This window comes from Chryseobacterium tructae (genome assembly GCF_030409875.1).
In the GTDB taxonomy this organism is placed as follows: domain Bacteria; phylum Bacteroidota; class Bacteroidia; order Flavobacteriales; family Weeksellaceae; genus Chryseobacterium; species Chryseobacterium tructae.
On the sequence record NZ_JAUFQR010000001.1, the window covers coordinates 4498374 to 4556044 of the forward strand.

Genomic DNA, 57671 nt, shown 5'->3' on the forward strand with positions numbered 1-57671 from the left:
AAGATGATTATCATTTTCCATCATTACTTTTTTCTGCAAAGCAACGGGATCTGGAGAAGAAGGCTGTTAACTGAGTTTTAATTATTCTTTACGCTTTTTTTAAACATATGTTTAACATAAAATTTTATAAAGTTTTAAGGTAAAAGGACATTAAATACTTTGTCATTTCCAGAAAACGTACCTTATTAAAACTAGAATCTATGCTTATGGTAAAATCTGGTAATAACTGTAATCAATTACAGTAAAAAAGAATTATTTATTGATTATTTTCTTGTGGCATAAATCATTTCCAGCCCATTAACAGAACCAGCAGAAAGTACTTTAAATCCAAAAGGCAACAAGTCCTCTTTTAACTGATCTATTGTATAGGGATCATGTAGTTCTATAATGATATTGTCTACTTTTCTAAGCCATTCATTATTATCCTTTAAAAGGAACTGTTCTAACCCTTCAATATCTATTTTCAATAAATCAATATGAGCTATTCCCAACGTATTCATATAAGTGCTCATACTGTATGCCTTTACCGGATTCCCTTTTTCTACCACTGCATCTGAAATTCTAAAGTTATAGGATAAATCAGGGGAAGAAAGAAATACAGTTCCGTCTTTGGTGTCAATAGCAGCATGTTCAGCAATGATATTCTTTGAGAAAGAGATATTTTTCTTCAAAATTTTATAGTTCTCTTCTTCAGCTTCAAGGGCATATATTTTGGCATCAGGATACTGTAGGGCAAAAAATACAGATGTTAATCCTACATTCGCACCCAGATCTACTATAATGCTTTGATCCGATGTAAAAAGTTCTTTCGGAATCTGATACATTTTTCTCCAAAAAATCTCATAAAATATATCAAAATCTCCTGAGTACGTCCTGATATGAATGGGAATATTTCTTTCTGATAAAACAAGATTATATGCGATAACATCTTTATTCTCTTTTCCAAAAAAGTTATTTTTTTTAAACTCTGTACTGTATTTTTTAGAGTTTTTTATAAATGCTACTGCTTGAGAGAAAGAAGGGCTAATCTTAAAACAAAAGATAGCCTTAGAAAGAATTGTACTTAGTTTATTGATAAACATAATTTAGATATTGCCGGTTTAAATTGATAAAATCAATGTCTGAAAAAAACAATGTAAACCATTATTTTCTGAAGTTCCGCAAATATAATCATTCATCCCCATATAAAAACAGAGTGTATAAGTAATGTTTGATCTATCTAACCAAAATTCATCATAAGAAAATGAAGATTATCTCAAACCAGAAATGAAATTTATTATTACTATGTCTAATTTAATAAGCAAAAGGTATAAATAAAAAAAAGCACTCTAATTGAGTGCTTTTCTGTGGTCCCACCTGGGCTCGAACCAGGGACCACCTGATTATGAGTCAGGTGCTCTAACCAACTGAGCTATAGGACCTCAAAACTTGGTTAAATTTTGTGTTTGCAAAAATAGTAAAATTTCTTTCACTACAAAATTTTTTATTGCTTTTCTTGGCAAAGTTCTACCAGCACACCGTTTGTGGACTTCGGATGAAGGAATACAACTAATTTGTTATCAGCACCTTCTTTCGGTTCTTCAGAGATAAATTGAAATCCTTCTTTTTTTAATCTTTTTACTTCTTCCAGAATATTTTCGACTCCAAATGCCAAATGATGGATGCCTTCGCCCTTCTTTTCAATAAATTTTGAGATCGGACTTTCAGGATTACTGGCTTCTAAAAGTTCGATTTTGCTTTCTCCGGTTTCATAGAAAGAAGTTACCACCCCTTCCCTTTCCACTGTTTCTTTTTTATAGGATTCTTTTCCTAACAATTTAGCAAAAAGCTCATCAGATACTCCCAAAGACTTTACTGCAATACCAATATGTTCTAGCTTCATAAATACTAATAAATATAATTAATTCGTAAATTTGATACTGTAGCTGAATTTCAAAGTATCAATTCAAACAAAAGTACTAAATTTGCATAAATTATGGAAAGTAACAGACAAAGAAAAGTAGCACAGATTATTCAGGAGGACTTCGCAGAACTTTTCCGCAAACAGGCTTCTGAGAGCAAGCAAAGTATATTAGTATCCGTTTCAGATGTAAAAGTAACAGCTGATTTGGGTATCGCTAAAATTTATTTGAGTATTTTCCCTCAGGAACACCGTACAGCGGTAATGAAGGAAATTGAAGAAAACAAACCTCAATACAGAAATTTTATCGGCCAGAAAATGGCAAAACAGGTACGTATCATTCCTCAGCTTAATTTTTATTTAGACACAGCTCTAGATGACGTTGAAAAATTGGAAAGAGAATTAAGAGGCGAAGGCGATAATCCTGTTTTATAGATCTTGAAGAATATTGCATTTTACATAGCATCCAGATACCTTTTGGCAAAAAAAGGCAGTACCGCTGTAACCTTTATTACATGGCTCTCAGTAGGTGCCATGACGGTTGCTGTGACTGCAATGTTCGTCATTATTTCAGTTTTCTCAGGACTTGAAGACCTAAACAAAGATTTAATATCCAATCTTCATGCTGATTTGACGCTAAAAAGCGCATCAGGTAAAACCATTAAAAACCTGGATCAGGTGAATAAGGTTTTAAGAAGCAATAAAGAAATCGGTAGCTATTCCCGTATTATTGAAGAAAAGGTCTATATCAGCTTTAATGGAAAAGGTGATATTGCTTATTTACGGGGTGTAGATTCTGCCTATACAAAGGTAAATCCTATCAACAAAGATATTTTCTATGGAACTTACCCAAGTTTCAAATATTCCAATGAGGTATTGATGGAAAATAGTCTTGATAACAGATTATCTATCCCGGTAGACTCTTCCAATCATTATGCAACGGTATTTATGCCGAAGCCAGGAACGGGAATCATCAGTAAAGAAGAAGATATTTATAATAAAAGAGATATTCTGGTAACAGGAGTTTCCCTGGAAAAGACCAGATGGATAATTATATCATCTCTCCTATTGAACTTGCGGAAGAATTATTAACTCTCCCGAAAAATTCAGCTTACCAGATTGTTATTAAATTAAAAAATCCTGAAAATGCTGATGCTGTAAAACAAAGTTTACTTTCTTCTTTGGGTAAAAATGTTGAAATAAAAACCAAAGAGGAAGAAAATGCTGCTTTCTGGAAAATGATTAATACAGAAAAGATGTTCATCTATCTGATCTTTGCATTGGTTATTTTCATCACTACCTTTAATCTTGCAGGAGCTATCATTATCTTGCAGCTTGATAAAAAAGCGCAGGCAAAATCTCTAATTTCATTAGGCTTTCCTTTAAGCCATCTGAGAATGACCTATTTCTATACCGGAATTCTCATTGTTATTTCCGGAGTTATTACCGGTTTAATCTTTGGAACCGCCTTATGCTACTTCCAGCTTTACACCGAATTCTTCAGAGCCAATGAAGTATTGCCGTTTCCAGTAAAAATTGTGGGTAAAAATTATCTTATCGTTGCTCTTACCGCATCCGTTTTTGGCATTGCCATTTCATGGTTCTTTTCAAAGATCAGCAAAGAGTATATTACTAAAAATTAACACGTTTCAGTTTCGTTTTTTTGTACCTTTACGCCCCAATTTAAAAAAATGAAACGAATTTTATCCTTTTTTTTATTAAGCTTTGCATTCCTTAATGCATTTGCACAGGCTCCAGCCGGTTATTATAATGGTACAGCCGGTTTAACAGGTGCCGCACTTAAAACAAAACTAAACCAGATTATTTCTGCGAATTATGTCACAAAGTCTTACAATGATCTTTTAACAGGATATGTACAAACTGATACTGACAATTTTTATGAACATGATGGGACTGTTCTTGATATCTATTCTGAAAAGCCGTCTGCAGTAGATCCTTATGTATTCAATCATATTGCAGCAGACCAATGCGGAACTTATTCAAACGAAGGAGATTGTTACAACAGAGAACATATTGTTCCTCAAAGTCAGTTTTCTAAAGCATCACCAATGGTTTCTGACATTCACTTCATCCGCCCTACAGATGGCAAAGTAAATGGAATGAGAAGTAACCATCCATTTGGAAAAGTAGGCAATGCAACCTTCACATCTCAAAACGGATCCAAGCTAGGTAACTCAACTACACCAGGATATACAGGTACTGCATTTGAACCAATTGATTCTTTTAAAGGTGACGTAGCCAGAATGATTTTTTATTTTGTAACCAGATATGAATCACAATTACCTGGTTTTAAAGCACCTGCAAACACAGGAAATATGCTTGGATCGACTACTTTTCCTGGATTACAAACTTGGGCACGAGACCAATACCTTCTATGGAATGCTATGGATCCAGTATCTGATGAAGAAATCGCTAGAAACAATGCATCTCAGCAATATCAGGGAAACAGAAACCCATTCATTGATAACCCTGACTATGCCAATTTGATCTGGGGAACTCCAGTGATAGACAATCAGGCTCCTACAGCACCTACCAATCTTATTGCTACCAATCCTTCAGCAACTACAATGGATTTAAGCTGGACAGCTGCAACTGATAATGTTGGAGTAACAGGTTATGATATTTATGTTGGTACAACATTAAAAACAAGCGTATCCGGAAATTCAGTAACTGCTACCGTAACAGGATTAGCTCCACTTACACCATATACTTTCTATGTAATCGCTAAAGATGCATTCGGAAATGCTTCACCACAAAGTAATATCGCCAATGGAACTACTCTGGACGGCCCTGTAGGAACCGGAAATTGTGGTATAGAAGACTTTAACAGTATTCCCGGTTCAGACAACAGCTATACTGATAGAACATGGACTAATAATGGTATTACATGGACTTCAACAAGTACCAAGATTGATGAAAAGATCAATGCTACAAGAGCAATTACTTTTAGAAATGGAGAGCTTACAAGTTCTTCCATCTCTGGTGGTATTAAAAGCTTAACACTTACCACTCAACGAAAATTATCAGGTTCAAATGGAAGTTTGAATATTTTCATCAATGGAAATAATGTAGGTACTATCCCGTATACTGCTACAGAAGTAACTACAACGATTGATAACCTTAATATCAGTGGAAATATCATCATCAAAATTACCAGCACAACGTCTAACAGACCTACTCTTGACGATTTAAGCTGGACATGCTACAGTGGATCATTAGCAACTACTGAAACCAAGAAAGACAAATCAGAATTCACAATCTATCCTAATCCGGTAAGAAACAATGAACTGTTGTAAAAGGTGAAAACCTTAGCAAAATTTCAAAAGTTCAGATCTACGACCTTTCAGGAAAAGTGATTGAAACACTTGCTAATCCTTTCCAAAATTCAAATAAAATCAACCTTAAAGGCTTAGTGAAAGGAACTTACATCTTAAAAACAGATAATTTCTCTACAAAATTCATTGTAGAATAATTATTATAAAATATTTCAAACTAAAGGCCGGATTTATCCGGTCTTTTTTTATAATTTTGATCGTATGGATTCCAATAAAAAATTAGGATTGATAGGTCGAAATATTTCCTATTCTTTTTCTAAAAAATTCTTCGAAAATAAGTTCCAAAAGCTTATGCTTAAAGGTTTCTCCTATGATATTTTTGATTTGAATGAAATCAATGAAGTAGAAAACCTTTTCTCATCACCCGAATTATTAGGCTTCAATGTTACCATTCCTTATAAAGAGCAGATCATCAGTTATCTTGATGAATTAAGTGATGAGGCAGAAAAAATAGGGGCAGTCAATTGTGTTTTAATTCAAAACGGTAAAAAGACCGGATATAATACGGATGCTTTCGGTTTTGAAAAGACTCTGCTTCTTCATAAAAGACCATCACATGACAAAGCACTAATCTTAGGGAACGGAGGAGCGGCAAAAGCTGTAAAATATGTTTTAGACAAACATAATATTCCCTCACAAACCATTTCAAGAAGCACGGAGATCAACTTTGAAAATCTCGATAAAGAAACCGTACAGAAACATCAGATTATTATTCAATGTACACCGGTAGGTACATTTCCAAATGTTGAAGACTGCCTGACTTTTCCTTTTGAGGCACTTTCTTCGGAACATTTGGTTATTGATTTAATTTATAATCCCAACTATACGCAATTTATCATCAATGCTTCCGAAAAAGGAGCAAAAACGGTAAACGGTTATTATATGCTTGAACAGCAAGCAGAAAAAGCTTGGGAAATTTGGAATTTTTAAAAAAAATAACATAAATTAGTACTTTAATTGGCCTTAAAGCTATATTTAAAGGATATTAACGCCACTCACATAAAAGATTTGCTATGACTACAGAAAACAATCTTTCTGAAAACGAAGAAAAGAAAAATCCTAACGAAGTATCTCAGGAGACATCAGGAAACACTGTTGCTCATGATGCCCATTCCCACGAAGATGATGCTGAACACCTGGAAGAACATGAAGAAGTTGAAATATCTCTGGCCGATGCCCTGAAGGAAATGGAAAAACTCATCAATGCATCTGATGCGGGTGAGAATTCTAAAAAATTCAATCAGCTAAAAGAAAAAGCAAGTCACCACATCCATGATGAAGTAGAAGATAAAAAGCACGAGTTTGCAGAAGCCGGTAATGCTCCTGAAACGTTCAGTTATGAGCATCCATTACAAGCTAAGTTTTCTGCTTTGGTTAATATTTTCAGAGAAAAACACGATGCATTTCAGAAAGGACAGGAAGAAGAACAGAAGAAAAATCTGGAGCATCGTCAAAACATTATTGAAAGATTAAAGAATCTATATACCAATTCAGAACCTGGAACTAATCTTTTCAAATCCATTCGTGAGATCAAAGAAGAATGGTCAAGAGCCGGACAGGTTGCCAAATCTGAATTCAAGATTCTTAATAATAATTATTTTCACCACCTGAACCAGTTTTATCAAATGCTGGATCTGAATAAGGAATTTTTGGAGCAGGAATACAGTCATAATCTTGAAAAAAGACAGCACATCATTGCCCGTGCTCAAGAGTTGGAAAATGAACCTGTTATTCAAAAGGCTTTAAACGAGCTTCAGTATCTTCATAAACTATGGAAAGAAGAAGCAGAACCTGTAGCAGAAGAGTTTCGTGAAAAAACATGGGAAGAATTCAAAGAAATTTCCAATAAAATTCACGAAAGAAAATCTGAACTTTCGGCATCCATTGAAAAAGAGCAAACAGCCAATCTTGAAAAGAAAAATGAGATTATCGCTGAAATTAAGAAGCTTTCAGAACCTTCTGAAACACCTAATCACAACTATTGGCAGAATTCCATTAAAAGAGTGGAAGATTTACGTTCTGATTTCCTGAAAACAGGAAGTGTTCCTAGAAAACTGTCCAATCAAAACTGGAATGATTTCAAAACAACTCTAAGAGGATTTAATACAACAAAAAACAATTATTATAAATCCTTAAAAGGTTCTCAGCAGGCTAATCTGGAAGAAAAACTTAAATTGATTCAGACGGCTCAGGATAATCAGAGTAATGAAGAATGGGATATTGCTGTTCCATTGTTCAAAAAACTTCAGGAAGACTGGAAAAAAATTGGTCACGTTCCAAAAAGTATGACCAATAAAATCTGGGATGAATTCCGTGATGCTTGTAATGCTTTCTTTAACAATTACAGAGAAAAGAGCAATACTTCTACAGATAACTGGAAAGAAAATTATAAAAATAAAAAAGCTCTTCTTGAGGAATTGAAAACAGTTTCCAACGACGAAGGTAGCATCGAGAAGATCGAAGCCATCAAAACAGCCTGGAATAATATTGGAAAAGTTCCAAGAGATAAAATTTCAATTAACTCTGAATTCAATAAGACTTTAAGAGAGAAACTGAAGATCAACAAGATCAACGAACTTGAACTGAAAGAAGAAGGATTATCAGAAAACCAACTTACCGATAAAGCAAGAAAAATCAAAAATCAAATTTCTGATCTTGAAGGTGAAATCGTTAAGCTTGAAAATAACCTTTCATTCTTTAATAAGCCATCAAGAGAGAATCCTCTATTAAGAGATACTTATAATACGATTGATGAGAAAAAAGCTCATCTGGAAACTTTAAAGCAAAATCTCCACAACATTATTGCAGGAGAATAAATTTTAATACAACACATAAGGGCGGAGCAAAGCAATTTGTCTTCGCTTTTTTCTTTTTATCAATATGAATAACGACGAACTATATATTAAAAGATGCATTGAATTAGCTCAAAAGGCTATTGGCAAAACCTATCCTAATCCTCTCGTTGGAAGTGTAATTGTTCACAATGGAGAAATCATCGGTGAAGGTTATCATCATAAAGCAGGAGAAAATCATGCTGAGATCAATGCGATCAACTCTGTGAAAGACAAAAGCCTGATTCCTGAGTCAACGATCTATGTTTCGCTGGAACCATGTGCCCATTACGGTAAAACGCCCCCATGTGCTTTAAAAATTAAAGAACTTGGTTTTAAAAAAGTAGTTATTGGTGCTATGGATTCTCATGACAAAGTGAATGGAAAAGGAAAAAAAATTATTCAGGATGCAGGAATAGAAGCTGTTTCAGGGATTCTTGAGAAAGAATGCATTGAGCTAAACAAAAGATTCTTCACCTACCATGAAAAGAGAAGACCTTATATCATCCTGAAATGGGCAGAATCAGGTGATGGATTTTTAGATAAAGATTTTAAACCCACAGCTGTTTCAAATGCTCTGGTTAATCAGTTCGTTCACCAATTAAGAGCAAACGAGCATGCTATTTTAGTAGGCACACAAACTGCTTTACATGACGATCCAAGTCTTACTGTCAGAAATGTTGAAGGCACAAACCCAATCAGAGTTTTAATTGATTTTGACTTAAAAGTTCCGAACGGCTTTAAAATCTACAACAGTGAAGCAAGAACATTGGTTTTAAATGCTGGAAAAGAAGGAAAAGAAGGTCATATAGAATTCATTACAATCAATAAAAACAACTTCTTGCCTGATTTGATGGAAGCTTTATACAAAGAACAGATTCAATCCATCATTATTGAAGGCGGCCGTTTCACTTTACAGCAATTCATTGATGCTGGTCTTTGGGATGAAGCCATTGTTATAAAAAATGAAAATCTAAAATTGGAGAATGGGACAAAAGCCCCGGAATTCAATCATATTCCTAGTAAAATAGAAAATTATAGAGATAATACCATTTCTTTTTTCAAATCAAAATAGAGCCACTTTATCACCGTTGAAAGAAATAATTTCTTACCTTAGTAATATCCAAAAAAATATTACCATGAAAAATGTAAAGAAAATTTCAAGACAGAGTTTAAAAAAAGTAAAGGGAGGTATTGCTCCTGAATGTTGTTCATTTTACCCACCATCATTACAACACTGCTGTGCTACTCCTTCAAGCATGAGCTGCCCACCGCCTTGGGCAGATGGATCATTTCCATGCTAATATTATTATATTGAACAAATTAATCAAACAAAAATATTACCATGAAAAATTTAAGAAAATTATCCCGAATCGGGTTAAGAGCAATCCAAGGAGGCGCTGTTTTTGTAACCTGTACATTACCTAACGGACAATCTACACGATGCAGAGATAAGTGTCCAGAAGATTTTTGTGGCCCGACAAGCTATATGTGCTTGATTCCAATGGATCTTTGTGGAGACGGAATGTAAGAGTTAATATTACATTCAAAAAAAAAGATATATGCCATCAAAATTTGATGGCATATATCTTTTGAGCGTAATTTGTCAATACTTTTATTAGTTTTGTAAAAAACTAATAATATGCACAAATATTTCTCTATTCTTTTTTTGAGCTTGAGTTCCATTATCAACGCCCAGGAATGGAAATTTTTAACTCCTGTAAAAGGATATTCTGTAATTAGTAATTTAGAAGTCACTCCTAACCAAACCCTGTACCTTTTAGATAATACCAATCACTTAGGAATTGTTGCGTCCTCCAAAGATAGTGGAACAACCTGGCGAAAGCTTTTCAAGGATGGAGCACTGGATATACAGATGCTTAATGATAATGTAGGTTTTGTTTTAAAAGGTCATCAGATTTTTAAAACTACAAATGCCTTTACTACTTCTACTCCTTATAATGTAGGCGGAGATTTTTTGAACAAAATGTATTTTGTCAATGAATCCGTTGGCTTTGTTTGTGGTAATATAGGTGTAATTTATAAAACCATAAATGGCGGAACCAATTTTACTCCTACATCCCTTTCAACCAATACTACCTTAAATGATGTTTTCTTTATCAATCCCAATATAGGATTTGTATCCGGGAATAACGGAACCTTATACAAAACAACCAATCAGGGTGCGACCTGGACTGCAACTTCGTTGAATACAACAGGACTTGAAAAAATCCTTTTTATTAATGACACTGAAGGGTATGTTACAGGAAATACTGGTGGGATTTTCAAAACAACAGACCAGGGAAATACCTGGACTGCTCTAACGACCAACACCCAATATCGTTTGTTTGATATAAAATACAATGCAGGAAAACTGTATGCTGTAGGTCAAGATAACAGATTATTAAAATCTTCAGATATGGGACAGACCTGGACACAACAACGATTGATTGAGGCCTTTCCCTATAACGAGCTCTATTCCATAGCATTTATAAATAATAATATTATGATAGGAGGCAAGTCTAATATTTACAAATCTACTGACGGAACAAACTGGAGCATCCAGGTACCCGGCGTATATAATTCTAGCTTAAAAAGTATTTCTTTTGGTAATGATGATAAAGGAACTATCGTTGGAAATCAAAGTGGTTTTAGTGTAGTGTATTATACTGAAAATGGTGGCTATAATTGGGTCAACAAAAAAGCAACCTTTACTCTAGATGCTTTCAAAGGTGTACACGTAAAAGAAAATGGCAAAGGAGTTCTCATTGCTAATGGAGGTCATTATTTTACATCCGATTTTGGCAAGACCTGGGACACCGGAACCACAACTAACCATCCTACATTTGTATCTCCTTTCTGGCTCAAAAACAATGGTGATCTTCTGCTAGGAACAGCATCTCCCTATTCCACACCTAACAATGGAATACATTTATTAACAAATTCTTACACCTCACATTTTACCCCAACAGATAAAGTAGAAACCATACAGTTTTATAATGATATGATAGGCTATGCGGGAACATATAAGAATCTTTATAAAACAACAGATGGTGGATTAACCTGGAATATCATCTATACCCTTCCCACATCCATAAACTACATCAATATTATTAATGCAAACAAGATACAGATAGGTACTGACACTGGCGAATATTACATTAGTAATAATGCAGGTTCTACCTGGACGGAAAACACGAGCAATATCCGTTATCATTATATTGATGAGTTAACTGGTTATTATTTTGACTCCGGTTTTAATATATACAGGACAACAGATGGAGGTCTAACCTCACAACTTGTTGTTCCAGAAAATAATGATATGGTATCCTTTAATGCTATAAAATATTTTAAAAATAAAATCATTGCCGTTGGTACAAATTCAGATATTTTCATTGTAGAATTCCCTAACCAATCCCTTGGAACCAACGAAACTGAGAAAACAAAAGATAATCCAAGTATTCAGATATATCCTAATCCTACCACATCCTCAGTGTACTTTAAAACACCAGTAGCTTTAGATAAAGTTCAGGTTTATGATATTCAGGGAAAAATAATGGCATTTACCAAAGAGAGCAATGGAATTAATATCTCACAACTGGAACCCGGAGTTTATTTTGTGAAATTTGAATCCAATGGAAAATGGTTCACCCAAAAAATAATAAAAAATTAAAAATACTGAAGAAGCTCTCGGAATTCCGAGAGCTTCTTTTCCAATAAAGGTGCAAGTTTATAAAGCATTTAATACTTTTGCATAAATAAAGAGGAGTACAGCATGACGTTTGAATACAAAACCATAGAAAAACCCATAGAAAATACTTTATTAAAAGAAAAAGGAAGCAAGTTTATCGGATTTGCTTTCCCGGTTACCAATGAAAAAGAACTAAAGGCTGCATTGGAAAAGATCAGGGAAGAACATCCAAAAGCAACACATCACTGTTATGCTTTCAGAATGGGATTAAATGGTGAAAACTATCGTGCTAATGATGATGGTGAACCTTCCGGAAGCGCGGGACTCCCTATTTATAACCAACTTTTAGCTAATGAAATAACCAATGTTCTTGTTATTTCAGTTCGTTATTATGGGGGAACAAAACTAGGGGTTTCAGGGCTAGTAAAAGCCTATAAAGAATCTGCTAAAATCACCTTAGAAGAAGCCAATATCATCACAAGAGAACTGGAAACAGAAATTGAAATTCAATTCAACTTTAACCAACAAAACATTATTTTCACTTTGCTGTCAAAATTTGATGCTAAGGTTCTCAATTTCGATGCTAACGAAAACTGTATTCTTACCGCTTCATTAAAGCTGGCTCAAAAAGAAAGCATTTCAGAAAAACTATCAGAAATGCAACATGTTTCATTCGAGTTCAACGATTAGTCTACAACTTATCCTCATCAATAAAAAAAACATCTCAGAAAATATCTGAGATGCTCTATATTTCATTTGAAGCTAAAGATCATTAATCTCTTCTTCCACCAAGAAGCAAAGATCCCCAGTAAAGAAGCTGAGCCAAAGATCCTAAAGCTGCCACCACATAAGTTCTTGCAGCCCATTTTAAACTATCCTGAACTCCAACAAACTCTTCAGCTGTTACTGTTCCTGTATCTTTAAGCCATTTCATGGCTCTGTTACTGGCATCATATTCTACCGGCAATGTTACAAAAGCAAACAATGTTGTCACGGCAAACATCGCTACTCCAATAGCCAAAATAGCCGTATTTCCGTTAGGATTATCTACAGTTCTGGTGGCTGCCATGATCGCAATACCTGCAATAAGGACAAACTGCATTAGATTGGAACTTATATTAACAACAGGAACTAATTTTGAACGTAAATTCAACATTGAGTATCCTACCGCATGTTGTACGGCATGTCCACATTCATGAGCTGCCACAGCTGCCGCTGCTGCATTTCTTTGCATATATACGCCTTCAGAAAGATTTACTGTTTATCTGCCGGATTATAATGATCCGTCAACTGCCCGGGAACTGATATTACCTGAACATCATTAATCCCGTTATCTCGCAACATTTTTTCCGCTACTTCTTTTCCCGAAAGGCCATTTCGAAGATGTACGTTGGAATAATATTCAAATTTTGATTTCAACCTGGACGAAACCCACCAGCTCACCAGCATTGAAATACCAATAATGATATAATAACCCGTCATTTTTATTTAGATTTTGTGTTCAATTTTTAAGCATAATGATATAAAAACTGTGCCAAAGTATAAGATATTATTATTTATATTTGTCATTAAATTACCATCAAAAGTTATGTCTAAGATTTCAATTATTGAAGTAAAAACAGCTGATCAACTCAAGCAATTCGTAAAATTTCCGATGGATCTGTATAAGAACAACCCCTACTATGTTCCATCTTTTATTAAAGACGAAATGAACATTTGGAATGCTAAGGAAAATCCAGCCTTACACTATTCAGAATCCAAACAATTTCTAGCACTGAAAGACCATAAAGTAGTTGGAAGAATTGCTGTTATTATTAATCATAAGGAAGAGAAAGAATTAGGGATAAAAAAGGTACGTTTCGGATGGATAGATTTCATAGATGATCAAGAAGTTTCTAAAGCTTTAATTCAACTTGCTGTTGATTATGCTAAAGAACATGGCATAGATCAGATTGAAGGCCCTATGGGATTCACGAATCTTGATAAGGCAGGAATGCTTACCATGGGGTTTGATAAACTGGCAACCATGATTGGAATTTACAATCATGAATATTATCCAAAACATCTTGAAAATCTTGGATTAACTAAGGAAAAAGAATGGGTAGAATACGAAATGAATTTCCCTAAAGTCCTTCCTGAAAAAGTAGAAAAATTCAGTGGATTAATTGCACAAAAGTACAAACTCAAGGTTCTTAAATTTAAATCTAAGGATGAAATTCTTCCTTACGTAGAGCCTATGTTTCAACTTTTAGATGAAACCTATAAACACCTTTCCACTTATACTCCAATTTCAGAAGAACAGATCAAAACATATAAAGAAAAATACTTCCCTTTTATTGATAAAAACTATGTAATCTGTGTGGTAGACGAAAACCAGCAGCTGGTTTCTTTCGCCATCACGATGCCTTCTTATTCAAAAGCTTTACAAAAATCTAAAGGAAAATTATTTCCGTTTGGATGGTGGCATTTCTTACAAGCCGGAAAAAAGAATGATCGTGCTAATTTTTACCTGATCGGAATTCATCCTGAGTATCAAAGACGTGGCGTAACAGCCATTATCTTTAAAGAAATTTTTGTGCGTTTTACAAGTATGGGAATTAATTTTGCTGAAACCAATCCTGAGCTGGAAGAAAACAAAAGTGTTCAGCTTTTATGGCAGGACTACAACCCTGTGAATCATAAAAGAAGAAGAACGTACTCGATGAATATAAATGATAAATAATTGAGGACAATATCATGTTCTCACTCTAACACTCTCCCACCTTCAAACCCCTTCACCTCATGAAGCCACAACTTATCATTTTCGCTGCTTTAATTGCAGGATTTATTGCGTATAACTTCTTTTTCCAATCGCAGGATGGGAGAACAAATACAGTGATCAATATCGTTTTTGCGAGTGTTCTTTTTGGATATATTGCATTTATGGCTTACGCTCTTCTTAAAAAAATGAAGAAATAATTCGTTATTTTTATTGATTCTAAATTGTAGGTTTTCTCTATTTTCACCCTACTTTTAAGCTGATAAATTTCATGCTTTCTTGTTTATTCGTTAAATTTGCAAATTGAGATAATAATGCAAAAATGAATTTACCTGAAAGTTATATTCCAATACTAATCCAAGCAGGTGTAGCAGTAGGATTTGTCGCTGTTTCATTGCTTGGTGCACATTTCTTAGGACCAAAACAGAAAAAAGGAGATTCTGTAAAAAATCAAAGCTGGGAATGTGGAGTTCCTAGTGAAGGAAATGCTAGAACACCGTTTTCAATTAAATATTTCCTGACTGCGGTATTGTTTGTACTATTCGATATTGAAATCGTATTCTTTTATCCTTATGCGGTAAACTTCAGAGAATTCGGTATGGAAGGATTCCTAGCTGTGCTTACGTTCGTTGCGATTTTCTTCGTAGCGTTTTTCTATGTATGGAAACGTGGAGCACTAGATTGGGATAAATAAATTTTAACATTAAAAGATTGAATTTATTTAAGTAATTTAAAGATTGCTAAGGTTTTATTTTTTAATCTTTAAATATTTTAATCTTTAAATATTTACTAAAAATGTCAGATAAAAAACCAGTAATAAGAACAGATGCACCTGCTCCCGAAGGATATGAAGGAGAAGGGTTTTTCGCAACAAAACTGAGCAGTGTAATCGGGATGGCAAGAAAGTTTTCACTTTGGCCATTGCCATTTGCTACCTCTTGTTGTGGTATTGAGTTTATGGCTACCCTAAACCCTACTTATGACGCTTCAAGATTTGGTATGGAAAGAAACTCTTTCTCTCCAAGACAAGCGGACATGCTAATGGTTTGCGGAACTATATCAAAAAAATTAGGACCAGTCCTAAAAGAAGTATATACTCAGATGGCTGAGCCAAAATGGGTAGTCGCTGTTGGAGCTTGTGCTTCCAGTGGTGGTATTTTCGATACCTATTCCGTTCTTCAGGGAATTGATAAAATTATTCCGGTAGACGTTTATGTTCCTGGATGTCCTCCAAGACCTGAACAGATCATTGAAGGAGTAATGCAGGTACAAGCTCTTGCAGAAAGCGAAAGCATCAGAAGAAGGGATATGCCTGAATATCAAAAATTATTAGATTCTTACAACATAAGCAACTAAACGGAATGACAAACGAATTTGTATTAGAAGCAATCACCAGAGAATTTCCGGAATCTGTCATTTCAAGTTCAGAGCCTTATGGAATGTTAACGATTGAAGTGAAGAAAGAAGATATTAAGAAGATTATTCACTATCTTAAAGATTCATCACTGGAATTTAATTTCCTTACAGATATCTGCGGAATCCATTATCCTGAATTCCCGGAAAAGGAAATAGGTGTTGTATATCATTTACATAATATGATGGCCAATTTCAGATTACGTCTGAAGATCTTTATGTCCAGAGAAAATATCGAAGTAGACTCTCTTACTGACTTATATGCCGGTGCTAACTGGATGGAAAGAGAAACCTATGACTTTTATGGGATCAAATTTAAAGGACACCCGGATCTTAGACCTATTTTGAATATGGAAGATCTTGGATACCACCCAATGTTGAAGGAATATCGCCTTGAAGATGGTACAAGAACCGACAAGAACGATAACATGTTTGGAAGATAAAAATAATGCAATAAGCAATAAGCAGTAAGTGATAAGCTTAAAGCCTATAGCCTATAGCCTAAAGCATTTAAATTATGAAAGATAACTCATTATCTAATATACTAAACCAGTACGAAAGTAAGGAACAGATTGACGGACAATTATACACCCTCAATTTAGGACCTACTCACCCTGCTACTCACGGGATTTTCCAGAATATCTTAACGATGGACGGAGAAAGAATCCTTCATGCTGAGCAAACGGTAGGATATATCCACAGAGCATTTGAGAAAATTTCTGAAAGAAGAAACTACTCTCAGATCACTACCCTTACTGACCGTATGAATTACTGTTCTGCCCCGATCAACAATTTGGGTTGGCACATGACAGTAGAAAAGCTGATCGGCGTTGAAGTTCCAAAACGTGTAGACTATATGCGTGTTATCCTAATGGAATTAGCAAGAATCGGTGACCACCTGATTTGTAACGGGGTAACCGGGATGGACTCAGGAGCAATTACAGGTCTTACTTATATGTTCATCGAAAGAGAGCGTATTTATGATATGTATGAGCAGATCTGTGGGGCAAGGATGACTACCAATATGGGAAGAATTGGAGGATTCGAAAGAGATTCACTCCTAAGTTCCATGAGTTATTACAAGATTTCTTAAAAACTTTCCCAGCAAGATTTAAAGAATTCGGTACTTTATTAGAAAGAAACAGAATTTTCATGGACAGAACCATCGGTACAGGAGCAATCTCTGCCGAAAGAGCATTAAGCTACGGCTTTACAGGTCCAAACCTACGTGCAGCAGGAGTAGATTACGATGTGAGAGTTGCACAGCCTTATTCATCATACGAAGATTTCGACTTCATTATTCCTGTAGGAACATCAGGAGATACTTACGACCGTTCATGGTTCGTCAACAAGAAATCTGGGAATCACTTAAAATTATCAAACAAGCATACGAAAATCTTCCGGAAGGACCATTCCACGCGGATGTTCCTGATTTCTATCTTCCTGAAAAGGCAGATGTGTATCAAAAAATGGAAGCATTGATCTACCACTTCAAAATTGTAATGGGAGAAACTGATGTACCGAAAGGGGAAGTTTACCATGCTGTAGAAGGTGGAAACGGAGAATTAGGTTTCTATCTTGTGAGTGATGGAGGAAGAAGCCCTTACAGACTTCATTTCAGAAGACCATGTTTCATCTACTATCAGGCCTATCCTGAAATGATTACAGGTTCTGTAATTTCAGATGCCATTGTAACGATGTGTAGTATGAATATTATTGCGGGAGAATTAGACGCATAAAAAAAGAAGAAGTAAGACATCAGATTTCAGATGTTAGACTCTTCGCTTTGTATATAAATTTAAAATCTGATGTCTGAAATCTGGCATCTGAAATCTTAGATAAAAAATGAGCGAAACAATAGCTTTTAAACCGGAAAGTTTAGCACAGGTACACAAAATTATCGCAAGATATCCTGAAGGAAGACAAAAATCTGCTCTTCTTCCTGTACTTCACTTGGCACAGAAAGAATTCGGAGGATGGTTAGATGTTCCTGTTATGGATTATGTTGCCGGACTATTAAGTATCAAACCAATCGAAGTATATGAAGTAGCTACTTTCTATACAATGTTCAACATGAAGCCTGTAGGTAAATATGTTTTAGAGGTTTGCAGAACAGGACCGTGTATGGTTTGTGGAAGCGAGAAGATCCTTGACCATATCAGAACGAAACTGAATATTAAGGATGGTGAAACTACTGAAGACGGTATGTTCACATTAAAGCCTGCTGAATGTCTTGGAGCATGTGGATATGCACCAATGTTACAGCTTGGAAAATTCTTTCATGAAAATTTAACGATAGAAAAAGTAGATGAAATCCTTGATCTTTGCAGACAGGGACAAGTTGCTTTAGACTAAATAAATTTTAACAAATTAAAAATAGCATAAGTTAGAAGCCAAAAGCCAATAGCTGACCGCTAAAAGCATAATATACAATGAGTAAAAAACTTTTACTTAAAGACGCACATATAGAAGGTATCCGCTACTTTGAAACTTACCGTAAACAAGGAGGTTATACAGCAGCTGAAAAAGCCTTGAAAATGACTCCTGACGAAATTCTTGAAGAAGTAAAAGCTTCAGGATTAAGAGGCCGTGGTGGAGCTGGATTCCCAACGGGCATGAAATGGAGCTTTTTAGCAAAACCAGAAGGCGTTCCAAGACACCTTGTGGTAAATGCGGATGAATCTGAGCCTGGAACATTCAAGGACAGATATCTGATGGAGTTCCTTCCTCACCTATTGATTGAAGGAATGCTAATTTCATCTTACTGTTTAGGTTCAAATGTTTCTTATATCTATATCCGTGGAGAATATTCATGGATTCCTGATATCCTTGAAGAAGCTATTGAAGAAGCTAAAGCAGCAGGATTTAGGTAAAAATATTTTAGGAACCGGTTTCGACTGTGAAATCTATGTACAGAGAGGTGGTGGAGCTTATATTTGCGGTGAAGAAACTGCATTGCTTGAATCCCTTGAAGGAAAAAGAGGTAATCCAAGATTAAAACCACCATTCCCGGCTGTAAAAGGTCTTTGGGAAAGACCAACAGTGGTAAACAATGTTGAGTCTATTGCAGCCATCGTTCCAATCATTGATATTACAGGTGCTGAGTATGCTAAAATCGGTGTAGGAAGATCTACAGGTACGAAATTGATTTCAGCTTGTGGAAACATCAACAAACCGGGTGTATACGAAATTGATATGACCATTACTGTAGAAGAATTCATCTATTCTGATGAGTATTGTGGTGGTATTAAAGACGGAAAAAGATTAAAGGCTTGTATTCCTGGAGGAAGTTCTGTTCCAATTGTTCCAGCTAATCTATTGCTGAGAACCGTGAACGGAGAGCCAAGATATATGAACTATGAATCATTAGCAGATGGTGGCTTTGCTACCGGAACAATGATGGGTTCAGGAGGATTCATCGTTTTAGACGAAGACCAGTGTATTGTAGATCACACAATGACTTTAGCCAGATTTTATCACCATGAAAGTTGTGGACAATGTACACCTTGCCGTGAAGGAACAGGATGGATGCATAAAATCTTAAAGAAAATTGAAAAAGGAGAAGGAAAAATGGAAGATATCGATCTACTTTGGGATATCCAGAGAAAAATCGAAGGAAACACGATCTGTCCATTGGGAGATGCAGCAGCTTGGCCTGTTGCAGCAGCAATTCGTCACTTCAGAGATGAATTTGAGTGGCACGTGAAAAACCCTGAGTTATCTCAGACCCAAAATTATGGATTGGCACATTATGCAGATCCTATCCCGGCTGTTGAAAAGAATGCATAGTTGAAATGAAAAAGATATTGGTTGTCGGCTTAATGATGTCGAGTTTTGTTTTCGGACAGAAAAAAGATTCTTTACTGGTAGAAAATAATGCAGACCTGTTTAAAACTCCTGTTTCCAAGAAACCGGAACCTTTAAGCAAAAAAGGTCAGATGTTTGCTTTTTATGGATGGAACAGAGCAGCATTTAGTAATTCTGATATTCGTTTTAAAGGAAATGGATATGATTTTCAACTGAATAATGTAACTGCTCAGGATAGACCTACCAAATTTGGACTTGTTTATTTTGATCCAAGTTGGTTTACTGTGACCCAGTATAATTTCAGAATAGGATATTTTATTAAAGATAATTTAGCGCTTGTTTTAGGGATTGATCACATGAAATATGTGATGGATCAGGATCAAACCGTTAACTTTAAAGGACATATCTCAGATCCTGAATATGCAGCCATGGTACAGAACGGGCAAGTAAACCTTGCAGATGAAAAGTTCCTTACTTTTGAACATACAGATGGGCTTAACTATGAAAACTTAGGTCTTGAAAAATATCAGAGTATTATCAACAAGAAAAATGTTGATTTGGTTTGGTCTTATGGAGCCGGTATCGGATTTATGTTCCCAAAAAGTAATGTAAAACTTTTTGGAAATGAAAGAAGCGACCGTTTCCACGTTGCGGGTATGGGGACTGATGTAAGAGCCAGTCTTAACTTAGTACTTTGGGATCATGTAATGGTAAGAGTAGAAGGAAAAGCCGGTTATATCAATATGTGGGACATTAAAACTACATTGAATAACAAGCCAGACAAAGCGCAGCAGGATTTTGTTTTCGGACAAGTGATGGCTGGAATTGGATATACATTTAATACAAAGAAATATAAATAACAAAGCCTATTGCTTAACGCATAAAGCTTAAAGCATACAATATGAGCGAAGAAGTTAAAAAATTCAAAATAACTATAGACGGACAGACTGCTGAAGTTTTGCCTGGTACTTCTATTTTGGAAGCTGCAAGACAAATCGGAGGTAAATCTGTACCTCCTGCGATGTGTTACTACAGCAAATTAGAAACCAGTGGCGGAAGATGCAGAACTTGTCTTGTAGAAGTTTCTAAAGGATCTGAAGCAGATCCACGTCCTATGCCGAAATTGGTAGCAAGCTGCAGAACAAACGTAATGGACGGTATGGAAGTTAAAAACCTTACTTCTGAGAAAGCTCAGGAAGGAAGAAAAGCGGTAACCGAATTCTTATTGGTTAATCACCCGCTAGACTGTCCTGTTTGTGATCAGGCTGGTGAATGTCATCTTCAGGATCTTGGATATGAGCACGGAAACCTTGAAACTAGAACAGAATTCGAAAGAAATACTTACGAAGCTGATGATCTGGGACCGAACATCAAACTGAACATGAACCGTTGTATTCTTTGTGCAAGATGTGTATTAGCTGCCAACCAACTAACAGGTGAAAGAGAGCACGGTATTCTTTTCAGAGGAGATCATGCTGAAATTTCTACCTATTTAAATAAAGCTTTGGATAATGACTTCATTGGAAATGTTATCGACGTTTGTCCTGTAGGAGCATTAACAGACAGAACATCCCGTTTTGCAAGCAGAGTGTGGTTCACAAAACCAATGAACGCTTCTTGTAAATGTGATAAATGTTCAGGAAAAACGGTAGTTTGGATGAAAGGTGATGAAATCGTAAGAGTAACTGCAAGAAAAGACCAGTGGGGTGAAGTTGAAGAATTCATCTGTGATACATGTCGTTTCGAAAGAAAAGCATTGTCAGACTGGAACATCGAAGGTCCTAGACATATCGACAGACACTCTGTAATTTCACTTAATCATTACCAGAAGCCAAAAGACGAATTGATAATGATTGATAATCCTGATGCGAAGGAAATCAGTGAAAAAGACGAAAAATAATTTTAATAAAGACAATTAGATCTCAGACACAAGACATCAGACTTAACCTCATATCTAGTATCTGACATCTCACATCTAAAAATCTTTAAAACAAAAATGGATTTACTTACATTTAAACTTATACTTGTACTAGCACTTTTCCTGCTTTCTTTAACGATTGCAGCCTACTCTACCTGGGCAGAAAGAAAAGTAGCCTCTATCATGCAGGATAGAATTGGGCCTAACAGAGCTGGGCCTTTCGGATTATTGCAACCTCTTGCTGATGGTGGTAAATTCTTCTTTAAGGAAGACTTTACTCCTGCCAATGCTGAAAAATTTCTTTTCGTATTGGGTCCAGCTTTAGTAATGTTTATTTCATTAATCACGGGGGCAGTTATTCCTTGGGGTAAAAGTTTAAATATTGCAGGTACTTCTTTTGATCTTCAGGTGGCTAACATTGACGTTGGTGTACTTTTCATCATCGGAATGGCTTCCATTGGTGTTTATGGAATCATGATCGGAGGTTGGGCTTCGAACAACAAATATTCATTACTAGGTGCTATTCGTGCCTCTTCTCAGATGATTTCTTATGAATTGGCAATGGGACTGGCGCTTCTTTCTATCATTATGATGTCTGGAAGCTTAGATTTGAAAGTAATTACTGAAAGCCAAACTACTGGAAAATTATGGGGAATCATTCCTTGGGTTTCTGGTATGAACTGGAATATTTTCTATCAGCCAATTGCTTTCCTTGTATTTTTTGTAGCAGCTTTAGCCGAAACAAACAGACACCCGTTCGATTTACCTGAATGTGAATCTGAATTGGTAACAGGATACTCTACAGAATACTCTTCCATGAAATTAGGTTTATATATGTTCGGTGAATACGTGAACATGTTTATTTCTAATGCTTTCATGGTTGTTCTTTTCTTCGGAGGTTATAATTATCCTGGTATTGAATGGGTAACTCAGAACTGGGGAGAAAACGTTGCAGGAATCTTAAGTATCGTTGCATTCTTAACGAAGACTGTCATCGGAATCTTGATCTTCATGTGGATCAGATGGACACTTCCAAGATTCAGATATGACCAATTAATGCACTTAGGATGGAAAACATTAATCCCGATGGCATTGGTAAACCTATTAATTACAGGAGCTGTAATTTTAGCGTTTGCAAACTAAGAAAATTTGAAAATGAGCTGATTTGAAAATTTGATAATGAAATCAAAGTTTTATCTTTAGCCTATCATATTCAATCATCAATATTAAATAATTAAGATAGCAGACAAGATTAGTCTAAAATCTGGTGTCTAACATCTAATATCTATAATTAAATGAAACTTACAAACAGATCAAAAGTTGTTTCCAATAAGGAAATGACCCTTGCTGAAAAAATCTACTTGCCTGCGATCTTTACAGGGATGGGGATTACATTTAAGCATGCTGTAAGAACCGTGATAAAGGGTGCTCCCGCAGTATATTCGTATCCGGAAGTACAGAAACCAAGAACTACCATCTGGAGAGGTCAGCACGTTTTGAAAAGAGACGAGGAAGGCAGAGAAAGATGTACTGCTTGCGGACTTTGTGCGGTAGCTTGTCCTGCAGAAGCCATTACGATGACTGCTGCTGAAAGAACTAAAGAGGAAAAAGGACTTTACAGAGAAGAAAAATACGCTTCAGTATATGAAATCAATATGCTAAGATGTATTTTCTGTGGAATGTGTGAAGAGGCTTGTCCTAAATCGGCCATTTATCTTACCGATAGATTGGTAGACGTAGAAACCAACAGAGGTTCTTTCATTTACGGAAAAGATAAATTAGTTGAAAAAATAAATGAAAGGATTGACATCACGACAAGACAATCCGAGAAACAAAAAAATGCGGTAAAATAATGGATCAGTTTTTATTTTTCTTGGTGGCGTTTTTAGCAGTGTCAAGTGCGGTGTATTTCGTATTTGCAAAAAATCCTTTATATGCTATTTTGTCATTAATTGTTACGATGTTTTCAATTGCCGGAATGTACATTCTTTTGAATGCTCAATTCTTAGCAATTATCCAGATCATAGTGTACGCAGGTGCCATCATGGTACTTTTCCTTTACATCCTTATGATGCTTAACCTTAATAAAGCAGACGAAAGTAAGAAGGGTAATACTTTAAAATTTATTGGAGTTTTTACGGCAGGTCTTCTTTTAGTTGGAGTTTTAGGGGTATTCAGAGGAGTTCAGCAAAACCATATTGTAGTAGAGAATGTAGACAGAAGTGTTGGTCTTACTAAAAATCTGGGTAGACTTTTGTTTAATGAATATGTTTTACCGTTTGAGCTTGCTTCTATCCTGATTTTAGCAGGTATTGTAGGCGCGGTATTAATCGGTAAAAAAGATTTATAAAATTATGGGAGAAGTAAATACATTTATACAAAGCATCCCTTTGGACTACTTCATTATCCTTTGTTCAGTATTGTTCTGCTTAGGAGTGATGGGAGTATTGCTTAGAAAAAATGCTATTGTGATTCTAGGCTGTGTAGAGCTTATGCTTAACTCTGTAAACCTTTTATTGGCTGCTTTTTCAGCATACAAAGGGAATGGAGACGGACAGCTTTTAGTGTTCTTCATTATGGTGGTTGCAGCTGCTGAAGTAGCGGTAGGTCTGGCAATTATTGCTATGCTGTATAGAAATACCCGTTCTGTAGATGTTAGTATATTTAATAAATTAAGAGGATAAGAATGGAGAATTTAGTATATGCAATAGTACTTTTACCACTTTTAGGGTTTCTTATAAACGGTTTATTCGGAAAAAATCTTCCAAAAATAGTGGTGGGTTCTTTGGCTACGGCAATGGTTTTCGGATCATTCTGTATCGCTGTAAGTCTTTTCATGAATTTCAATTCTGAAAGCCAGCCTGTAATCGTAAAAGCTTTTGAATGGTTTAGAGTAAATGGTATTCAAATCAATTTTGGGTTCCAAATCGATCAGCTATCTTTAATGATGGTCATGATCATCACGGGTATCGGTTCACTGATCCACTTATACTCTATCGGATATATGAGTCATGACAAAGGATTCTATAAGTTCTTTACTTATCTGAATCTTTTCATCTTCTCTATGTTACTTTTAGTAATGGGAAGCAACTACCTTATCTTGTTCATTGGATGGGAAGGTGTAGGTCTTTGTTCTTACCTATTGATCGGATTCTGGTATACCAACGAAGAATACGGTAAAGCGGCAAGAAAAGCTTTCATCATGAACAGAATTGGTGACCTTGCGTTATTGATCGGTATCTTCATGATCGCTGCTCAGACCAATGCTGTAGATTATCTTTCTGTAGCAGAAAACGCTTCAAAATTTGAATTAGACGGAACAGTGATTATCTTTATCACAGCGAGTTTATTCATCGGTGCTACCGGTAAATCGGCTCAGGTTCCATTATATACATGGTTACCGGATGCGATGGCTGGACCAACTCCTGTTTCTGCGTTAATTCACGCAGCAACGATGGTAACAGCGGGTATCTACTTAGTAGTAAGATCCAACTTCTTATTTACTTTAGCCCCTACGGTACAAGGAGGAATTTTATTCATCGGATTCTTAACTGCAGCTTTAGCAGGGTTCTATGCACTACGTCAGAACGACATCAAAAAAGTATTGGCATACTCTACTGTTTCACAACTTGGGTTTATGTTCATCGCTTTAGGTCTTGGAGCGTATACAACAGCTATGTTCCACGTAATGACACACGCTTTCTTTAAAGCTTTATTATTCTTAGGTGCAGGTTCTGTAATCCACGCTATGAGCAACGAGCAGGATATGCGTTTCATGGGAGGTCTTAAAAAATATATTCCTCTTACCCACGCTACATTCCTGATCGGAACATTAGCCATTTCAGGTTTCCCTTTATTATCAGGGATGATCTCTAAAGACGAAATTTTAGTAGCAGCTTTCGCTAAAAATCCTATTTATTGGGTAATCTTATTTGTTTTAGCGGCAATGACTGCAACGTATATGTTCAGACTATATTACCTGACTTTCCATGGAGAGTTCAGAGGTACTGAAGAGCAAAAACACCACTTACATGAAAGCCCTACTAATATGACATTACCATTGATCGTATTGGCTATCCTTTCTGTTGTTGGAGGTTTCATCAACTTGCCACACTTCATCGGTCACGGACACTATGCTAAATTGATGGAATGGTTAAAGCCTGTTCTTACGGAACAAAGCTACAGCCAGATGGAAGCTACTCTTTCAGGAGTACCTTTTAACACTGAAATGATCTTATTAGCAGCGACAGTATTAATGTTCTTCTCTGTATGGTTTATCGTAAGAAATACCTACGTGAAAAAGAAAAAAATGGCTGTGGCAGAAGAAAGCTATACCGGATGGGAAAAGCTTTCTGCTAAAAAACTATATGTAGACGAACTTTACAACGCATTGATTGTAAAAACTGTTGAAGGATTAGGACGCGGAGGAAAGATGTTTGATAAGGGTATCTTAGACCGTTTTGTAAACTTTGTAGGTGATGGTGCTGAAGACAGCGGTAAAGCTATGAAGCGTGTACAAAACGGAAATGTAGAGACGTATATTCTTATCATGTCTTTAGCTGTGGGAATTATATTAATTGTTAACTTTTTATTACAATAATAATGTCTTGTTTATTATTAACATTATTACTATTACCTCTAGTAGGTTCGGGATTAGTTTTTGCATGGAAGAGTAATTCCAGCAAATATTTGGCACTAGGAATTGCATTGGTACAAATGCTCCTTACGTTCTATATACTTTCGGATTTTGATTTTACTCCGACAGTAGACAGCGTATTGCAGCATGAGATCAATTATCCGTGGTCACAATTTATGAAGGGCTCTCTTCACTTCGGTATCGATGGAATGAGCATGCTTCTTTTATTGCTGACTAACATCTTAGCGCCAATCATCATTTTATCTTCTTTCAATGAAAGTGTAAACTACAGAAATACATTCTACGGATTGATTCTGTTGATGCAATTCGGTCTTGTAGGAGTATTTACTTCTTTAGACGGATTATTGTTCTACATTTTTTGGGAAGTAACTTTGATTCCAATTTGGTTTATTGCCGGACTTTGGGGACAAGAGAATAAAAGGTTCGAATTCACTACGAAATTCTTCGTATATACATTCGTTGGATCTTTATTTATGTTAGCCGGATTGATCTATGTGTACAACCATTCTGCATCATTCGCTTTAACAGATCTATACAATGCGCAACTTAACGAAGTACAGCAGACTGTGGTATTCTGGTTCATTTTCTTTGCTTTTGCAGTGAAATTACCGGTATTCCCTTTTCATACCTGGCAGCCTGATACCTATACCTACTCTCCTACTCAAGGATCGATGTTATTATCAGGGATCATGCTTAAGATGGCAGTGTATGGGGTAATGCGTTATTTACTTCCAATTACTCCACTTCCTATTGCAGGAATTTCCGGACAGATCGTAATTATCCTTGCCATCGTGGGAATTGTTCACGGAGCATTGATCGCGATCATCCAGACGGATATGAAGAGAATCATTGCCTATTCATCTTTCTCTCACGTAGGATTGATGGTAGCAGGGATCTTCGCTTCTGCAGTAGTTACTTTAAGAGGAACTTTCAATGTTGAAGGTGCTGAAGGAGCATTGGTACAGACTTTCGCTCACGGTATCAACGTAGTAGGATTATTCTACTGTTGTGATATTTTATACAAGAGATTTAAATCAAGAGACATCAGACAAATGGGTGGTTTAGCTAAGGTAGCCCCTAAGTTTGCCGTTTTATTCTTGATCATTATATTAGGATCAATGGGAGTTCCATTGACGAATGGATTCATCGGAGAATTTATCCTGTTAAAAGCAGTATATGATTTCAACGGAACAGCAGCAGTAATTGCTGGTCTTACGGTAATTCTTTGTGCAGTATACTTATTGAGATTCTACGGAAAAGCAATGTTTGGAGAAGGAAATGCAGAAGTGTTAAGCACAGCAAAAGATTTATCTGGTGTAGAATTCTCTGTATTGGCGAGTTTAGCGGTTTTTGTGATCTTACTTGGTATTTTCCCACAACCGGTAATCGAAATGGTGAGTAGTTCAGTGAAGTTTATCTACACGGCAATGGCTAACTAAAAAATTAAAAGATTTAAAAATTAAAAAAATAAGAGATTAGAGAGCATAAAGATAAAAGACGAAGAGATAAGAGACGGTAACTTTTGAACCCGGAACTTTAAGCTCTAACCCTTGAACTTTAAACTTCAGATCTCACATCTCAAATCTATATTATGAGTGTTTTAATTATTGTTTTCCTAACAGCAGTTATTGCGTTATTTTCAGGAGTTTTCGAACAAGGAAAGTTCGCAAGATACATTGGGATTTTGGGTTTAATCATCGCATTGTATGTAAGCTTTATGCCTGAATGTTCGTTCTTCGATCACTACAAGCATATGTATGAATACAGTGCCAATACTGCATTATTTACTAAATTATCCATTGTAACAACCTTATTGTTATTCTTCTTGGGAGGTTTTGCATTCAGCAATCACAGAAGCCACCAATCAGAATTATATGCATTGATGCTATTTGCATTATGTGGAGGAATTGTACTTTTCGGATACCAGAACTTAGTTACAATGTTCTTAGGTGTTGAAATCCTTTCTATCCCATTATATGTAATGGCTGGTGCCAACAAAACAGATCTAAGATCAAACGAAGCTTCAATCAAGTATTTCTTAATGGGTGCATTCGCAACAGGTTTCCTACTTTTCGGGATTGCGTTCATCTATGGAAGTGCAGGAAGTTTTGATCTCTATAAAATTCATGACTTTGGAGTAGCTAATGCTTCCAACGTAATGTTCATCTTAGGAGTATTGCTTATTCTTTGTGCATTGGCATTTAAGGTGGCTTTAGCTCCTTTCCATATGTGGAGTCCTGATGTATATGCAGGTTCTCCTTCATTAATCACTGCTTTCATGGCAAGTGTGGTAAAAATCTCAGGATTCTTCGCACTATTCAGATTGATGACAATTGGTTTCGCTGGAGTAACTCACGAATGGATTAATGTTTTAGGAGTATTCTTAATCATTACCTTATTGTTGGCAAACGTTATGGGTCTTGCTCAGACGAATGCAAAAAGAATGTTGGCATACTCTTCAGTTTCTCACGCAGGATACATCGGATTGGTATTCTTCGGAATGACAAGCCTTTCTACTTATAACTTAGCGTTCTATTTATTCGCTTACTCATTATCTACAGTAGGAGTTTTCATGTGTCTGATCTGGGTAGAGAAATTAAAAAGAGAAACTTCTTTCGGAGCTTTCAAAGGATTGGCAAAAACAGAACCTTTATTGGCAACAGCTGCTGCGATCTCTATGCTTTCAATGGCAGGGGTTCCGTTAACGGCTGGTTTCATGGGGAAATTTGCTTTATTCTCCCAGGCAATGAACGGAGCTGCTTTCTTAGTATTGGTAGCAGTTTTAGGGTCTGCCCTATCTATCGCTTACTATTTAAGATTAATCGTCGCGATGTTCTTCTTTAAAGAATCTACATTCAAATCATCAGAAAAGGTAACTCTTACTTATAATATTGTTGCAGTATTTGTAATTGTAACGATTATCATCTTGGGTGTTTTCCCGGATCTGTTTGCAAAAATGTTCGGATTATAAAAAGATAACCTTACAATATCAAAAACCTTTCAGATGATCTGAAAGGTTTTTTTGTGTATGCACATTTCTTCTCTTGTAAGGAAGATTTTGTTATTTTTACAAGAGAAAGAGTTTGATTTAGCTTAGTATAAAAGCTATTTTATTCAAAAAAATAATTACCCCAATCATTTTATGACTACAAAAGCCATTCTCACTTCCTTATTCATCATTTCCATTCTATCTTCGTGCAAAAAGAAAACTCTGGAACAAAAAATAGAAAACCTTCCCCCAGTACAAACGACCGTTCCACCATCTCCTCTCAAAGAAACCATAGCGGATATGGAAAATAATTCCTTTACTCTAAGCTGTGGTGCAGGATGCGCAGCAACCTATACTGCTGAAGATATTTCTCAAGATAAAGCTTCTGTAAAGGTAAAATTCAAAGTGGATAACTATATGAATGATCAATTGATAGAAACCACTTATGAAACCTACCTTTTTTACTACAAAAATACGGGCAAGATTGATAAAATCATCAATGAGGAAACCAATCAGAACATCTTGGATGAATATATCCCAGATGCCCAGGAATCATTCAAAGAATTTGCGGCTTCAATCATTAAGGATAAGAAGATTAAAACTCCATCATCAAAATAATACTACAGTAAAAAGACTTAACAATTTTATATAATAATTCCTTAAAGGAGAAGGTTACTGCCAATATTTTTAAAAAGTAAATCAGAAACATACAATGTTCTATTTATTTTGATTATTTCTTCAAAAAAATAAAACAATTTGGTCATAAAGAATGATTTTTACTAATCTAAAACATCTTTGGAACTAGTCTTTTTTTCATAACTTTACTTTAAATTTCAGCTCTTGGCCAATCTTTACAAAAAAGACTCTCCATTTCAGGTTTATATCTCGTTCAAAAAATATTTGGATGTACTGGAACATATCCGGTATAATGACCGTCTGGAATACAGGGTCAACTATGCTGAATCCCTGATCGAGAGAACGCTTAATTTTAAAGAACTGAAAGAAGGCTTTCAGGATATCAACATTCTGGAAAAAAATGAAGACCTCATCAGATCACTGCTCGCTGATCTTTTTCCTACAGGGCTTACTCGAAATGAAATAAAAGCAGCAAGTATTCCTCTTTCCAATATCACATTCAACTATACGGAGAGGTTTAAGGATATTCTTAAAGATGCAGGGAAAGATTTTGAAATTGAACTGAGAAACATTAGTGACAATGAATTTTACGTGTTTTGTTGCTGCCTGATCCTCCAGAGCTATTTTAAAAAAGACATCAAGAGCACCATCCCGTTCTATTATGATATCCCGAATAAAATGGGAATCATGAAGCACTATAAGATAACGGTAAATTCAGATTTTACGGAGATTTATCCTACGGAAGAGGCAAAAATTCCATCCGATGAAATCATGGATATGTTGTTGGAAAACCTGGATGATTTTAAGCTGTGGAAGAAATATTTCCCATCACAATCCTGGATATTGAAAGGTTTCACCATTATCTCACTGGTAGACTGTACCTCTGAAGTAGCCCTTTCTGATCTTAAATCAAGCATGATCGAAATTGATCCTGAAAATTTAAATCCGGATGAGAACCTGACAGAAATTTTTAAATCCTATTTTGACGTTCCTGAGCTCAGTTTTGGATTGATGACCTTTAATAAAAAGGAACAAAAGCTTGATAAACTTCCTATTTATGAAAGCTTGCTCACCAATCATATTCTGGATTTCTGGATCAATACATTTGACGAAGAAACCCGTAAGACTACTTTTAGCAATTTAAACCATAATTCAAAATCCATTGTAGTTTCCAATGTGGATAATCTGGATGAGAATGTGAGGCAGCTTCCGTCCTTCAATATTTTAAAGGATAATAATGTCAATAGTTTTATGGTCATTCCTATCATGAAAGACAATGAACTCCTTGCTATTATGGAGTTTACGTCTCCCATTGCGGGCAGTTTCAATGGTCTAAAGCTCAAAAAACTTGAATTTTTCACCGATATGATCCTGTTCTCTCTCAGCAGATTCTATTTTGAGAAAAATTACCAGATAGAAGCCATTATCCAGCGAGAATATACTTCCATTCATAATAGTGTGGTATGGAAATTCAGAAATGAAGCCGAGAAATACTTTACAGCATCTCTTGGTAAGAAAATATATACCTTAAAACAGATTTCATTTAAAAACCTTACCCCGTTATTTGGAGTTTCAGACATCCGTTCTTCTTCTGAAAAACGCTTTAACCTGATGCTTAATGACCTCAACCAACAAATTGAGTGGCTAAAGGATATTTTGGCTTTAACCAATTCCGATTCAGAAAAATTTATGCTAGCGCTGGATGTTTTTGAAAATGAACTGAACCATGAAATCAAAGCAGATACAGAACAGCGTTTTCAAAGGCTTTTGAGAGAAGAAGTACATCCTTTTCTTCAGGGAAAATTAGAGGTAAAAACTTCACATGAGGTAAAATCAAAGATTCAAAATTACTTTGCATTGGTATTGGCACAAACAGACCTGTTCTATAACCACCGAAAAGATCTGGATGATTCTATAACTTTAGTCAACAGAAAGCTGGCAGATATGTTGGATGAAAGCCAGATAAAGGCTCAACAGATCTTTCCTCATTATTATGAGAGATTTAAATCTGACGGCGTAGAACACAACCTGTATATTGGTCACAACATTGCTCCGGAGTTACATTATACTTCAAAAGTAGTGCATAATTGAGATACTGGCAGCTGAAGACCATTTGTAGAATGGAACTGGAGCTCCAGTCTTTTAAAAATAACCTTCCTATTCCGTTAGATATTGCTTCTCTGATCTTTGTTTATAATGAAAAATAGATATCCGTTTCAGAATGGATGAAAAACGCTTTGATGTAGATGGAGCTTACAATTCTTACTACGAGATCATTAAAAAACGTCTGGACAAAGCCCATATAAAAGATTCTTCTGAAAGAATTACTGCTCCCGGAAAGATTACCATTGTTTACTTTGGTATGGAGAACCAGAAAGAATATCTGGAATATGTGGCCAAACTTCAGAAGAAAGGGATTCTGGAGCATGATGTAGAGTTTCTTAAGGTAGAAGACCTTCAAGGAATCACAGGACTACTCGCATTGAGGGTTTCAATCAGTCAGGATTATTCCGTAAGATAAGGTCTGATACAATTTCTTTAAAAACTTTTTTAGAAATAATAATATTTTCTGCCCATATAATTGACCGAAAATTTCATTTATTTTTAATTATAGACTAAAGAAAGCAAATCCAAAAGATAGGACAGAAATAATAATTCCGGCCATGAAAATTTTATAGGTAATAGATAAAAGCTTATACTTTCTGTCTAGAACTTTCCCCAGATAATACAGATCTTTCACCATAGAATCATAAATATAATCCCTGTCTTTGATCAGATCTCTCATCGCATTATGATAGTCATCAAACAGCATTGTTGAAAATTTCCAAAAAACAGGAGATTTACCTTTCTATTGGTGATATCCTCAGATGTAAATGTTGTTTTAGTAACATTTGGTTTTGTAGACAAAATAGCAAACACAATGGTCAGCACACTAGATAACAACAGTATAAAGCTCGGAATAATAAGGTGAGAATTTTTGGGAGCATCTAATTTCGGAACCAATACAGAAAGACAAACTGAAATAATAACAGCATTGACTGATAAAAGAATATTAGCTTTACTGTCTGCAATATCGCTCAGCCTCGTATGATTATTAAGTGTTACCCTGAATAAGGTATCTACACTCCTATCTGACTTTTCTTTATCTTTTTTGTTGTCTGATTTATTATCTTTATTATCCGAACTCTCCTTCTTCTCATCTTCTTTTTCCAGCTTCTTTTCGATCTTCTTGATATTTTTCTTTTTTAAAGGTTCCCAGTTTTCTTTGGCATAATCCGTATAATAGGTATGTTTGTTCTTCAGCATATCCAAATTTCCGGCATTCCACTCTTCATTAGAAAAGCATCTTACATTCGTAAGCTCCCATTCCTTCCTTAGAGCATCAGAAATATCATTATAATCATGACCTGCAAAATGACTGAAATCAGCATCTTTTACAATTTTCTCTAATAAATTTTGAGGTACATAGGTAATTTTAGTGGCTAGGATCAGTTTTTCTACATCGGCAATATAGCTCTCCGGATAATTTTCCTGATGAAGAAAGTTTTTCATAATCTCCACTCCCCTCTCTTCATGGTTCATAGCGCACTCTATATATCCTGTATCATGAAACCATAGGGCCAAAAGTACTTTTTCCTGATCTTCTTCAGAAACAGGGGTATGCTTCATAATCTCCTCGGCCTTATTAACCGTATAGGCAGTATGAATAAAATTATGGTAAAAATATACTGAAGATAACTTATCTTTGAATAAGATTTCAACATAATTTTTAGCTTTGTCTAGAATGCTCATTCCTGAATTTTTGTTAATGTAAATTTATGAATTTATCCTTTAAAACTCATCTAAAAAATACTTCTATTGTTCTGAGAACAGTAATGTCCGCTGGAGTCATGTATTCCTGCGCAACATATAACGTACAAAAAGGCAAAAACTTATTCGAAGTAAAAGATTCCGAGATAAAATCTGAAAACGATTTTAAACTTTTCCTGATTGGAGATGCCGGAAATGCAGATGAACCACAGGCACAAAAAACATTAGACTTATTAAAAGGCAAGCTTGATTCTGCAGACAGCAACTCGATGCTGATCTTCCTTGGAGATAATATCTACCCCAATGGAATGCCGAAAGAATCAGACAAAGGCTATGCTTTAGCCAAACAAAAACTGGAAGACCAATTTTCCATCACTAAAAATTTTAAAGGAAAGACCCTTGTTATTCCAGGAAACCATGACTGGTATAGCGGATTAAGCGGGCTCAATGCTCAGGAATCATTCGTGAAAAAGTATTTTGACGATAAAAAAGCATTCCTGCCTAAAAACGGCTGTCCTATTGATGATATCAGTATTACCAAAGATATCAAACTGATCGCCATTGATACGGAATGGGTGATTACAAACTGGGATAACTACCCAGGAATCAATAAAAACTGTCACATCAAAACCCGTGAGGATTTTTATACAGAATTTAAAGATCTTATCATCAAAAATCAAGGAAAAAGAATCATCGTTGCCCTGCACCATCCCATCATCAGCAGTGGAACTCATGCAGGATTTCATTCTGCAAAATCTCATCTTTTTCCTCTTGGTAGTAAAATACCGATTCCAGGAGTTGCCAGTGCCATCAATATTCTCAGAAGTTCTTCAGGGATAAGCCCTGCCGATATCAATAATCAACATTATGCGGATCTTGCCAACAGCCTGAAAAGTATCGTTCAAGATAGAGATAATATCATTTTTGTTTCCGGCCATGATCACAACTTACAGTATCATGAAGAAGGAAATATGAGGCAGATCATTAGTGGCGCAGGGTCTAAAACCAATCCGTCTACTATCGTTGAAAAAACAGACTTTTCCTATGGAGGAAGTGGTTTTGCTGTTCTTAATATTAGAAAAGATCAGAGTTCTGATGTAGAGTTTTTTTCTACAAAAGATGCCAAACTTCAGAAACTGTCACAGATTTCTGTTATCTCCAAACCTGATGTATTTGTGAATAACTTTCCTAATACATTCCCAGCTACATTTTCTTCTACGATCTATCCGGTTCAGCTTACCCAAAAAAAAGGTTTCTACCGATGGCTTTGGGGTGAACATTACAGAAAATACTACGGAATGCCTATCGAAGCTCCTACAGCCAATCTTTCTGAATTGAATGGTGGCTATATCCCATTCAGGGAAGGAGGCGGAAATCAGTCTAATAGTCTAAGATTAAAAGCTAATGACGGACAGGAATTCGTGATGCGAGGAGTGAAAAAAAGTGCTGTCCGGTTTCTAAACAATATGGCCTTTACAAAAAGTACTTTGAAAGAAGAACTTACCAATACTTTTCCGGAAAAATTCCTTTTGGATTTTTATACGACCAATCATCCTTTCACACCGTTTACGATAGGAAATATGTCAGAAAAACTGAATATATTCCACAGCAATCCAAAGTTATATTATATTCCTAAACAACAGGCTTTAGGGAAATATAATCAAGATTATGGTGATGAAATGTATATGATTGAAGAGCGCTATTCTTCAGATCCAAAAACATTGGCTTATCTAGATCATGCAAAAGATATTGTTTCTACTGATGATGTTCTAAAAAACCTGACCAAAAACTACAAATATTCTGTAGACCGAACTTCTTACATCAGAGCAAGATTATTTGATATGTTGATTGGTGACTGGGACAGGCATTCGGATCAGTGGAAATGGGCAGAGTATGAAGAAGGTAATAAAATCATCTATAAACCTATTCCTAAGGATAGAGATCAGGCCTTTAGCAAATATGACGGTGCAGCATTTAAACTTATCATGAATGTTCCTGCCATCCGACACATGAAGACCTTTACAGAAGATATCAGCAGTGTAAAATGGTTGGCTATGGAGCCCTATCCTATGGATCTTGTCTTTTTAAAAGCTTCTACTCAGGAAGAGTGGGAAGCCCAGGCAAAATATATTCAGGAGCATTTGACCGATGCTGATATTGATGATGCATTTCATAATCTTCCAAAGGAAGTTCAGGACGATACCATTGAAGATATCCAAAGAAAACTGAAAATAAGAAAAACAAAACTACAGAGGTACGCCTCCGACTACTACAATGTTCTTCAGGAAAAAGTTCCTTTAGCCGGAACCGCTAACCCAGATAAATTTGTGATCACCAAAAACGGACATTCTGTTCTTGTACAACAATATAAATTAGGTAAAAACAAGGATAAAAATGAACTTGTTTTTGAAAAGAATTATGAAGATTCAAAAACTAAAGAATTGTGGATCTATGGATTGGAGGATGATGATATTTATGAGGTAGTAGGAACCGGGCGTCCTAGAATGAACATCAGACTAATTGGTGGTAATAACCATGATGTATACAATGTGACAGATGGAAGAAAAGTAAAAATCTATGACTTCGAATCTCAAAAGAATACTTATAATTCGGGGAATGCTACGAAAAATATTGCAGATGATTATGATATAAATACCTATAATTATAAGCATCCAAAGTATAATGCTTTTGCCGGATATCCTAACTTTGATTATAACCCTGATGATGGAGTGATTGTTGGTATTTTGGCTAATTATACCGTAAATAATTTCATCCGTGATCCTTTTACTCAAAAGCATAGTTTAAAAGCTAATTTTTATACTGCTACTGCTGGATTTAGTCTTATTTATAAAGGGATTTTCAAAAAAGCAATTTCTGGATGGGATTTTAATCTTGATGCAGCTTATACGACTCCAAGATTCTCTCAGAATTTCTTTGGTCTTTCCAATGAAAGCCCATATGATAAAGAAAATACAGAAAGGGAATACAACAGAGCAAGAATCTCCAAATTCAATGTGGCTCCTTCTATCTCGAAGAAAGGCTGGATGAATTTTAATCACCAGCTCCAGCTTACTTTTGAAGATAATAAAGTACAGAGAAAAGACGGTCGCTTTATCAATACTTCTCCAGATGTAAGACCTGAGGTCTTCAACAGCCAGCAGTTCTTAGGCGCCAATTATACATTCAGTTATAAAAATGCAGATAATGTAGCTTTTCCAACCCTAGGCATGGAACTGATGCTGAATGCTGACTGGAAAGCCACTTTTTCTAATTTCAATAAAAACTTCCTGACTTTAAAAGGAAAGCTTGCCATTGATCACAGAATCGATAAAAAAGGGGTTTTTGTATTTGCCAATGCCAGCAATGTTATGTGGATCAACAATGATAATTTTGAGTTCTACCAAGCTGCTACATTAGGGGGCAACAACGGATTGAGAGCATTCAGAAATGAGAGATTTTCCGGAAGATCATACTTTACCAACAACTCGGAGATTCGTTGGGATTTTGGAAGAATCAGAAATAATATTGCGCCTGCCAACTTAGGAATTCTGGTTGGATATGATATTGGCCGTGTATGGAATGATGGAGAATATTCTAGAAATGGCATCAATCAGTAGGTGCAGGAGTTTGGTTAAGCATTGTGGAAATGATGTCTGCAAGACTGAATTATTTCTATGGATCAGATGGCGGAAGAATCTCTGCCGGTGTAGGAATGAAATTCTAATACAACAAAAACATGTATTTAAAATCAAAAAGAATCTGCCAAATTGTGTTGATTCTTTTTTTTACCTTTTCCTCAATTTGTATTAATAGTAAAAATAAATAAAATTTAATATTTTACACTTTAATTTACAGATTTTCAACAATAAAGCAAATATGAACTTTAATAACAATTCATATTTCAGGCATCATACCCTTGAACTACCCATAGATCAATATGCTTACCAACTGCTAAAAAGGATGAATAATTCAAAAAAATTATATTTGTTCAAAATTATTCATTAAAAAAACACTTCGGAATGATAAAAAAGCTATTATACATGGCATTATTTGCTATGTCCATAATTTCAAATGCACAAGTAGGGATACATACTCCCACACCACAAAATACTTTACATGTTAATGGTTCTCTTCAGGTTGTAAAAGATCTGAATGTAGGAGGAAACGCAAATACAAAAGGAAATTCAGGAAATAGAGGTGAGTTTCTGATGTCAAACGGTATAGACAATCCTCCGGTATGGAGAACTATAGAATCTGAAAACTTTCTGAAAGTTGTTTTCGTTGGAAATAAAACAACCATCAGCCCTAGCAGTGGGAGTTATAAAGGAAGTCATACGGCTCCTGTGAGTACTCATGAAAATTATTCACAGACGTATGTTTATAATATCAGTAATAAAATTGATAATGCTTACCTTACCTATAATACCAGTACCGGTCTTTTTACGGTAGTAAAACAGGGATATTACAATATTGTACCGTATGTGACTTATGATCTTAATTTAAACGGAAACGGATATACTGCAGGAACGGCCAATTCCTACATCCAGAAAGTATCACGTTCTACTGTAACCCTTTCAGCAATATCTACAGGACATGGGGAACGCACTACAGGACTAAATCATAACCTTTCATCTATTACCTTTTTAATGCGGGAGAAACATTCAGAATACGCTGTCGTTATACTCAGGATTTCAGACTATCAAGCGGAAATATTCATATCTCCTATCTGACACCATAACTTCATTCTACTTATATTTATTTATGGAGAATCCACAGCAAAATGCTGTGGATTCTTATAATATATATTGTCAATAGAAAATTTTATTGAAATGAAAATTGATATACATTTCCACTCTCGTCTTTTCCTTTTTCATCTGCAATGATTAATGTTTTATCATCAGCAAAGACGATAGCTTCTTTCTGAGAATTATGGTTTAAAGGAATCTTATTAATTTTCGCTGCATTGAAATCATCAGCATTAAACCCTGTAAGAACATGAACGTTCTTGTGAGTAAGCAGTACAATCTTATCTTTTGTGCTGTTAATTGTTGCAGAAGTAATAGCAGCATCGTTATATCCTCCCTGAAGCCTCAATCTACCAATCAATTTAGCTTCAAAATCTCCTTCTTTATTAGGAACCTTAAACACAAGGAAAGTCCCGTCAAATCCTTTGCTTCTGTTTTTCGTGAAAAGATAGAAGTTACCATCCATTTCTACAAATGCCTCACAATCATATAATAAATTTGACTTTTTGGGCGGGAATTGTGTTTGTCCCTCATAATGAAATTTAGTGGTCTGAACGACTTTTGTAGTGGTTTGAGTAATATCCTTCAAATCAGTTTTTAAAATAGCCAGATCCTTTCTGTCATTATCATTATTTCCAAAATCCCCTATATAAACATTTCCCTGGGCATCAGAAATAATATCTTCCCAGTCGGTATTCTCGGTATTTTCAACAGGAACTTTAGCCATCATCTGACCCTTGTCATTAAGACCATATACAGCGTTTTTATTTCCCCTGTCTTCTATTACCCAAATGGTTTTCTTATCCTTAGATAAAGTAATTCCGGAGACTTCTTTTAATTTTTTTGGAAGTGCAAATTGTATTTTTAATTCATTGTCCTTGGCAGGAGAATTCTGAGCCTTTGGATTACAACTCAACAAAAAGAAAGCGGGTAACATAAGAAAACGTAGCATATTTTTATTTTTTAACTGAACATACATAGCATTAATTGTTCCAATCGAAGCTTAAGATAATCGTTTGGCTTTTTCCCAAAGGACATCCATTTCTTCCAAAGACATATCCGCAAGCTTCAGATCTTGTTCCTCAGCAAGAACTTCCATCTTTTGGAATCTGGAAATAAACTTCAAATTGGTTCTTTCCAATGCAGAATCCGGATTGAGTCCTGAAATTCTCGCATAATTAATCAAAGAAAAAAATACATCGCCTAATTCCAGTTCCTTCTTATCCAAATCTGTTTCTGCATGAAACTCCTGAATCTCCTCATCTACCTTTTTCCAGGCATCTTCAGCATCATGGAATTCAAAACCAATTCCTTTTACCTTATCCTGAATTCTATAAGCTTTCACCAAACTTGGAAGGCTTTTCGGAACACCCCCCAGAATAGATTTGTTCCCTTCTTTGAGTTTTAATTTTTCCCAATTCTGTTTTACCTCTTCCTCATCCTTCACTTCAGTATCTCCATAAATGTGAGGATGGCGGAAAATCAATTTTTCATTAAGGGAATTAATCACATCTGCGATATCAAAACTTTCTTTTTCTGAACCTATTTTAGAATAAAAAACCAGGTGAAGCAATACATCGCCCAATTCTTTTTTAATCTCCTGCAAATCTTCCTGTAAAATAGCATCAGAAAGCTCATATGTCTCTTCAAGGGTAAGATGACGAAGAGATTGCAGCGTCTGCTTTTGATCCCATGGGCATTTCTCACGCAGATCATCCATAATATCCAATAATCTCCCGAAAGCTTCTAATTTTTCCTGTTTTGTATTCATAAGTAATTGAAAATTCAATCTTATACAAATGTAAGGGTTATTCGGTCACCATTACAAACGTTAAGAGTGAAAGTTGCTGGGTTCGAGGTTTATGATTCGGGATACAAGGTTATCGATAACGTGGTAGAGTATTTGTTTTAAATCTAACGGGTTTCAGAAACCTGTTAGATTTTGGGATATGAACTATCTATTATCTGCTATCTGAAATACAAAAAGCCTTGTCAGGAAAATTCCTGACAAGGCTTAGTATTGTTAATTCAGTTCTGAATTATCCTTGTTTTCTGTGTGTACTTTTCGGAGCTGATTTTGCTGCTGAAGTAGCTTTCACTTTTGGAGCTGCCGGCTTTTCTGCCTTTGGAGCTGCTTTTTTAGCATCAATATCTAAGCTTACTTCTTCTGCAGGCTCACCATCTAAAGTTTCAGGTTCAGCCTTTACGAAGCTTTCTGGAGTGATATATCCCGCTTTATGAAGAATATTATACCACTGAGCCAATTTCTTGATATCAGAAGCATATACTCTTTCAGTATCATAGTTAGGAAGAGAAGTTAACATGAAATCTTTCAAATCTGCATCTGAAGATTTGTGAGAAATTGTCTCTTTGTAATCGTTATTTTTAGCTACATTTTCAAAAACTTCAAACAAAGGAACTTCTTTATCAAATGTAAACATTGCGATATTATCTAATAAGCTTACTTGGCTAGAGTTTCCAATGCTTACTTTTTTCTTGTTGGTAACATCTTCAATGATGAATCCGTTTCTTAATTGAGAAACTAATTTGTAAAGTCCTGGTTTTCCAGAAATTGAAATTATTTTTTCTAACAGCATAATTTTATTTTTTGTAAATTCTGCAATCAGCGTTAAGCTTTTTGCTTTTTATTATTTCTTTTAATCCTTGTTTAAATTATTTTGGAAATCTCATTTTGTAACCGATGCTTACATCCCCTTGAGAGATCTTTGACAGTTTTCCTTTTACCAGTTTCTTTTTCAAAGCACTTAGGTGATCGGTAAACAAAACCCCTTCAATGTGGTCATATTCATGCTGAATTACGCGGGCTCTAATATCGGAAAAAGTTTCTGTATGTTTTACAAAATTTTCGTCATAATATTCAATAACGATTGTTCCCTTTCTTTTCACGTCTTCTCTTACATCCGGAATAGACAGACAGCCTTCATTGAACTTCCATTCTTCACCAGATTCTTCAAGAATTCTGGCATTAATGAATACCTTTTTGAATTCTGCCAACTCATCCTTAATATCCTCATAATCCTCATCTTCCGCAAGAGGAGTAACGTCTATTACAAACAGACGGATATCCAAACCGATCTGAGGCGCTGCAAGACCAATTCCGTTTGCGCTGTACATCGTTTCGAACATATTATCTATCAGTTCCTGTAATCCGGGGTAATCTTTTTCTATATCTTTTCCCACTTTTCTCAAAACAGGATCCCCAAAAGCTCTTATCGGTAGTATCATCTTAATCTTTGTTCTAAAAAATTCTGCAATATGATGGTTGCACTTACTTTATCTATTAATCCTTTTTCCTGTCTTTTCTTCTTACTTTTCCCGCTTTGAGAAATAAAGAATGAAGCCATTTTGGAAGTAAACCTTTCATCAAAACGGTGAACAGCAATATCCGAAAATTCTTTTTGAAATTCTTCAATGAATTTTAAAATATCAGTTTCCACTTCTGAAACATTTCCTTTCAAATCTATGGGAAGTCCAATGACTACTTCATCTACCTTATTTTCATTGAAATATTTTTTCAAAAATTCCATTAAATTTCGGTTCTCTACAGTCTCTAACCCACTGGCTATAATCTGCATATCATCCGTTGCAGCAATGCCACAACGAGCTTTTCCATAGTCAATTGCAAGGATTTGTCCCATAAGTCTGCAAATTTAGTAAAATTTACTGATTTTATTCATAACGCAGTTTTTTTATATAAATCATGTTTCATTCCATATTTTTTTTTTTAATTTTAATCTTCCAAAAAACAGATATATGAAGAGACTCATCCTCGTAAGACATGCGAAAAGCGACTGGCCGGAAGAAACTGAAGACTTTGACAGACCTTTGGCAGACAAAGGCCAGGTGGATGCTATGAACATGTCCAGATTCCTGAAAAACAATAATATTTCTATCGATTATTTTGTATCCAGCCCGGCAGTCCGTGCTTTAAATACGTGTAATATTTTCAATCAAACGTATCAGCTAAGTTGTTCTACGAATGAAAAGTTATATAATCCTTCGGAAAGAAATTTTGAATCTGTAATTTATGATCTGGATGATACAATAAGCTCAGTGGCTCTTTTCTCTCATAACAATGGAATTTCCAATTTTGCGAATTCCATTTCTGAAAATATTTTTCATTTTCCGACCTGTGGAGTTGCCGGTTTTGAAGTAGACTGTGAATCCTGGTCTGAATTTGACGGAGCCCAAAAGAAACTATTGTTCTTTTATGAGCCCGGGAAAATATAACTTCAACTATACAGTTTTATATGCAACACTCTTTATTTTCTTTTTTTCATGTCAGAAAAAGAAGATGCCCTATTTTGAAGCAATTGCTTTTAATGATGTAAAGCTTTCTACCACTCCTCAACCCGGAAGCTGGAGGTATAATCATGATGAAAAATTTCAGAAATTTGAAGATTTCCAAAAATCAAAAAAGATAAAGCCGGAACCTGAAAAAAACACCATTTATCTGCAGCCTATCGGAGACTTTGATGAATTACAGAAAAAAGAGATTGAACTCACTAGAGAATATTTAAAGATATATTTTCAGCTGGATACGAAAATACTCCCTGTACTATCAAATACTATTTTCCCAAAAACTGTAAGAAGAATCTTTAAGGACGGACAAGAGCAAATATTAGCGGGATATGTATTAGACAGTGTTTTAATCAAAAGAAAGCCAAAAGATGCAGCGGTACTGATGGGAATCACAGAAAGAGATCTTTTCCCAAAGCCTGAATGGAATTATGTTTTTGGATTTGCATCTTATGAAAATGGAGTGGGTGTCACTTCAATCTATCGATTTGCCAACGGGCATCTTACAGATTCTAATTTTAATAAGAGTCTTACCAGATTGATGAAGATCAGCTCTCACGAAATCGGGCATATGTTTGGGATCAGCCATTGTCTGAATGCCAATTGTGTGATGAACGGAACCAATACCCTTACCGAAACAGATTTTCATTATGCCAGAGCATGCTCACTCTGCCAGCGAAAACTCAACTCCAGTATTCATTATGACAATAAGAAAAGGCTTCTTGAATTAAAAAGTTTCTTTGAAAAATATCATCTCAATTCAGAACTTGCCAAAGTTGAACTGGATCTTGATCTATTGCCATAAACTCTATTCTCTGCTATTTTTTATGAGCCACTTCCTTTAAATATCTATCATAGTTCATATAAGGTTCATTGATCCGTTTATTGGGCTTTAAATAAAGTACTCCGTCTCTATTATCTAATATTACATTAAACTGGCTGAGAATTTGATTTCCAAATAAAGTTGGCCTGCCTGTAGGTTTTAAAGGGTCTGCAGCATTCGTTACAATATCTTTAAATTCTCTTCCTCCAATAAAGGCATTCAACCGAACCAGCTTTCTCTCATTCACCATTTGCAGTTCTTTCAGCTGTTTCCAGTTTTCTCCCTGACTTGTAAAATCATCTCCAATAAGCATTGTTCCCTCCCGCCCTGTATCAAAAAGAAACCAAAAAGAATATTTTTTATCATGCTGAGTAAAATCAACTTTGAATTTTGGACGGTTCTGTTCATAGAATATTGGCTGTTTTTGAAACGTCTTGGTGTTAGATGGTAGTTTATCATGAATAACCATTACTTTTTTGTCATAATCAATCTCAATAATTTTATCCCTGAAAAAGCCATTCCCTACAATTAAATCTTCATCAGGCTTCATATTTCCAACTTCTGTAAGAGGAACTTCTTTCCAGATGGCATTACCTATTTGTAAGATATTTCCCAAACTCTTACGTACTTCATTTACTCCCTGCGTGTTACTTACTGTTGTTTTATCAGTAAAAGCCACTTTTAGTTTTTCTGACGATAGCTTATTAATACAAGAGGTTCCGGCTCCAAGATCAAACTGTATGTTCACCTCTTCTTTCTCATTCAAAAATCCTTTAAAATAAATTCGAGATCCTGTTATTGTAAAAGGAATTTCCAGAGGATAAGTATTTTTTTTATTCTGTTTGAGTGAAATAAAAGATGGATCTTCTTTCGCCATGATGCGAACTAAGCAACTGTCTTTATTATTAAGGAGAACTATTAAATCATAGCTTTTACCATATTCAGTATTAAAGCTTAGTTTTCCTTGGTCTGTAACCAGCTCAACCTTACTTTTTTTATAAGGCAGATTAGTGTAATAAATATCAGGTTTTACTCTGGGATCTAGTTTCCAATTCATTTTAACATTTGCACCATCATAAATAACAGCATTATCACTTGTTGCTTTAATAACAGGAATTTGTTTTTGCGCAAAAACTCCTGTTGAGATAAAAAGAAGGATAAAAATAATTGCAAAAAGCTTATTTTTCATAATGACAATAATTAAATTCAGCTCCAATATAAAACACTCATTTACAAAACAATAAATCCATATTTATTTACATTTAAAGATATAAATAAATATGGATTTATTAAATTTCCTCTTAAAAGAATAGTCTATTTTCTCTTCAGATCCAGATCATCAAAGTCAAAACTGAAATCTGTAACATCTGAAATTGGTTTCAATTTTGCTGACTGAGCTTTTCCATTTTCATCGTAATCGAATAGGATATAAGCATCAGCATCATAGCTTCTGTCATCCCATTTAATGATGAATGAATTGTTGGAATATGGTAATAATTCTCCTTTTAATCTTGGGGAATTTTTACATGAAATTCTGTAAGTACCTCCTTGTTGAGCAATGTCTACATCACCGAACCAAACATCATTATAAGTTCCTGTAAACTGTTCCGCTTTTGGCTGAAGTACTTTTTCCTTTTTAAAGGCTTCTGATTTCGCGAATGCTTCTTTCTTTTGTTTATCATACTCTGCATTCGCTTTTGCCATTCTCTCTCCATACGTTTTCAACCAGTTTCTGTCTGCCACTCCAAGGTAAGAGTCTTTCACTGTATTGGTAATTGTATTGAATGCTGCTCCAGACTGCTGATTTGTAAGTACTACGATTCCTAATTTAAGATCCGGAATTAACGTAAATTGGGTTACTGTTCCAATTAATCCTCCTGTATGTTGTACTTGTTTATGCCCTTTTACATCACTTAGGAACCAACCTAAACCATATCCGTAGAAACTGGTATCATAAGGATTTTTAGCAGCTACTCTCTCCGGGATCTGCAGGCTCCAAAGTTGTTGTGCATTTTTATCGGAAACTAATTTCTTACCTTCTTTGGTGGTGAAATTGTTTAATAAACATTCTGCCCAAGTGGTCATATCTTTAATATTACTCATGATTCCTCCGGCAGCATTAGCCGTTTCGTTCCAATCGTGAGGAACAGCAATAGCTTTTCCATCTACAGGAGCATGAGCATCAATTTTATTGGTTGTAGCTTTTGCTCTGTTGTAGCTTCCAAAGCTGGAAGTCATCCCCACAGGCTTCATGATTCTCTGTTCAATAAATTCGGCCCAGCTTAATCCAGAAACTCTGTGAATAACTTCACCTGCAACAATGAACATGATATTATTATAATCTAAAGTTGTTCTGAAAGGATTTTCAGGCTTCAGGTATCTTACGTTGTGAACAATATCATTAACGGTTAAGCTTCCTCCTTCCGGAAAAAACATCAGATCTCCCTGCCCTAATCCTAATCCTGCTCTGTGCGTAATCAAATCTTTGATGGTTACATTTTGAGAAACATATGGATCATACATTTGGAATTCTGGAATGTATTTTGAAACATTATCATTCCAGTTCAATTTTCCTTCATCTGCCAAAATCGCTAATGCCACACAAGTGAACCCTTTAGAGTTGGAAGCAATTCCAACCAAGGTATTATCATCCATTGGTTGTTTGGAGGTAAGAGAACGTACTCCAAATCCTTTGGAATAGATCATTTTTCCATCTTTTACAATACCTACTGACATTCCGGGAACATCAAAGGTTTTCAGCGTATTTTGGATCAGATCATCCAGTTTTTTTTCTTCAACCTGTGCATTTGCCAATCCTACGGTTAAGAGAAAAATGAAAAAAGAAAATTTCTGCTTCATTATTTTTTTAATTTTCCCAAATTTAGTAAATAACCTGAGTCCGGAATAAGAAAATTATGATTTATATGGTTGGAAGCCAGAAGATGGATGCCGAAAGTACTCTTAGGTTATAAATAAAAGGAAGTTATTAGAAACCCAACTTGTAATGCAAGCTGAGTTTTAATAATCATGTCTACGATAATTTCCTGCCTCCATCTTCCCATTTCCTTACTTATCCCCACAAAAAACCGGAAGAAAATTCTCCCGGCTCTCGATAAATCAAATGATCTTAATGTACTAACAAAAAAGAAATTATTTTTTAGAAATGATGTTTACTCCCATTAATCTTCCACTTCCTTTCAGTTTAAACTCAACTTTTGTGTTTTTAGAAACAGGATCGTAAGAACTTAAGCCTGAGAAGTTATCAGCCTTATTATTAGACATAAAATAGATTCTATTTTTATACAAGAATGGGTTTTGATAGTTGTAGAAATTATCCACCGGAATATCAAGTTTTACAGCTTTCTTGGTTTGAACATCAATCTCATTCCAGAACCAGATATCATTTCTATAGCTTACCCCATGTCCACCTGCATAATAAGATGCACCTGTAGAAGGAATGGTTGTATAAATTTTATTATTATAAGCAAAGATTCTGTTAAATTCTGCTGGATGCACATAATTTTTCATATCAATTTCAAAGGTAGAATCAAAGACCGTTTGCCCATTCTTTATTCTAAGAATCTTTGATGAGTAAGCGGATTCCTGAGCTTTCATATCTGATGTGGCTACCATATAGATATCTTTGGTTACCTCATCAATACTCCATAGAACATGGTCAGTGAAAAGCCCCAAGTTTGTAGCATTTGGATATTTTGTAATATTTTCCACTTTTTTTGAAGTCAGGTTATAGACTGCAACTGCTACTTCTTTTACAACAGGTTTGATCTGCCAGTTTGATCCTTTTTTACCAATCTGTAAATCAAGGTATAGTTTATCATCTCTTTTTATAAGAATTAATTGTCCGGCTGCCTGATAAGCTGTTTCTCCCGGTTCAAGCACTGCAGGGTCAATAGTCTGAGCTAATGAAGAAAGGTCAATTTCTCCTGTACGCTGCATGGTACCAGGATTAAAGGTCTGAATTTTAAGCATTCCTCTTGAACCATCCCAATAATATCCTTCGCTATCACTTACCACTAAATAATTAGGTTCAAATCCATTATTTTGGGTAGCAATAAACCCTTTTGAACTAATATTCCCGGTATTATCGGCAGTCAATTTAGAGAAACCTTCTTCTGAAGACGCTGCTCCACCCAATCTGTAAATATTTTCTCCAAACGCTTTCCCTCCTGCTGAATAAGCAATTTGATAGAAAGGTTTTTTATCGGCTAATGAAAGTTCTCCCTGAGGCAGTTCTGAGAATGAATAGATATTTCCTCCCCATCCGGATGTACTGTTATAAATGATCCAGCTGTCTTTAGCTTCTGTTGTTGGTTGTTTCTGTTCTTCAATAGTGTCATCATTACTACTACAATGAGTAAACAACAATAAACTTAACGCTGATAAAATTATCGAAAACGGTTTTTGATTTTTCTCATGATTATAATATTAAAAAAAATTGTATAAGTTAGTTTCAAATGATAAGATCTTGTAGGTTTCTGTGCATTATAATTATCATAAAGTCTTTCATTCAGAAGATTATTAACACTAAAATTAATGGCCAGTTTAGGATCTGCCAGGAAATAGGTAATTCCTACGCCTGCATCTACCATTCCTGTTCTTCCATCATTTGGAACCAGAAGATTACTGGAAGCTATATTTGCTTTAGAAAACAATCCTGGTTCAAGATTTTTCGGTACCGGATACAGCATAAAACGATGAACGTAATTGATGTTATAATACAGTTCCACTTTATCTTTCATTTTGAAAATGTCTGAAAAATTCACTCTCAGATAGTGATTCCCGAATAAGTAAGGAATATTGGGTTGTCTGGCATCTTCCCAAATACTTTCATTACCGGAAAGATTTTTAAGCCTTATATCCTGATAAGTAAAATTGAATCCTGTTTGAATATTTTTGATTGGCTGATAATTGATTTCATATTCCAATCCAAGAATTCTGTTGTCATAATAATTCTGATACCTTCCATAAGGGTTATCCGGAATCATGAATATGGTGTTTTTCACATTCCTGTAGAAAAGGTTTAAACTTGTATTCAATTTATAATTCGAAGAAGTATAATCCAACACTACATTTACATTATCACTTTTCTCAGGTTCCAGATCGAGATTTTCTTTAATGAGAACTCCATCTCCGAAAATTTCAGTTTCATCAGGAAGACGAACGGCTTTTTCGTAGGATAATTTCAGGATAAAGTTCTTTGGCTTATAGCTTATTCCCGCCATATATCCGGATGCTTGTTTGCTCTTATCAGAATCCCAGCTGAAATTATATTTATCCGTAGTATATCCTTTCGAACTGAAGAAATAATTCTTTACTCCAAGCACTGTTTCCACTTTACGGTCAAGCCAATGAGATACTAATCCTAAAGCAGCAATATTCTTGTTGTAGATAGCTGGAGTCTTAAGGACATCGTCTCCATATACATTGACAGCTCCATAAGGGTCACTTCCTTTTCTTCTCTGGTAGAAATAGACATTTCCAAATTCCAGGCTGTGATTATTATTGATACGGAATGCGGCATTTAGCCTTGTGTGAAGCATATTATAATTCATCTTCAGATCATTCCCTTTATTGATTTCTCCAACACTATTTTCATTACTGAAAGTGTATTCTCCCAACCAATTATATCTTCTTTTGCTGATATCCACAAAAGAATTGTTATATCTGGCAAAAGCAGCCATTAAGTCTATTTTAAGACGATTATCAAAGAACATTTTTTTATACTGAAGATAACCGGTCACATTCTTTTCCTTTGCAAAGGCTTCTCCGTAAGGTTTTCTCATCTCAAGATCATTCTGGATCTCTTTATAAAATTGAGAATAGATGAACCCTACTCTAAAATCATTGGCCCAGCTTTTATTTCTTACCCCAGAATACAGTTCCATATAAGAAGCTTCGGTATCATCATGAAACCTCCTGGCTTCGACTTTTTTAAGATTGGCTGTTTCAGGATCTATAACATCTCCGAGAATTTTATAGTTGTTCTTGGAAAACACATAGCTAGCCTGTGTTCCTATATAAAATAAGCTGTCTTTTTTTCCTGTAAATACTCCATTAATATGAGACTTGTAAGTACTAAACGACCCAATCTCATTTGAAATTTCAAGGTTATCTTTCTGTATCGGTTTCGAGATAAAATTAATCCCGCCCCCTAAAGCATCCGATGCCAAAGCAATCGGCATTACTCCTTTGTATACATCTACCCTATCCAGCATATTGGGTGATAAAACATTAGGATTAAAGCTATGTCCGTAAAATTCAATGGGAACTCCATCCCTGAAAATTCTCACAGCCTTTCCCTGAAGACCTCCAAGATTGACCTGAAATCCAGACCCAACGCCTCCTTCTGTACGAATCTTAACTCCGGTGGCCATATTGAGTATTTCTCCAATGTTATTTGCCTGACTTTTTACGGCCTGCATATCCACAATTTTGACGCTCAATGGAGTTTCCTTCAATTTTTCCAGTTTCCTTTTGCCTCTGATATAAACTTCATCAATGTTGTTTGCATTTGAAATCTCTATTTCATATTTCTGGCTCGACTGGCAATTGATACTTATCGTATCATTATAAATAAGTTTATTTTGATAAAATACAGATACTTTTACAGAACCATCTGGTATCTCAGCAAAATCTACAGTTCCCTGTTTTGAAATCTTTTTCTTTTCACCGTTAATGATCACGTACATATCATCGTGATGATAGTTTTTAATGTTCTTAACCACTAAAGTAATTGGGCAAGCAGCCAATGCCAAGGAAGAAAATACAGAGATCAGAAAAAATATACGTTTCATGTTTATATGGTTTCTAATGCTCCGAAATGCTGAAAAGCAATATTTTTTTCTAATGGGTAATATTCGTGTCCTAAAACTTTATTGATAATGGTGGCATTTCGGTAAGGCCCCATTCCAAGATCTGAAGTAATGATCCCTTGTGAATCTACACAACCGTTTTGCATGAATATTTCATTGTCATTTACATCAACGGTGTAGTTTTCTGAAGATAATAATGTCCCATCATGCTGACTTTTATTCAGACGACCTTCAATAGGCTGTAGGAAACGAGGAACTTCATATCGATAGCCTGTTGCCAGAATAAGATAATCAGTATGGAGTGAAAAAGATTTTTCTTCTTCCAGATGCCTCATATTTAAAGTATAGTCTTCATCGTATGACATTTCTTCAAGTAAGCTGTTGGTCAAAATTTTCACAGGAAGAGGCTGTTCCTCTTTCATCTGCTGATGATAAAGTTCATCATAGATCGTACTGATGAGCTCATCATTGATTCCTTTGTAAAGAATATCTTGTTTGTTGATTACTTCTCTTCTTTTCGGCAAAGGAAGCCTGTTGAAGTAGGAAATATAATCCATTGAAGTAAATTCATAAGTGAATTTTGAATTTTCCATTGGGAAAAATCGGTCTGCAGCAGTTACCCAATTTAATTTTAAATCTAATTCTGGTCTGGCAGCAAGAAGATCATAAAATACTTCACCCCCACTTTGCCCTGAACCTAATACAGTAATAGTACTTCCTTTCTTTAAATATTGTTTTCTGTGTAAATATTCTGAAGAATGGAAAATATGCTCTTTAGAGAAACTTTCCGTTATTTTAGGAACATTAGGAATGGAGCCTACTCCTAATACTATTTTATCGGTGAGATAAACTTTCTTTTCACAATTTATAAGATCAATCACTGAAACTTCATAGCATTCATGGGTTTCGTTGTAATCTATTTCTGTAACCGTGTGACTGAAATTCAAACTTTTAATTTGTGAGGCAACCCATTTACAGTAAAGATTATATTCCGTTCTCGTTACATAGAAACTTTCTTTAAAACAGAAACGGAAAATCTTCCCTTTCTCCCTTAAATAGTTAATATAAGTAAAGGGGCTCGTAGGATTTACGATCGTCACCAAATCTGCCAGGAAAGGAACCTGAAGAGTTGTTCTGTCGATCATTAAACCACTATGCCATTCAAATCTTGGTGCTTTGTCAAAAAATATGGTTTTCAGGTTATGTTCTTCAAGAAGAGCCGCAAGACTTAGATTGAATGGCCCTATTCCTATACCAATGATATCATATTTCATAAATTATTTTTTCAGTATTCAAGTATTATGTTGTAATGTTTATTTTCAACACCGAGTTTTTAAATATATCTTCCGTTGTTTCGTAGAATTTTTCACGGCTTAGGAACGTCAGGTTGGATGTTTTATAAGGAAGTGCCAGTGATCTGTTGAATTCACACCCTACTTTAGTAATCAGGTTGTGCGTTCCTTTGTGGGATGCTGATGCCTCACCAATCATTCTTGTAAGTTGTGGGAAAGAGAAGAAATATTCCATACACATGGCCAATGCATTCATTGAAAAGTTTGGAATTTTTTCTTTTGCCGGAGCGATAAGCATGTGAAAGCCATAGTCTCCCGGATTGAAACGGTAATATTTACCTACTTCATCTTTTACTGCCCAATACAGTTCTAAAGTAAAAATAGGATTGCCATTCAAGAGACCGATGTAAGGATGAGAATAGTCAACCCCCATATGCTTGATGTAAGCCTCCTCAAATTCATGCTGATCCACATCCATCTCCCAATACTTTTTAGCATACTCCATATTAGACCACTCATGAAGGAACTCCATATCTGTTTCCGGATTAAAAGCTCTAAGCGTAATTTCTAAAGTACCGTTATTAAAGTATCTTTTATGCAGGATTTCTCCGTAATCAGGTTTTATAAGCTTTTTAGAGTAATGTTTAGGATTAATCAGGAAGTTATGCTGCCTGATATATTCTTTCCAAATATCTTCATTCACACTGTGAGCCTGTTTAAGGAAAAGCCTGGCCTCTATCATTTCATAAATGAAATTCATGGCCTCACCATATATTTCCTTCAAAGAATCTATTTCTGTATCTACGATCTGATAAAGCACTTCTTCTTCAATGGATCCCAAATACGCAAGATGTCTGAGAACCGGATAAAGATTGTAATAGACCACGTGAGTTCTGATGAAGCTCTCTGCCTTTTCATTTCTGATGCCCAATCCACCTGGAATATATTGATCAAAACTTACATTTACCTTATCTGCATTCTGGTGAACAAATGTATGCTCAATATTGCTGTTATAGATTATTCCTTCTTCTATATACTTTCCAACTGCTGTTTTCAGCACTGAATGGGTATATTCTGAAAACCAACGAATAATGGCTCCTTTTTTATCATAATCCGTTTCCAATGCTATATTCTTAGAAATGAATTCCAGAAGGTGATCATTATCGTACCCAAAGAAATTAAAGACTGCCCCTCCTTTAACGGAACCACTGAAAGAATCAGAATCTTCTGCAATGATAAGTCCAGGATCAAAATACTCATCAAATTCCTCAGAAAAATATTTGATATAAGCTTCTTCAGGATTTTCTAATGTTGTATTCCCTCCATAAGCAGTTGAAATAAGAAATCGATAAGCTTCTTCAGCACTGATCTTAACGATTTCGCCCATTCTTTTTTCTCTATATCCTACCTCTTTGCCTATGTAGTGAACTCCGGTAGTAGAAAAATTCTTTACAGGAACAATTAAATAAGAATCCTTACCTGTAATATTAATTCGGATGAATTTACTTTCAGAACAATTGTTCATGAACGTTGACAACTCTTCATCAAACTTTGGTATAAGGTCAAAATAATACCAGTTTTTGTTTTCCAATAAGTACAAACCGACACTCATTATTATCTTTGTTTAGATTAAATAAAAATTAAGACAAATATATACATATTTTTCACCTGGCAAAAGAATTATTTAAAATACCGAAAATGAACAATTTAAAAACATGATTATCAATATATTAAAACAGATAACTCAAATTAATTAATACACCAAAAAGTGAATACGCAAATTTTATCGCTCCCCGTTTTTAATAGCAAAGAGCAATTTATGGTATCTTAAAAAATACAGTTTTAAGAATTAAATAAAAAAACAGCAGAAAAATATAAAATGTCTCAACATGAGATTTTATAGGAATTGTAAGTGTCTGTGGCAAATTTATATTCAATAGAAAGCTTTCGGTCTTCTATTGAAAAGCGTAATTTTGCTTACATTAAAGTTTACAGTATGAAAAAGTCGATTGCCATTTTTATAATGGTATTTTTTGCAACGGGATTTATGAAGAGCCAGGACAGAACCTCAGATCCTTTACTCTTACAAACCTGGAAACTGAATACATTGGATAACTATATTTATACTTATGAAAAACAGAATATCTTTAATGCCAAAAGCCCAGGTTTAAAATTTAGTAAAAACGGTAAAATCATTGGAAATTTAAGCAAATCTGCCAATGGATATGATTCAAAAGAAGATTTCCCGGGCAAAGCCTCAAAAATGGAACGCTATATGGGAAATTGGAAAAAAGTATCCGACACCACCATAGCCATTATGTTTTCTTCAAATAACAGTATGGATGGAACTTTTGTCATTTCAAGGCTTACGGAAAATGGACTAAAACTGAGAAAAGTTTTCAGCGCGGATATCGAAAAGAAATTGGATTCTATACGAAGAACAAAAAATATTTCTTATTAAGGTCCAAAAAGCTTTACCGAAATTATCAGCTTCAATAAAAATAGTTTTAGTAAAGCTTCTTTATATTTGCAATTTAAAACAGTAAAAATGATAATAAACAGACTATTCGCTTTCTTCTTATTGATAGCGAGTTGCAATTTATACTTTTCTCAGGATGTGTCGATTAAAGACGATAAAGTTCTCTTGGATGGAAAACAAATTCTAAAAGCAGAAAAGATCAATCTTACCCAATATTCATTTTTTTCCATGAAAGATGATGAAGAAATATTGATGTACAGATACATGGATAATGAAACCCCGAGATATGTAAACGACGATTACTTTATTCTCAATTTTTTATCAGAAAAGACTAAAGTAGAATCTACTGATTTAGCTAAAATCGCCAATTTTATGAATTCCAAGAAAGGAATGGAAAAACTCGTAAGATGGTTGTTAAAAGAAAGAGTGATCAATCAGTATGGAGACCTTAACCCTGATCGTCTTACCATATTTAAAGAAAAATACGACGAAAATATTACCCAAAGAACACTTAGATAATGACCAAAATTCTTCTTCTCTCGGACTCGCACTCTTATATAGATGACCGCATTCTTGAATATGCATCTCAGGCAGATGAAATCTGGCATTGTGGAGACTTCGGAAGTATGGAAATTATTGAACAACTAGAAAAAATAAAACCTTTAAAAGGTGTTTACGGAAATATAGATAATCCCAAAATTCAATCCGAGTTTCCTGAGGTTAATCGTTTTTTCTGTGAAAAGCTGGAGGTTTTAATGATTCACATTGGTGGCTATCCCGGAAAATATACTCCACTGACCAAAACTGAGATTGCTAAAAAGGCTCCTAAATTATTTATCTCAGGACATTCTCATATTTTAAAGGCTATGTATGACGAAAAAAACAGCCTTTTACACCTGAATCCGGGAGCTTGTGGAAAACAAGGCTGGCATAAAGTGAGAACAATGATGCGTTTTGTGGTAGATGGTGAAGAGATAAAGGATCTTGAAGTGATTGAATTAGGCCCGAGGGTTTAAGAGTTCTAGAATTTGAGCGTTTGAGAATATCAAGGTTAAATAAAATAAAGAAATAGAGGCTCTGGAGATGATTAGCAAGCTCAAGAGTATAAAGAACTGGATAAAGCCTAACAGGTTTAGAGCATGAAAACGAAGTATTATTAAAAAGATGAAAATTGGTGATACAGTATCTGTAGTGGATGAAGATTTAAGCGGAGTGGTAACTTCCGTGAAGGGAAATATTGTATTTTTTAAAGATGAATTTGGTTTCATCCATCAATACTCCAAAGAAAAACTGGTTCCCAAGGATACTGATCTTTATGAAAATATCCGTGTGGTAAAAAAAGCAGAACCTAAAAAAATTATTTCTAAAAAACATCAGAAAAATCATTTGGTTGTAGACCTTCATTTTCATAATTTGGTAAAGAATCCTCATGACTATGACAGCTTTGAAAGATTGTTTATTCAAAAGGAAAAACTGATCGAAGTGATAGAGTTTTGCAGAAAGAACAATCTTAAGAGGTTGGAGATCGTTCACGGAATTGGGGATGGGGTTTTACAGAGAATGGTTCGGGATGTTTTGGAAAGCCAGGTTAATATTGATTTTTATAATAAGGAAATACTTCACCATCAATCGGGTGCGGTAATGGTAGAATTTCACTAAATTTGCAGGAATTGAAATATGAACGTACTTAATTTACTTTTTACCAAAGACGGATTGATCTATCAGATTGTTAAAAACAAAAGCATTCTGGAGGAAAAATCTTATTTTGTGACTGAAGAAACACCAGCCAACCTTATCGAGGAAAAACTGGATGAAGTTCTTATCAAACAGCGTTTTGATGAGATCCAGGTGATTTCTGCCCTAAATCACTTTACATTGATGCCGGAAGGTTTTTCCGATCATGATGCAGGATTTGACCTCATCTCATTCAATGCACCGGCAGATAGAGATAAAGAAGAGCTGATGCTTTCTATTAACAAAAAATTCAACATTCAGTTTTATTATACTTTTCCCAAAAATTACTACAAGAAAATAAAAGAACTGGCGATACCGGTACATTTTAATTTTTCAGGAGAAAAGTTTTTAAGCTCCATCAATAATAAGAATAATAAAGAAATCCATATTAACCTTTATCATAACCAATGTGAGTTTTTCGCTATTGATAATAAGAAAATCATCCTTTACAATAACCTGGATGTAAATTCTGAGGTAGATTTCCTTTATTTCGTTATGTTTACTTTAAGTAAAATTGGTTTCGGAATCAATGAAACTACTTTTTATGCTTACGGGGAAACTACAGAGAACGAAACATTTATTTCCGAGCTTCAGAAGTTTGTAAAAAACCTGAAAATCGTTTTTGACAATATTCCTAATAAGAATTTTATACTTAATTAGGTTATAAGTCGCAGGGAATAAAGCCCAAGCATAATCACCTGCCTCCTGTAATCTACTACCTAAACCCTAACAAAAATATGTTCAGAATAATATCAGGCAAATGGAAAGCCAAAAAAATTGCCGCTCCCAAAAACTTTGACGTAAGACCGACAACGGATTTTGCGAAAGAGGCTTTATTCAGTATTTTGGAAAATAAATACGATATGCAATCAATTTCCGTATTGGATCTTTTTGCAGGAATCGGTTCCATTACACTAGAACTGGCTTCCAGAGGATGCCAGAGTATCACTTCGGTAGAAATGAATCCAAAACATACTGCATTTATCAATTCTACAGCGGCTGAATTAGATATGGCACTTCAGGTTAATGTACAGAGAGGTGATGTATTCGACTGGCTGAAAAAATTCAGAAATAATAAATCTTTTGAAATTGTTTTTTCTGATGCTCCTTTTGAAATGGAAGAAAAAAAATACCATGAATTGATCTCCCTGGTTTTAAACAATAAATACCTGAAAGAAAACGGAGTTCTTATTGTAGAACACCAAAGCCGTATGAAACTTGATCACCCTAACTTGGTAGACACCAGAAAATACGGAAACGTAAGTTTTAGTTTTTTTGATCCGAATAAAGAAGATAATCAAGAACTTTAGTTCTTGATTATTTTTTTTGAATTAATCGGAGATTCTATTCCCCATTGCTTAATTGCTTCCAGAACAGGCAGTAATGTTCTTCCAAAATCAGTTAAGGTATATTCTACCATTAAAGGTGGTTTCTCAGTATATACCTTTCTATCAATAATATTATCTTCCTCCAGCTGTTTAAGCTGAAGACTCAATGTTCTTTCTGTTATAGTTGGGATCTCTTTCCTTAATTCATTATATCTCTTAGCTCCATTAATAAGGTGATGTAAAATTACAGCCTTCCATTTTCCGCCTATAAATCTCATGGTTACACTTGTACAGCAAGGGTAAGATTTGTTATCAATTGTATACATTTTTATACTATCATTTTTAACCGTT

55 protein-coding genes, 1 tRNA gene and 4 pseudogenes (1 of these 60 only partly in view) are annotated in these 57671 nt (G+C 35.1%); 41 read left to right on the forward strand and 19 right to left on the reverse strand.

Annotation, left to right across the window (positions count from 1 at the left end):
- From QWZ06_RS22370 to mce, 4 genes are all read right to left on the reverse strand, one after another.
- Positions 1 to 21, reverse strand: the 5' end (the start) of a protein-coding gene (locus QWZ06_RS22370; RefSeq protein ID WP_290301400.1) for an alkaline phosphatase D family protein. It extends 1731 nt beyond the left edge of the window; only the first 21 of its 1752 coding nucleotides appear in the window; the start codon lies at positions 19 to 21; the stop codon falls past the left edge of the window.
- 242 nt (positions 22 to 263) lie between these two features.
- Positions 264 to 1082, reverse strand: coding sequence for an FkbM family methyltransferase (locus QWZ06_RS22375; protein ID WP_290301188.1), 819 nt, complete (start codon positions 1080 to 1082; stop codon positions 264 to 266).
- Between the two features lie 265 nt (positions 1083 to 1347).
- Positions 1348 to 1421 (reverse strand) — tRNA-Ile (locus QWZ06_RS22380).
- A gap of 62 nt (positions 1422 to 1483) precedes the next feature.
- Complete coding sequence (mce, locus tag QWZ06_RS22385) at positions 1484 to 1882, reverse strand: methylmalonyl-CoA epimerase (RefSeq protein ID WP_160138912.1); 399 nt, start codon at positions 1880 to 1882, stop codon at positions 1484 to 1486.
- 93 nt (positions 1883 to 1975) lie between these two features.
- On the opposite strand from mce, the gene rbfA reads away from it, so the two are divergent.
- The 11 genes and pseudogenes from rbfA (at position 1976) to QWZ06_RS22440 (ending at position 12468) form a co-directional block, all read left to right on the forward strand.
- The gene (rbfA, locus tag QWZ06_RS22390; RefSeq protein WP_290301189.1) at positions 1976 to 2335 is read left to right on the forward strand and encodes a 30S ribosome-binding factor RbfA; all 360 of its coding nucleotides are present in this window, start codon (positions 1976 to 1978) and stop codon (positions 2333 to 2335) included.
- A 3-nt stretch (positions 2336 to 2338) separates the two neighbouring features.
- Positions 2339 to 3543 (forward strand): annotated as a pseudogene (locus QWZ06_RS22395) (ABC transporter permease).
- Positions 3544 to 3591: 48 nt separating this feature from the next.
- Positions 3592 to 5217, forward strand: coding sequence for an endonuclease (locus QWZ06_RS22400; protein WP_290301191.1), 1626 nt, complete (start codon positions 3592 to 3594; stop codon positions 5215 to 5217).
- Positions 5218 to 5273: 56 nt separating this feature from the next.
- Positions 5274 to 5393, forward strand: coding sequence for a hypothetical protein (locus tag QWZ06_RS22405; RefSeq protein WP_290301192.1), 120 nt, complete (start codon positions 5274 to 5276; stop codon positions 5391 to 5393).
- Between the two features lie 64 nt (positions 5394 to 5457).
- Positions 5458 to 6186, forward strand: coding sequence for a shikimate dehydrogenase family protein (locus tag QWZ06_RS22410; protein ID WP_290301193.1), 729 nt, complete (start codon positions 5458 to 5460; stop codon positions 6184 to 6186).
- 83 nt (positions 6187 to 6269) lie between these two features.
- Positions 6270 to 8072, forward strand: a complete 1803-nt coding sequence (locus tag QWZ06_RS22415) for a DUF349 domain-containing protein (protein ID WP_290301194.1) — start codon at positions 6270 to 6272, stop codon at positions 8070 to 8072.
- Between the two features lie 64 nt (positions 8073 to 8136).
- Positions 8137 to 9162: a bifunctional diaminohydroxyphosphoribosylaminopyrimidine deaminase/5-amino-6-(5-phosphoribosylamino)uracil reductase RibD gene (gene ribD, locus QWZ06_RS22420; protein ID WP_290301195.1), complete on the forward strand. Its 1026-nt coding sequence runs from the start codon at positions 8137 to 8139 to the stop codon at positions 9160 to 9162.
- Positions 9163 to 9226: 64 nt separating this feature from the next.
- Positions 9227 to 9391, forward strand: a complete 165-nt coding sequence (locus QWZ06_RS22425) for a bacteriocin-like protein (RefSeq protein WP_290301196.1) — start codon at positions 9227 to 9229, stop codon at positions 9389 to 9391.
- A gap of 41 nt (positions 9392 to 9432) precedes the next feature.
- Positions 9433 to 9618, forward strand: a complete 186-nt coding sequence (locus QWZ06_RS22430; RefSeq protein WP_290301197.1) for a bacteriocin-like protein — start codon at positions 9433 to 9435, stop codon at positions 9616 to 9618.
- A 111-nt stretch (positions 9619 to 9729) separates the two neighbouring features.
- Complete coding sequence (locus QWZ06_RS22435; RefSeq protein WP_290301198.1) at positions 9730 to 11760, forward strand: YCF48-related protein; 2031 nt, start codon at positions 9730 to 9732, stop codon at positions 11758 to 11760.
- Between the two features lie 102 nt (positions 11761 to 11862).
- On the forward strand, positions 11863 to 12468 hold the full coding sequence (locus tag QWZ06_RS22440; protein WP_290301199.1) for an IMPACT family protein: 606 nt from the start codon (positions 11863 to 11865) through the stop codon (positions 12466 to 12468).
- Positions 12469 to 12550: 82 nt separating this feature from the next.
- Here QWZ06_RS22440 and QWZ06_RS22445 read toward each other — a convergent pair.
- Positions 12551 to 13260 (reverse strand): annotated as a pseudogene (locus QWZ06_RS22445) (zinc metallopeptidase).
- Positions 13261 to 13366: 106 nt separating this feature from the next.
- On the opposite strand from QWZ06_RS22445, the gene QWZ06_RS22450 reads away from it, so the two are divergent.
- The 20 genes and pseudogenes from QWZ06_RS22450 (at position 13367) to QWZ06_RS22545 (ending at position 32477) form a co-directional block, all read left to right on the forward strand.
- Positions 13367 to 14500, forward strand: a complete 1134-nt coding sequence (locus QWZ06_RS22450) for a GTP cyclohydrolase (protein ID WP_290301200.1) — start codon at positions 13367 to 13369, stop codon at positions 14498 to 14500.
- 59 nt (positions 14501 to 14559) lie between these two features.
- Positions 14560 to 14736: a hypothetical protein gene (locus tag QWZ06_RS22455; RefSeq protein ID WP_290301201.1), complete on the forward strand. Its 177-nt coding sequence runs from the start codon at positions 14560 to 14562 to the stop codon at positions 14734 to 14736.
- A 122-nt stretch (positions 14737 to 14858) separates the two neighbouring features.
- Entirely contained in the window at positions 14859 to 15230 is a 372-nt protein-coding gene (locus tag QWZ06_RS22460) for an NADH-quinone oxidoreductase subunit A (RefSeq protein ID WP_045492896.1), read from the forward strand.
- 101 nt (positions 15231 to 15331) lie between these two features.
- Entirely contained in the window at positions 15332 to 15892 is a 561-nt protein-coding gene (locus QWZ06_RS22465; RefSeq protein WP_002983540.1) for an NADH-quinone oxidoreductase subunit B, read from the forward strand.
- 5 nt (positions 15893 to 15897) lie between these two features.
- Positions 15898 to 16392, forward strand: coding sequence for an NADH-quinone oxidoreductase subunit C (locus QWZ06_RS22470; RefSeq protein ID WP_290301202.1), 495 nt, complete (start codon positions 15898 to 15900; stop codon positions 16390 to 16392).
- 74 nt (positions 16393 to 16466) lie between these two features.
- Positions 16467 to 17688, forward strand: a pseudogene (locus QWZ06_RS22475) (NADH-quinone oxidoreductase subunit D).
- Positions 17689 to 17794: 106 nt separating this feature from the next.
- Complete coding sequence (locus QWZ06_RS22480; RefSeq protein ID WP_290301204.1) at positions 17795 to 18304, forward strand: NADH-quinone oxidoreductase subunit NuoE family protein; 510 nt, start codon at positions 17795 to 17797, stop codon at positions 18302 to 18304.
- Between the two features lie 77 nt (positions 18305 to 18381).
- A pseudogene (nuoF, locus tag QWZ06_RS22485) lies at positions 18382 to 19738 on the forward strand (NADH-quinone oxidoreductase subunit NuoF).
- 5 nt (positions 19739 to 19743) lie between these two features.
- Positions 19744 to 20616, forward strand: a complete 873-nt coding sequence (locus tag QWZ06_RS22490) for a hypothetical protein (protein WP_290301205.1) — start codon at positions 19744 to 19746, stop codon at positions 20614 to 20616.
- A 41-nt stretch (positions 20617 to 20657) separates the two neighbouring features.
- On the forward strand, positions 20658 to 21656 hold the full coding sequence (locus tag QWZ06_RS22495) for an NADH-quinone oxidoreductase subunit G (RefSeq protein WP_290301206.1): 999 nt from the start codon (positions 20658 to 20660) through the stop codon (positions 21654 to 21656).
- Positions 21657 to 21752: 96 nt separating this feature from the next.
- Positions 21753 to 22817: an NADH-quinone oxidoreductase subunit NuoH gene (gene nuoH, locus QWZ06_RS22500; protein WP_209920081.1), complete on the forward strand. Its 1065-nt coding sequence runs from the start codon at positions 21753 to 21755 to the stop codon at positions 22815 to 22817.
- Positions 22818 to 22969: 152 nt separating this feature from the next.
- Complete coding sequence (locus QWZ06_RS22505) at positions 22970 to 23527, forward strand: NuoI/complex I 23 kDa subunit family protein (protein WP_040996950.1); 558 nt, start codon at positions 22970 to 22972, stop codon at positions 23525 to 23527.
- Positions 23527 to 24024: an NADH-quinone oxidoreductase subunit J family protein gene (locus QWZ06_RS22510; protein ID WP_123859050.1), complete on the forward strand. Its 498-nt coding sequence runs from the start codon at positions 23527 to 23529 to the stop codon at positions 24022 to 24024. The genes QWZ06_RS22505 and QWZ06_RS22510 overlap by 1 nt, the downstream gene beginning before the upstream one ends.
- A gap of 4 nt (positions 24025 to 24028) precedes the next feature.
- Positions 24029 to 24358 carry an NADH-quinone oxidoreductase subunit NuoK gene (gene nuoK, locus QWZ06_RS22515; RefSeq protein ID WP_065396642.1) on the forward strand — a complete coding sequence of 110 codons (330 nt, stop codon included), beginning with the start codon at positions 24029 to 24031 and terminating at the stop codon, positions 24356 to 24358.
- Positions 24359 to 24360: 2 nt separating this feature from the next.
- A complete protein-coding gene (nuoL, locus tag QWZ06_RS22520) occupies positions 24361 to 26274 on the forward strand; it encodes an NADH-quinone oxidoreductase subunit L (RefSeq protein ID WP_290301207.1) in 1914 nt (637 codons plus the stop codon).
- A 2-nt stretch (positions 26275 to 26276) separates the two neighbouring features.
- Entirely contained in the window at positions 26277 to 27770 is a 1494-nt protein-coding gene (locus tag QWZ06_RS22525; RefSeq protein ID WP_290301208.1) for a complex I subunit 4 family protein, read from the forward strand.
- A gap of 152 nt (positions 27771 to 27922) precedes the next feature.
- Positions 27923 to 29302: an NADH-quinone oxidoreductase subunit N gene (locus QWZ06_RS22530; protein ID WP_290301209.1), complete on the forward strand. Its 1380-nt coding sequence runs from the start codon at positions 27923 to 27925 to the stop codon at positions 29300 to 29302.
- 171 nt (positions 29303 to 29473) lie between these two features.
- A complete protein-coding gene (locus tag QWZ06_RS22535) occupies positions 29474 to 29938 on the forward strand; it encodes a hypothetical protein (protein ID WP_290301210.1) in 465 nt (154 codons plus the stop codon).
- 222 nt (positions 29939 to 30160) lie between these two features.
- Positions 30161 to 32047 (forward strand): GAF domain-containing protein, encoded by a 1887-nt coding sequence (locus QWZ06_RS22540; RefSeq protein ID WP_290301211.1) that lies wholly within the window; start codon positions 30161 to 30163, stop codon positions 32045 to 32047.
- A gap of 130 nt (positions 32048 to 32177) precedes the next feature.
- Complete coding sequence (locus tag QWZ06_RS22545) at positions 32178 to 32477, forward strand: hypothetical protein (RefSeq protein WP_290301212.1); 300 nt, start codon at positions 32178 to 32180, stop codon at positions 32475 to 32477.
- An 87-nt stretch (positions 32478 to 32564) separates the two neighbouring features.
- On the opposite strand, the gene QWZ06_RS28325 is transcribed toward QWZ06_RS22545, so the two are convergent.
- Together QWZ06_RS28325 and QWZ06_RS22550 are read right to left on the reverse strand one after the other, a co-directional pair.
- On the reverse strand, positions 32565 to 32768 hold the full coding sequence (locus tag QWZ06_RS28325) for a Pycsar system effector family protein (RefSeq protein WP_494337508.1): 204 nt from the start codon (positions 32766 to 32768) through the stop codon (positions 32565 to 32567).
- A complete protein-coding gene (locus QWZ06_RS22550) occupies positions 32738 to 33748 on the reverse strand; it encodes a Pycsar system effector family protein (protein WP_494337509.1) in 1011 nt (336 codons plus the stop codon). The genes QWZ06_RS28325 and QWZ06_RS22550 overlap by 31 nt, the downstream gene beginning before the upstream one ends.
- Before the next feature lie 26 nt (positions 33749 to 33774).
- Here QWZ06_RS22550 and QWZ06_RS22555 point away from each other — a divergent pair, with 26 nt between their 5' ends.
- On the forward strand, positions 33775 to 37383 hold the full coding sequence (locus tag QWZ06_RS22555) for a metallophosphoesterase (RefSeq protein ID WP_290301213.1): 3609 nt from the start codon (positions 33775 to 33777) through the stop codon (positions 37381 to 37383).
- A 402-nt stretch (positions 37384 to 37785) separates the two neighbouring features.
- Positions 37786 to 38496: a hypothetical protein gene (locus tag QWZ06_RS22560; protein WP_290301214.1), complete on the forward strand. Its 711-nt coding sequence runs from the start codon at positions 37786 to 37788 to the stop codon at positions 38494 to 38496.
- Positions 38497 to 38587: 91 nt separating this feature from the next.
- Here QWZ06_RS22560 and QWZ06_RS22565 read toward each other — a convergent pair whose 3' ends face one another.
- From QWZ06_RS22565 to ruvX, 5 genes are all read right to left on the reverse strand, one after another.
- Entirely contained in the window at positions 38588 to 39463 is an 876-nt protein-coding gene (locus tag QWZ06_RS22565; RefSeq protein ID WP_290301215.1) for a hypothetical protein, read from the reverse strand.
- A gap of 51 nt (positions 39464 to 39514) precedes the next feature.
- Positions 39515 to 40282, reverse strand: a complete 768-nt coding sequence (gene mazG, locus QWZ06_RS22570; RefSeq protein ID WP_290301216.1) for a nucleoside triphosphate pyrophosphohydrolase — start codon at positions 40280 to 40282, stop codon at positions 39515 to 39517.
- Between the two features lie 268 nt (positions 40283 to 40550).
- The gene (locus QWZ06_RS22575; RefSeq protein ID WP_290301217.1) at positions 40551 to 41108 is read right to left on the reverse strand and encodes a DUF5606 family protein; all 558 of its coding nucleotides are present in this window, start codon (positions 41106 to 41108) and stop codon (positions 40551 to 40553) included.
- A 76-nt stretch (positions 41109 to 41184) separates the two neighbouring features.
- On the reverse strand, positions 41185 to 41757 hold the full coding sequence (gene def / locus QWZ06_RS22580) for a peptide deformylase (RefSeq protein ID WP_160138887.1): 573 nt from the start codon (positions 41755 to 41757) through the stop codon (positions 41185 to 41187).
- A complete protein-coding gene (gene ruvX / locus QWZ06_RS22585; RefSeq protein ID WP_290301218.1) occupies positions 41754 to 42170 on the reverse strand; it encodes a Holliday junction resolvase RuvX in 417 nt (138 codons plus the stop codon). The genes def and ruvX overlap by 4 nt, the downstream gene beginning before the upstream one ends.
- A gap of 115 nt (positions 42171 to 42285) precedes the next feature.
- Here ruvX and QWZ06_RS22590 point away from each other — a divergent pair, with 115 nt between their 5' ends.
- Positions 42286 to 42762 (forward strand): SixA phosphatase family protein, encoded by a 477-nt coding sequence (locus QWZ06_RS22590; RefSeq protein WP_290301219.1) that lies wholly within the window; start codon positions 42286 to 42288, stop codon positions 42760 to 42762.
- A 64-nt stretch (positions 42763 to 42826) separates the two neighbouring features.
- Positions 42827 to 43636, forward strand: coding sequence for an archaemetzincin (locus QWZ06_RS22595; RefSeq protein ID WP_290301220.1), 810 nt, complete (start codon positions 42827 to 42829; stop codon positions 43634 to 43636).
- A gap of 13 nt (positions 43637 to 43649) precedes the next feature.
- Here the strand turns inward: QWZ06_RS22595 and QWZ06_RS22600 are convergent, their stop codons facing one another.
- The 6 genes from QWZ06_RS22600 to QWZ06_RS22625 form a co-directional block, all read right to left on the reverse strand.
- Positions 43650 to 44843, reverse strand: a complete 1194-nt coding sequence (locus QWZ06_RS22600; RefSeq protein ID WP_290301221.1) for a hypothetical protein — start codon at positions 44841 to 44843, stop codon at positions 43650 to 43652.
- A gap of 125 nt (positions 44844 to 44968) precedes the next feature.
- On the reverse strand, positions 44969 to 46513 hold the full coding sequence (locus tag QWZ06_RS22605) for a serine hydrolase (protein ID WP_290301222.1): 1545 nt from the start codon (positions 46511 to 46513) through the stop codon (positions 44969 to 44971).
- A gap of 291 nt (positions 46514 to 46804) precedes the next feature.
- Entirely contained in the window at positions 46805 to 48037 is a 1233-nt protein-coding gene (locus tag QWZ06_RS22610) for a DUF4374 domain-containing protein (protein WP_290301223.1), read from the reverse strand.
- A 23-nt stretch (positions 48038 to 48060) separates the two neighbouring features.
- Positions 48061 to 50469 carry a TonB-dependent receptor gene (locus QWZ06_RS22615; RefSeq protein ID WP_290301224.1) on the reverse strand — a complete coding sequence of 803 codons (2409 nt, stop codon included), beginning with the start codon at positions 50467 to 50469 and terminating at the stop codon, positions 48061 to 48063.
- 2 nt (positions 50470 to 50471) lie between these two features.
- Positions 50472 to 51761: a lysine N(6)-hydroxylase/L-ornithine N(5)-oxygenase family protein gene (locus QWZ06_RS22620; protein WP_290301225.1), complete on the reverse strand. Its 1290-nt coding sequence runs from the start codon at positions 51759 to 51761 to the stop codon at positions 50472 to 50474.
- Between the two features lie 25 nt (positions 51762 to 51786).
- A complete protein-coding gene (locus QWZ06_RS22625) occupies positions 51787 to 53391 on the reverse strand; it encodes a GNAT family N-acetyltransferase (RefSeq protein ID WP_290301226.1) in 1605 nt (534 codons plus the stop codon).
- Between the two features lie 384 nt (positions 53392 to 53775).
- Between QWZ06_RS22625 and QWZ06_RS22630 the strand changes: the two genes are divergently transcribed.
- The 6 genes from QWZ06_RS22630 to QWZ06_RS22655 all read left to right on the forward strand — a co-directional run bounded on the left by QWZ06_RS22630 (position 53776) and on the right by QWZ06_RS22655 (position 57302).
- Positions 53776 to 54240, forward strand: a complete 465-nt coding sequence (locus QWZ06_RS22630; RefSeq protein WP_290301227.1) for a hypothetical protein — start codon at positions 53776 to 53778, stop codon at positions 54238 to 54240.
- A gap of 87 nt (positions 54241 to 54327) precedes the next feature.
- The gene (locus QWZ06_RS22635; protein WP_290301228.1) at positions 54328 to 54777 is read left to right on the forward strand and encodes a hypothetical protein; all 450 of its coding nucleotides are present in this window, start codon (positions 54328 to 54330) and stop codon (positions 54775 to 54777) included.
- Complete coding sequence (locus tag QWZ06_RS22640; RefSeq protein WP_290301229.1) at positions 54777 to 55274, forward strand: metallophosphoesterase family protein; 498 nt, start codon at positions 54777 to 54779, stop codon at positions 55272 to 55274. The genes QWZ06_RS22635 and QWZ06_RS22640 overlap by 1 nt, the downstream gene beginning before the upstream one ends.
- A 148-nt stretch (positions 55275 to 55422) precedes the next feature.
- The gene (locus QWZ06_RS22645; RefSeq protein ID WP_290301230.1) at positions 55423 to 55917 is read left to right on the forward strand and encodes a Smr/MutS family protein; all 495 of its coding nucleotides are present in this window, start codon (positions 55423 to 55425) and stop codon (positions 55915 to 55917) included.
- 18 nt (positions 55918 to 55935) lie between these two features.
- Positions 55936 to 56652: a DUF3822 family protein gene (locus QWZ06_RS22650; protein ID WP_290301231.1), complete on the forward strand. Its 717-nt coding sequence runs from the start codon at positions 55936 to 55938 to the stop codon at positions 56650 to 56652.
- A 77-nt stretch (positions 56653 to 56729) separates the two neighbouring features.
- Complete coding sequence (locus tag QWZ06_RS22655) at positions 56730 to 57302, forward strand: RsmD family RNA methyltransferase (protein WP_290301232.1); 573 nt, start codon at positions 56730 to 56732, stop codon at positions 57300 to 57302.
- On the opposite strand, the gene QWZ06_RS22660 is transcribed toward QWZ06_RS22655, so the two are convergent.
- A complete protein-coding gene (locus QWZ06_RS22660; protein ID WP_290301233.1) occupies positions 57299 to 57646 on the reverse strand; it encodes a winged helix-turn-helix transcriptional regulator in 348 nt (115 codons plus the stop codon). The two genes, QWZ06_RS22655 and QWZ06_RS22660, sit on opposite strands and share 4 nt — an antisense overlap.
- Between the last annotated feature and the right edge of the window lie 25 nt (positions 57647 to 57671).

Coding starts and splice junctions, on each gene's coding strand:
- QWZ06_RS22650 (WP_290301231.1), top strand. CDS start 55,936: ATGAACGTACTTAATTTACTTTTTACCAAAGACGGATTGATCTATCAG.
- QWZ06_RS22410 (WP_290301193.1), top strand. CDS start 5,458: ATGGATTCCAATAAAAAATTAGGATTGATAGGTCGAAATATTTCCTAT.
- QWZ06_RS22660 (WP_290301233.1), bottom strand. CDS start 57,646: ATGTATACAATTGATAACAAATCTTACCCTTGCTGTACAAGTGTAACC.
- QWZ06_RS22415 (WP_290301194.1), top strand. CDS start 6,270: ATGACTACAGAAAACAATCTTTCTGAAAACGAAGAAAAGAAAAATCCT.
- def (WP_160138887.1), bottom strand. CDS start 41,757: ATGATACTACCGATAAGAGCTTTTGGGGATCCTGTTTTGAGAAAAGTG.
- QWZ06_RS22550 (WP_494337509.1), bottom strand. CDS start 33,748: ATGAGCATTCTAGACAAAGCTAAAAATTATGTTGAAATCTTATTCAAA.
- QWZ06_RS22595 (WP_290301220.1), top strand. CDS start 42,827: ATGCCCTATTTTGAAGCAATTGCTTTTAATGATGTAAAGCTTTCTACC.
- QWZ06_RS22590 (WP_290301219.1), top strand. CDS start 42,286: ATGAAGAGACTCATCCTCGTAAGACATGCGAAAAGCGACTGGCCGGAA.
- QWZ06_RS22545 (WP_290301212.1), top strand. CDS start 32,178: ATGGATGAAAAACGCTTTGATGTAGATGGAGCTTACAATTCTTACTAC.
- QWZ06_RS22565 (WP_290301215.1), bottom strand. CDS start 39,463: ATGCTACGTTTTCTTATGTTACCCGCTTTCTTTTTGTTGAGTTGTAAT.
- QWZ06_RS22425 (WP_290301196.1), top strand. CDS start 9,227: ATGAAAAATGTAAAGAAAATTTCAAGACAGAGTTTAAAAAAAGTAAAG.
- QWZ06_RS22440 (WP_290301199.1), top strand. CDS start 11,863: ATGACGTTTGAATACAAAACCATAGAAAAACCCATAGAAAATACTTTA.
- QWZ06_RS22435 (WP_290301198.1), top strand. CDS start 9,730: ATGCACAAATATTTCTCTATTCTTTTTTTGAGCTTGAGTTCCATTATC.
- QWZ06_RS22450 (WP_290301200.1), top strand. CDS start 13,367: ATGTCTAAGATTTCAATTATTGAAGTAAAAACAGCTGATCAACTCAAG.
- QWZ06_RS22600 (WP_290301221.1), bottom strand. CDS start 44,843: ATGAAAAATAAGCTTTTTGCAATTATTTTTATCCTTCTTTTTATCTCA.
- QWZ06_RS22630 (WP_290301227.1), top strand. CDS start 53,776: ATGAAAAAGTCGATTGCCATTTTTATAATGGTATTTTTTGCAACGGGA.
- QWZ06_RS22655 (WP_290301232.1), top strand. CDS start 56,730: ATGTTCAGAATAATATCAGGCAAATGGAAAGCCAAAAAAATTGCCGCT.
- QWZ06_RS22375 (WP_290301188.1), bottom strand. CDS start 1,082: ATGTTTATCAATAAACTAAGTACAATTCTTTCTAAGGCTATCTTTTGT.
- nuoL (WP_290301207.1), top strand. CDS start 24,361: ATGGAGAATTTAGTATATGCAATAGTACTTTTACCACTTTTAGGGTTT.
- mce (WP_160138912.1), bottom strand. CDS start 1,882: ATGAAGCTAGAACATATTGGTATTGCAGTAAAGTCTTTGGGAGTATCT.
- QWZ06_RS22645 (WP_290301230.1), top strand. CDS start 55,423: ATGAAAATTGGTGATACAGTATCTGTAGTGGATGAAGATTTAAGCGGA.
- QWZ06_RS22635 (WP_290301228.1), top strand. CDS start 54,328: ATGATAATAAACAGACTATTCGCTTTCTTCTTATTGATAGCGAGTTGC.
- QWZ06_RS22480 (WP_290301204.1), top strand. CDS start 17,795: ATGAGCGAAACAATAGCTTTTAAACCGGAAAGTTTAGCACAGGTACAC.
- QWZ06_RS22465 (WP_002983540.1), top strand. CDS start 15,332: ATGTCAGATAAAAAACCAGTAATAAGAACAGATGCACCTGCTCCCGAA.
- QWZ06_RS22560 (WP_290301214.1), top strand. CDS start 37,786: ATGATAAAAAAGCTATTATACATGGCATTATTTGCTATGTCCATAATT.
- QWZ06_RS22615 (WP_290301224.1), bottom strand. CDS start 50,469: ATGAAACGTATATTTTTTCTGATCTCTGTATTTTCTTCCTTGGCATTG.
- QWZ06_RS22455 (WP_290301201.1), top strand. CDS start 14,560: ATGAAGCCACAACTTATCATTTTCGCTGCTTTAATTGCAGGATTTATT.
- QWZ06_RS22555 (WP_290301213.1), top strand. CDS start 33,775: ATGAATTTATCCTTTAAAACTCATCTAAAAAATACTTCTATTGTTCTG.
- QWZ06_RS22530 (WP_290301209.1), top strand. CDS start 27,923: ATGAGTGTTTTAATTATTGTTTTCCTAACAGCAGTTATTGCGTTATTT.
- QWZ06_RS22495 (WP_290301206.1), top strand. CDS start 20,658: ATGAGCGAAGAAGTTAAAAAATTCAAAATAACTATAGACGGACAGACT.
- nuoH (WP_209920081.1), top strand. CDS start 21,753: ATGGATTTACTTACATTTAAACTTATACTTGTACTAGCACTTTTCCTG.
- QWZ06_RS22525 (WP_290301208.1), top strand. CDS start 26,277: ATGTCTTGTTTATTATTAACATTATTACTATTACCTCTAGTAGGTTCG.
- QWZ06_RS22510 (WP_123859050.1), top strand. CDS start 23,527: ATGGATCAGTTTTTATTTTTCTTGGTGGCGTTTTTAGCAGTGTCAAGT.
- ruvX (WP_290301218.1), bottom strand. CDS start 42,170: ATGGGACAAATCCTTGCAATTGACTATGGAAAAGCTCGTTGTGGCATT.
- QWZ06_RS22605 (WP_290301222.1), bottom strand. CDS start 46,513: ATGAAGCAGAAATTTTCTTTTTTCATTTTTCTCTTAACCGTAGGATTG.
- QWZ06_RS22625 (WP_290301226.1), bottom strand. CDS start 53,391: ATGAGTGTCGGTTTGTACTTATTGGAAAACAAAAACTGGTATTATTTT.
- nuoK (WP_065396642.1), top strand. CDS start 24,029: ATGGGAGAAGTAAATACATTTATACAAAGCATCCCTTTGGACTACTTC.
- QWZ06_RS22400 (WP_290301191.1), top strand. CDS start 3,592: ATGAAACGAATTTTATCCTTTTTTTTATTAAGCTTTGCATTCCTTAAT.
- QWZ06_RS22640 (WP_290301229.1), top strand. CDS start 54,777: ATGACCAAAATTCTTCTTCTCTCGGACTCGCACTCTTATATAGATGAC.
- mazG (WP_290301216.1), bottom strand. CDS start 40,282: ATGAATACAAAACAGGAAAAATTAGAAGCTTTCGGGAGATTATTGGAT.
- QWZ06_RS28325 (WP_494337508.1), bottom strand. CDS start 32,768: ATGCTGTTTGATGACTATCATAATGCGATGAGAGATCTGATCAAAGAC.
- QWZ06_RS22430 (WP_290301197.1), top strand. CDS start 9,433: ATGAAAAATTTAAGAAAATTATCCCGAATCGGGTTAAGAGCAATCCAA.
- ribD (WP_290301195.1), top strand. CDS start 8,137: ATGAATAACGACGAACTATATATTAAAAGATGCATTGAATTAGCTCAA.
- QWZ06_RS22460 (WP_045492896.1), top strand. CDS start 14,859: ATGAATTTACCTGAAAGTTATATTCCAATACTAATCCAAGCAGGTGTA.
- rbfA (WP_290301189.1), top strand. CDS start 1,976: ATGGAAAGTAACAGACAAAGAAAAGTAGCACAGATTATTCAGGAGGAC.
- QWZ06_RS22490 (WP_290301205.1), top strand. CDS start 19,744: ATGAAAAAGATATTGGTTGTCGGCTTAATGATGTCGAGTTTTGTTTTC.
- QWZ06_RS22505 (WP_040996950.1), top strand. CDS start 22,970: ATGAAACTTACAAACAGATCAAAAGTTGTTTCCAATAAGGAAATGACC.
- QWZ06_RS22620 (WP_290301225.1), bottom strand. CDS start 51,761: ATGAAATATGATATCATTGGTATAGGAATAGGGCCATTCAATCTAAGT.
- QWZ06_RS22535 (WP_290301210.1), top strand. CDS start 29,474: ATGACTACAAAAGCCATTCTCACTTCCTTATTCATCATTTCCATTCTA.
- QWZ06_RS22470 (WP_290301202.1), top strand. CDS start 15,898: ATGACAAACGAATTTGTATTAGAAGCAATCACCAGAGAATTTCCGGAA.
- QWZ06_RS22575 (WP_290301217.1), bottom strand. CDS start 41,108: ATGCTGTTAGAAAAAATAATTTCAATTTCTGGAAAACCAGGACTTTAC.